This is a genomic window from Hymenobacter lapidiphilus (assembly GCF_013377885.1).
Lineage (GTDB): Bacteria > Bacteroidota > Bacteroidia > Cytophagales > Hymenobacteraceae > Hymenobacter > Hymenobacter lapidiphilus.
In genome coordinates this window covers 1-53,335 of record NZ_JABKAU010000033.1, presented here as the reverse complement: position 1 = coordinate 53,335, position 53,335 = coordinate 1, and the positions used below count along the sequence as shown (strand labels likewise).

The 53,335-nt window shown below is 61.1% G+C and carries 53 protein-coding genes; 28 read left to right on the top strand and 25 right to left on the bottom strand.

The genetic code is table 11. The features are described from left to right. The 3 genes from HW554_RS15595 to HW554_RS15585 form a co-directional block, all read left to right on the top strand. Positions 1–788 (top strand): carboxypeptidase-like regulatory domain-containing protein (locus tag HW554_RS15595; protein ID WP_176909511.1); only part of this gene is annotated, 788 nt, incomplete at its 5' end. A 58-nt stretch (positions 789–846) separates the two neighbouring features. Beyond that, a complete protein-coding gene (locus HW554_RS15590; protein ID WP_176909510.1) occupies positions 847–1,425 on the top strand; it encodes a 5-formyltetrahydrofolate cyclo-ligase in 579 nt (192 codons plus the stop codon). Between the two features lie 120 nt (positions 1,426–1,545). Beyond that, positions 1,546–2,043 carry an ExbD/TolR family protein gene (locus tag HW554_RS15585; protein WP_176909509.1) on the top strand — a complete coding sequence of 166 codons (498 nt, stop codon included), beginning with the start codon at positions 1,546–1,548 and terminating at the stop codon, positions 2,041–2,043. Between the two features lie 137 nt (positions 2,044–2,180). Here the strand turns inward: HW554_RS15585 and HW554_RS15580 are convergent, their stop codons facing one another. From HW554_RS15580 to mnmD, 3 genes are read right to left on the bottom strand one after another with little or no spacing between them, the layout of a single operon-like run. After that, on the bottom strand, positions 2,181–2,753 hold the full coding sequence (locus HW554_RS15580; protein WP_176909508.1) for a GDYXXLXY domain-containing protein: 573 nt from the start codon (positions 2,751–2,753) through the stop codon (positions 2,181–2,183). Beyond that, positions 2,750–4,000 (bottom strand): DUF2157 domain-containing protein, encoded by a 1,251-nt coding sequence (locus tag HW554_RS15575; RefSeq protein ID WP_176909507.1) that lies wholly within the window; start codon positions 3,998–4,000, stop codon positions 2,750–2,752. Before HW554_RS15575 ends, HW554_RS15580 begins: the two co-directional genes overlap by 4 nt. Further along, on the bottom strand, positions 3,997–4,719 hold the full coding sequence (gene mnmD, locus HW554_RS15570; protein ID WP_176909506.1) for a tRNA (5-methylaminomethyl-2-thiouridine)(34)-methyltransferase MnmD: 723 nt from the start codon (positions 4,717–4,719) through the stop codon (positions 3,997–3,999). The genes HW554_RS15575 and mnmD overlap by 4 nt, the downstream gene beginning before the upstream one ends. A gap of 205 nt (positions 4,720–4,924) precedes the next feature. Here mnmD and HW554_RS15565 point away from each other — a divergent pair, with 205 nt between their 5' ends. Beyond that, the gene (locus HW554_RS15565) at positions 4,925–5,353 is read left to right on the top strand and encodes a thioesterase family protein (protein WP_176909505.1); all 429 of its coding nucleotides are present in this window, start codon (positions 4,925–4,927) and stop codon (positions 5,351–5,353) included. Between the two features lie 14 nt (positions 5,354–5,367). Here HW554_RS15565 and HW554_RS15560 read toward each other — a convergent pair whose 3' ends face one another. From HW554_RS15560 to HW554_RS15545, 4 genes are all read right to left on the bottom strand, one after another. After that, positions 5,368–6,960, bottom strand: a complete 1,593-nt coding sequence (locus HW554_RS15560; protein WP_317170889.1) for an aminopeptidase P N-terminal domain-containing protein — start codon at positions 6,958–6,960, stop codon at positions 5,368–5,370. A gap of 322 nt (positions 6,961–7,282) precedes the next feature. Next, positions 7,283–7,522 (bottom strand): 50S ribosomal protein L28, encoded by a 240-nt coding sequence (gene rpmB / locus HW554_RS15555; RefSeq protein WP_019946872.1) that lies wholly within the window; start codon positions 7,520–7,522, stop codon positions 7,283–7,285. A gap of 97 nt (positions 7,523–7,619) precedes the next feature. Beyond that, positions 7,620–7,820 carry a DUF5522 domain-containing protein gene (locus HW554_RS15550; protein ID WP_176897990.1) on the bottom strand — a complete coding sequence of 67 codons (201 nt, stop codon included), beginning with the start codon at positions 7,818–7,820 and terminating at the stop codon, positions 7,620–7,622. Then, positions 7,817–8,209, bottom strand: a complete 393-nt coding sequence (locus HW554_RS15545; RefSeq protein WP_176909503.1) for a Rid family detoxifying hydrolase — start codon at positions 8,207–8,209, stop codon at positions 7,817–7,819. Before HW554_RS15545 ends, HW554_RS15550 begins: the two co-directional genes overlap by 4 nt. Before the next feature lie 77 nt (positions 8,210–8,286). On the opposite strand from HW554_RS15545, the gene HW554_RS15540 reads away from it, so the two are divergent. The 6 genes from HW554_RS15540 (at position 8,287) to HW554_RS15515 (ending at position 13,470) form a co-directional block, all read left to right on the top strand. Then, positions 8,287–8,781: a DUF2314 domain-containing protein gene (locus HW554_RS15540; RefSeq protein ID WP_176909502.1), complete on the top strand. Its 495-nt coding sequence runs from the start codon at positions 8,287–8,289 to the stop codon at positions 8,779–8,781. Positions 8,782–8,844: 63 nt separating this feature from the next. Beyond that, complete coding sequence (rocD, locus tag HW554_RS15535; RefSeq protein WP_176909501.1) at positions 8,845–10,113, top strand: ornithine--oxo-acid transaminase; 1,269 nt, start codon at positions 8,845–8,847, stop codon at positions 10,111–10,113. A 239-nt stretch (positions 10,114–10,352) separates the two neighbouring features. Continuing rightward, positions 10,353–10,586, top strand: coding sequence for a hypothetical protein (locus HW554_RS15530; RefSeq protein ID WP_176909500.1), 234 nt, complete (start codon positions 10,353–10,355; stop codon positions 10,584–10,586). Between the two features lie 89 nt (positions 10,587–10,675). After that, complete coding sequence (locus tag HW554_RS15525; RefSeq protein WP_176909499.1) at positions 10,676–11,215, top strand: hypothetical protein; 540 nt, start codon at positions 10,676–10,678, stop codon at positions 11,213–11,215. Between the two features lie 588 nt (positions 11,216–11,803). Further along, complete coding sequence (hemB, locus tag HW554_RS15520) at positions 11,804–12,796, top strand: porphobilinogen synthase (RefSeq protein ID WP_176909498.1); 993 nt, start codon at positions 11,804–11,806, stop codon at positions 12,794–12,796. 167 nt (positions 12,797–12,963) lie between these two features. Further along, positions 12,964–13,470 (top strand): GNAT family N-acetyltransferase, encoded by a 507-nt coding sequence (locus HW554_RS15515; protein ID WP_176909497.1) that lies wholly within the window; start codon positions 12,964–12,966, stop codon positions 13,468–13,470. A 31-nt stretch (positions 13,471–13,501) separates the two neighbouring features. Here the strand turns inward: HW554_RS15515 and HW554_RS15510 are convergent, their stop codons facing one another. Then, complete coding sequence (locus HW554_RS15510) at positions 13,502–14,893, bottom strand: APC family permease (protein ID WP_176909496.1); 1,392 nt, start codon at positions 14,891–14,893, stop codon at positions 13,502–13,504. Between the two features lie 161 nt (positions 14,894–15,054). Here HW554_RS15510 and HW554_RS15505 point away from each other — a divergent pair, with 161 nt between their 5' ends. From HW554_RS15505 to HW554_RS15495, 3 genes are all read left to right on the top strand, one after another. Beyond that, a complete protein-coding gene (locus HW554_RS15505; RefSeq protein ID WP_176909495.1) occupies positions 15,055–15,972 on the top strand; it encodes a cation diffusion facilitator family transporter in 918 nt (305 codons plus the stop codon). Between the two features lie 158 nt (positions 15,973–16,130). Next, a complete protein-coding gene (locus tag HW554_RS15500) occupies positions 16,131–17,339 on the top strand; it encodes an amine oxidase (protein ID WP_176909494.1) in 1,209 nt (402 codons plus the stop codon). A 35-nt stretch (positions 17,340–17,374) separates the two neighbouring features. Continuing rightward, a complete protein-coding gene (locus HW554_RS15495; protein ID WP_176909493.1) occupies positions 17,375–18,136 on the top strand; it encodes a phospholipase D-like domain-containing protein in 762 nt (253 codons plus the stop codon). An 87-nt stretch (positions 18,137–18,223) separates the two neighbouring features. Here HW554_RS15495 and HW554_RS15490 read toward each other — a convergent pair whose 3' ends face one another. After that, complete coding sequence (locus tag HW554_RS15490; RefSeq protein WP_176909492.1) at positions 18,224–19,813, bottom strand: RICIN domain-containing protein; 1,590 nt, start codon at positions 19,811–19,813, stop codon at positions 18,224–18,226. Positions 19,814–20,032: 219 nt separating this feature from the next. Between HW554_RS15490 and HW554_RS15485 the strand changes: the two genes are divergently transcribed. Then, positions 20,033–20,560, top strand: a complete 528-nt coding sequence (locus HW554_RS15485) for a methylated-DNA--[protein]-cysteine S-methyltransferase (protein WP_176909491.1) — start codon at positions 20,033–20,035, stop codon at positions 20,558–20,560. Between the two features lie 26 nt (positions 20,561–20,586). On the opposite strand, the gene HW554_RS15480 is transcribed toward HW554_RS15485, so the two are convergent. Then, complete coding sequence (locus HW554_RS15480; protein WP_176909490.1) at positions 20,587–21,471, bottom strand: alpha/beta fold hydrolase; 885 nt, start codon at positions 21,469–21,471, stop codon at positions 20,587–20,589. A gap of 232 nt (positions 21,472–21,703) precedes the next feature. Between HW554_RS15480 and HW554_RS15475 the strand changes: the two genes are divergently transcribed. Continuing rightward, complete coding sequence (locus HW554_RS15475) at positions 21,704–22,441, top strand: TPR domain-containing protein (RefSeq protein ID WP_176909489.1); 738 nt, start codon at positions 21,704–21,706, stop codon at positions 22,439–22,441. Positions 22,442–22,586: 145 nt separating this feature from the next. Next, entirely contained in the window at positions 22,587–23,369 is a 783-nt protein-coding gene (locus tag HW554_RS15470; protein ID WP_176909488.1) for an outer membrane beta-barrel protein, read from the top strand. Positions 23,370–23,512: 143 nt separating this feature from the next. Here HW554_RS15470 and HW554_RS15465 read toward each other — a convergent pair whose 3' ends face one another. Continuing rightward, a complete protein-coding gene (locus HW554_RS15465) occupies positions 23,513–25,978 on the bottom strand; it encodes a M4 family metallopeptidase (RefSeq protein WP_176909487.1) in 2,466 nt (821 codons plus the stop codon). A 297-nt stretch (positions 25,979–26,275) separates the two neighbouring features. Here HW554_RS15465 and HW554_RS15460 point away from each other — a divergent pair, with 297 nt between their 5' ends. Next, entirely contained in the window at positions 26,276–27,067 is a 792-nt protein-coding gene (locus HW554_RS15460) for an SDR family oxidoreductase (RefSeq protein WP_176909486.1), read from the top strand. 178 nt (positions 27,068–27,245) lie between these two features. Here HW554_RS15460 and HW554_RS15455 read toward each other — a convergent pair whose 3' ends face one another. Further along, positions 27,246–28,121, bottom strand: a complete 876-nt coding sequence (locus HW554_RS15455; RefSeq protein WP_176909485.1) for an ATP-grasp domain-containing protein — start codon at positions 28,119–28,121, stop codon at positions 27,246–27,248. A 137-nt stretch (positions 28,122–28,258) separates the two neighbouring features. Continuing rightward, positions 28,259–29,584, bottom strand: coding sequence for an amidohydrolase (locus HW554_RS15450; RefSeq protein WP_176909484.1), 1,326 nt, complete (start codon positions 29,582–29,584; stop codon positions 28,259–28,261). 137 nt (positions 29,585–29,721) lie between these two features. On the opposite strand from HW554_RS15450, the gene HW554_RS15445 reads away from it, so the two are divergent. Next, positions 29,722–30,402 carry a phosphatase PAP2-related protein gene (locus tag HW554_RS15445; protein WP_176909483.1) on the top strand — a complete coding sequence of 227 codons (681 nt, stop codon included), beginning with the start codon at positions 29,722–29,724 and terminating at the stop codon, positions 30,400–30,402. Between the two features lie 54 nt (positions 30,403–30,456). On the opposite strand, the gene HW554_RS15440 is transcribed toward HW554_RS15445, so the two are convergent. After that, positions 30,457–31,236, bottom strand: coding sequence for an SDR family NAD(P)-dependent oxidoreductase (locus tag HW554_RS15440; protein WP_176909482.1), 780 nt, complete (start codon positions 31,234–31,236; stop codon positions 30,457–30,459). 153 nt (positions 31,237–31,389) lie between these two features. Then, positions 31,390–32,208 (bottom strand): phytanoyl-CoA dioxygenase family protein, encoded by an 819-nt coding sequence (locus HW554_RS15435; RefSeq protein WP_176909481.1) that lies wholly within the window; start codon positions 32,206–32,208, stop codon positions 31,390–31,392. A 224-nt stretch (positions 32,209–32,432) separates the two neighbouring features. On the opposite strand from HW554_RS15435, the gene HW554_RS15430 reads away from it, so the two are divergent. The 4 genes from HW554_RS15430 (at position 32,433) to HW554_RS15415 (ending at position 36,028) form a co-directional block, all read left to right on the top strand. Further along, complete coding sequence (locus HW554_RS15430; RefSeq protein WP_176909480.1) at positions 32,433–33,242, top strand: WG repeat-containing protein; 810 nt, start codon at positions 32,433–32,435, stop codon at positions 33,240–33,242. Between the two features lie 67 nt (positions 33,243–33,309). Next, positions 33,310–34,002 carry an energy transducer TonB gene (locus HW554_RS15425; RefSeq protein ID WP_176909479.1) on the top strand — a complete coding sequence of 231 codons (693 nt, stop codon included), beginning with the start codon at positions 33,310–33,312 and terminating at the stop codon, positions 34,000–34,002. Between the two features lies 1 nt (position 34,003). Next, a complete protein-coding gene (locus HW554_RS21105) occupies positions 34,004–34,375 on the top strand; it encodes an energy transducer TonB (RefSeq protein WP_176909478.1) in 372 nt (123 codons plus the stop codon). Between the two features lie 96 nt (positions 34,376–34,471). Next, the gene (locus tag HW554_RS15415; protein WP_176909477.1) at positions 34,472–36,028 is read left to right on the top strand and encodes a hydroxymethylglutaryl-CoA reductase; all 1,557 of its coding nucleotides are present in this window, start codon (positions 34,472–34,474) and stop codon (positions 36,026–36,028) included. A gap of 113 nt (positions 36,029–36,141) precedes the next feature. Here HW554_RS15415 and HW554_RS15410 read toward each other — a convergent pair whose 3' ends face one another. The 8 genes from HW554_RS15410 to prmC form a co-directional block, all read right to left on the bottom strand. Further along, positions 36,142–36,666, bottom strand: coding sequence for a hypothetical protein (locus tag HW554_RS15410; protein WP_176909476.1), 525 nt, complete (start codon positions 36,664–36,666; stop codon positions 36,142–36,144). A 367-nt stretch (positions 36,667–37,033) separates the two neighbouring features. After that, on the bottom strand, positions 37,034–37,906 hold the full coding sequence (rfbA, locus tag HW554_RS15405; RefSeq protein ID WP_176898042.1) for a glucose-1-phosphate thymidylyltransferase RfbA: 873 nt from the start codon (positions 37,904–37,906) through the stop codon (positions 37,034–37,036). Positions 37,907–38,034: 128 nt separating this feature from the next. Beyond that, on the bottom strand, positions 38,035–39,042 hold the full coding sequence (locus HW554_RS15400; protein WP_176909475.1) for an SDR family oxidoreductase: 1,008 nt from the start codon (positions 39,040–39,042) through the stop codon (positions 38,035–38,037). Positions 39,043–39,183: 141 nt separating this feature from the next. Then, complete coding sequence (gene rfbB / locus HW554_RS15395; protein ID WP_176909474.1) at positions 39,184–40,236, bottom strand: dTDP-glucose 4,6-dehydratase; 1,053 nt, start codon at positions 40,234–40,236, stop codon at positions 39,184–39,186. Between the two features lie 83 nt (positions 40,237–40,319). Continuing rightward, a complete protein-coding gene (gene galE, locus HW554_RS15390; RefSeq protein ID WP_176909473.1) occupies positions 40,320–41,351 on the bottom strand; it encodes a UDP-glucose 4-epimerase GalE in 1,032 nt (343 codons plus the stop codon). A gap of 132 nt (positions 41,352–41,483) precedes the next feature. Beyond that, positions 41,484–42,782: a nucleotide sugar dehydrogenase gene (locus HW554_RS15385; protein ID WP_176909472.1), complete on the bottom strand. Its 1,299-nt coding sequence runs from the start codon at positions 42,780–42,782 to the stop codon at positions 41,484–41,486. A 64-nt stretch (positions 42,783–42,846) separates the two neighbouring features. Then, positions 42,847–43,443 (bottom strand): acyltransferase, encoded by a 597-nt coding sequence (locus HW554_RS15380; RefSeq protein ID WP_176909471.1) that lies wholly within the window; start codon positions 43,441–43,443, stop codon positions 42,847–42,849. Positions 43,444–43,600: 157 nt separating this feature from the next. Beyond that, positions 43,601–44,473, bottom strand: coding sequence for a peptide chain release factor N(5)-glutamine methyltransferase (prmC, locus tag HW554_RS15375; RefSeq protein ID WP_176909470.1), 873 nt, complete (start codon positions 44,471–44,473; stop codon positions 43,601–43,603). A gap of 96 nt (positions 44,474–44,569) precedes the next feature. Between prmC and ribD the strand changes: the two genes are divergently transcribed. Then, positions 44,570–45,622, top strand: a complete 1,053-nt coding sequence (gene ribD, locus HW554_RS15370; RefSeq protein WP_176909469.1) for a bifunctional diaminohydroxyphosphoribosylaminopyrimidine deaminase/5-amino-6-(5-phosphoribosylamino)uracil reductase RibD — start codon at positions 44,570–44,572, stop codon at positions 45,620–45,622. Between the two features lie 238 nt (positions 45,623–45,860). Here ribD and rpmA read toward each other — a convergent pair whose 3' ends face one another. Next, on the bottom strand, positions 45,861–46,178 hold the full coding sequence (gene rpmA, locus HW554_RS15365) for a 50S ribosomal protein L27 (protein ID WP_019946837.1): 318 nt from the start codon (positions 46,176–46,178) through the stop codon (positions 45,861–45,863). 118 nt (positions 46,179–46,296) lie between these two features. Next, positions 46,297–46,602 carry a 50S ribosomal protein L21 gene (gene rplU / locus HW554_RS15360; RefSeq protein WP_019946836.1) on the bottom strand — a complete coding sequence of 102 codons (306 nt, stop codon included), beginning with the start codon at positions 46,600–46,602 and terminating at the stop codon, positions 46,297–46,299. Positions 46,603–47,070: 468 nt separating this feature from the next. On the opposite strand from rplU, the gene HW554_RS15355 reads away from it, so the two are divergent. From HW554_RS15355 to HW554_RS15335, 5 genes are all read left to right on the top strand, one after another. Beyond that, entirely contained in the window at positions 47,071–48,033 is a 963-nt protein-coding gene (locus tag HW554_RS15355; RefSeq protein ID WP_176909468.1) for a ribonucleoside-diphosphate reductase small subunit, read from the top strand. A 146-nt stretch (positions 48,034–48,179) separates the two neighbouring features. Further along, positions 48,180–49,109 (top strand): DUF6624 domain-containing protein, encoded by a 930-nt coding sequence (locus HW554_RS15350; RefSeq protein WP_176909467.1) that lies wholly within the window; start codon positions 48,180–48,182, stop codon positions 49,107–49,109. Between the two features lie 110 nt (positions 49,110–49,219). After that, complete coding sequence (locus tag HW554_RS15345; RefSeq protein ID WP_176909466.1) at positions 49,220–49,438, top strand: hypothetical protein; 219 nt, start codon at positions 49,220–49,222, stop codon at positions 49,436–49,438. A 437-nt stretch (positions 49,439–49,875) separates the two neighbouring features. Next, entirely contained in the window at positions 49,876–52,257 is a 2,382-nt protein-coding gene (locus HW554_RS15340) for a ribonucleoside-diphosphate reductase subunit alpha (RefSeq protein ID WP_176909465.1), read from the top strand. Between the two features lie 106 nt (positions 52,258–52,363). Beyond that, the coding region (locus tag HW554_RS15335; protein ID WP_176909464.1) for a hypothetical protein at positions 52,364–53,335 on the top strand (972 nt) is incomplete at its 3' end.

Below are 53,335 nucleotides of genomic sequence, written 5' to 3'. Positions count from 1 at the left end.
AAGCCGGCACGGGCCGGCCGGTACCCTACGTGAACATTGGAATTCCCGGCCAGAGCATGGGCACCGTGGCCGACGAGCGGGGCCGCTACCAGTTGAGCTACGCCGCCGCCAACCTCACCGACACGGTGCGCCTGTCGAGCATCGGCTACGAGCCCCAACGGATACTACTGCAGGAACTAGTGGCCGGGCCCAACGTGGCCCTTGTGCCCGCCGCTGTACAGTTGGCCGATGTGCGGGTGCAGGCCCCGAGCCTATTCAAGCGCACGCTCACGCTCGGCTGCACGACCGAGTCGAAGGTGGTGATGTTCGGACTGCAGGCAAAGGACCGCGGGGCCGAAATGGGCACGGTTATCAGCTTACGCCGCCAGCCTACCAAGGTGCAAAAAGCGACTTTCAACCTGCTTTACAAGGATTCTGCCTCGCTTACTTTCCGCGTCAACTTGTACCGGCTGCTCCCCAATGGCCAGCCCTCAGCCGAGAAGCTTAATCACCGCGATATACTCGTAACTAGCGCCAGCCGTCCGAATAATACAGGGCCACTGGTTGTAGATTTGATGGCCGACGCACTCGTGCTGGAGGAAGATTTTTTCCTGGCTATTGAATGGGTAGCCGGCGGAGACACCAAGCAGGTAAACCAGGGCTTGGCTTTTTCGGCGGCGCTGGGCTATTTCGGCGACCCAATCTATGCCCGTAAAGTCAGCCAAGGGGCTTGGAAAAAGGTGTCGTTGGGTGCGCGGCTGGCCGGTATGCAGCCCAAAGTCAGCTTTTACGTAACGGCCCTGGACTAAGCCCCACCGGTTTAGGAACGAGCAGTTCAGATAACCAGCAACGAATGCGCGCCAAGCCGTGACCAAAGAATCATTACGTCGCCAGACCCTGGCCCGCCGCCGGGCGCTGTCCGAAGCCGAGGTAGCGCGCCGCAGCGCTACGCTGTGGCCGCAGCTGCTCGCGGATTTTCCGGTGGCGGCATGGCGCGGGCTGCACCTGTTTCTGCCGATTGCCCGCCAGCACGAGCCCGATACCTGGCCGCTCATCGGCCGGCTGTGGACCGAGTACCCCAACCTGCAGCTGGCCGTGCCGGTGGTGCAGCCCGATGGCCGCACGCTGCGCCACTACGCCCTCGGCCCCAACACCCCGCTGACGCCCAACCACTGGCATATCCCAGAGCCTGCCGCCAACGCGCCGCAGGTAACGCCCGACGCTTTCGATGCGGTGCTGGTGCCGCTGCTGGCTTTTGATGAAACCGGTCACCGCGTGGGCTATGGCAAAGGTTTTTACGACCAGTTTCTGGCCGAATGCCGCCCCGATACGCTGCGGATTGGCGTGAGCCTGGAGCCGCCGGTACCACGCATTACTGACGCCTGGGCCGGCGACGTACGCCTGCACGCCTGCCTCACGCCGGAGCAGCTGTGGCGGTTTGGGTAGTAAAACGGCTTCGCGGACCTCTGCGCAACCCTCCGCGCTCCTCTGCGAGAAACCGGCCCTGAACAATACCAAGCCAAGTCGTATCGTTCAAGGGCTATGTTTCACTAAAACCCCGTCAGCATGGCCAGCATCCAACCTACCGCCGCCCCTAAGTCCGGGAAGCCCCGCGCTACCAAACGGTCTTTCCACCCAGACATGACGCCGATGGTGGATCTGGCCTTTTTACTGCTGACCTTCTTTATGCTCACGACCACTTTCAACAAGCCCGCCGTGATGGAGCTGACCATGCCCACACCAGGGCCAGAAAGTCCGGTAGACCCGAAAAAGGCACTGACGCTGCTGCTAGACAAGAACAACGAGGTGCGCTATTTCTTCGGCCTCAACCCCGGCACCGACACCCGCCAACTGCACCGCACTACCCTGGCTGCCGATGGCCTGCGCCAGGTGCTGCTCCGGTTTCAGCAGCAGCCCGGCGGCGTGGTACTAATCAAGCCCAGCAACCAAGCCAACTACCAGAGCCTGGTGGACGTGCTCGACGAGATGAATATCACCGGCCAGCGCAAATACGCGCTGGTTGATTTGAATGAAGCCGATAAAGAATTACTGGCGGTTAGGTAAATACGTGATACTTACCCGGCGTAGGGGCGGGGCTTGCCCCCGCCCGCCGTTGAACGACAGTCGTTGAAACGATACTAACGGCGGGCGGGGACAAGCCCCGCCCCTACACCGCGCGGTAACTACTTAGCAGCAGCTATTTATCGCACCACGCCCAGCGTATCTACCTGCGTGATACGGGCTTGCCCCCAGGGGGCGATGCTGATTTGCACGCGCAGGCGGCGACGCTGGCGCATCTGGCGGGTCATGGTTTCGGGCACGTAGTAGCGCTCCAGGCCGTAGCGCAGGCGCAGGCCGCGGCGCCACACATCCTGCACCGAGCCACGCAGTACTACCTGCTGGCCGGTGATGACGGGCGCCTCGGGGTAGATGCCCACGGCCGTGTAGTCGTTGCCCGCCGGTTCGAGTAGTACGTAGGCGGCGTCTTTGCGGCGGGGCAGGGTGGGGCCGCGCCACAGGCTGCCGGGCAGCTCGCTTATCTGGTAGCGTAGCCGCAGATGGTCGCCGTAAAGTAAGTCACGCGGGTCAACGGGCTCGGTTTGCAGCGTGATGATGCGGCCCAGCGCCGCCGTGGCGTAGCCGGCCACGGCCACGCCCAGCACAAACAGCACCTGCGCCGCCACCAGCCACAGCAGCCAGCGGCGGTGGCTGGCCAGCAGAGCAGGCTCGGCAGCCGGCACCGGACTGAGGGTAGAACCAATCGACTCGGTCATGGCTTGGGGGCAGAAGCGGCGGTAATATTAGCAGCGGTGGTGTTGGCGGCGGCCAGCGTCCGGGCGGCGCGGCGTTGCAGCCACCAGCTCAGGCCCAGCAGCAGCAGCCCGCCCAGCAGGAAGAACAACGACTTATCGAAGAAGCCCCACGTCAGTTTAAAGTAGGCGACGGCCGTGGTGAGCACGAACAGCACGGTGCCCAGCGTCACGCGGTCGGGGTTTTGCTCCTGGTGGGCGCGCAGCAGCACGCTGCCCGAGTAGGCGTACAGCACCACCAGCGTAGCCACAGCCAGCGGCAAGCCCCCCGTGAAATAGAAGCCCGGCAGCAGCAATAGCCAGTCGGTAGCACCACTGAGGCGGCCGCGACGCTGCTTGCCCACCAGCGACAAAGCCAGTACGGCCCCCAGCGCCGCCAGGTAGGGTATCAGCGGCGCCCGCAGCTGCCCGGCGTAAAAGTCGGATTCGCCAAACAAGGCCAGCCCCAGCGTGAACAGGAAGGCAGCTGCCAGCGGTGGCCCCTGCAACGCCCGGCCGGCGGGGCGGTCGGCCTGCCAGTCGCCGAGGGCGTACACGAGCATGGCCGGAATGAAGAACCAGGTGATTTTGACGTGCAGGTGGTTTATCAGCAGGGCCGCCTGCCAGAGCAGGCCGCCGGCCAGCACCCCGCCCAGCAGTGCATCGGGCCGGCGCCACCAGTACAGGCCCAGCCCCAGGGCCGTGCCGGCAGCCGTGAGGTAGCTAAAGGCGCCGAGCTGCCCGGTGTTGTAGCCCTGCACAATGCCGCTGATGATGACGGTGACCAGAAACAGCAGCCGACTGCGGTAAAGCCACGTGAGGCTCATACCGGCCACAGCCCAGGCCAGCAGCCCGGTCAGGTCGTAGCCGATGAGTTGGTAGAGCTGGCTGGTGAGCACGATGCTGGCCCCGAACACTACGAGCCCCAGCGCCACCAGGCCCATGCCGAGGCTGGTGTTACCGCGCCGCCGGAAGTACTCGCCGCCCGTGTAGGCGGCCACCAGCGTGGCCAGCAGCAGCCCCAGCCGCAGCAGCTCGGGCAAACTCTGCCAGTTGGCCGCCACCACGCTCAGGGCGCTCAGCAGCACCAGCAGGGAGCCCAGCAGCGGCAGCAGCCCAATGGCGTTGGCTTCGGTCGGGTACAGGGCCAGCAGCGCCTCACGCTGGCCTTCCGTAATCACGCCCCGCCGCACCCACTCCGGCCCGTCCCCTTCAAGTAACTTTCGACTCATATAAACGAAGATAGGCCCACAAAAATCTTTGGCTTCCACGCCCGCGTCATCTCACGCTTGCCGGGCGGGCCGGGGATGCCCTCCGTCTGCCAGCCCGCAGCCCGCAGGCTGCGCTTGAAGCTGCCCTTGGCGCAGTAGCTCACCAGGCAGCCGCCCGGCGCGGTGGCTGCGTAAAGGTGCTCAAATACGGCGTCGGTCCACATATCGGGCTGCTTTTCGGGGGCGAAGGCATCGAAGTAAATGACCTGATAAGCCTCGAAGCCCAACACCAGAGACTGCAACTCGCCGGCCAGCTTGCGTAGCGTGAAGCCGGGCGTGAGGGCCACCGGCTGTTCCCAGGCGGCCTCGTGCAGCAGCTGCCGGAACGCGGGTAGCGGCGGCGCCTGCAGCTCGGGGGCCGTGGCCAGCCCGCGCACCAGCTCCCAGGGCAGCGGGTGCTTCTCCACGGTATCGTAGCTGATGTGCACTACGGCCGTGAGGCTGCGCTCCAGTGTCAGCAGCGCGTTCAGGCCGGTGCCGAAGCCCACTTCCAGCACTCGCACCGGGCCGGTAACGGCGGTCAGCGCGGGCTCCAGGCCGGCGGCCAGGTACACATGCCGGGCTTCCTGCACGGCTCCGTGGGTGCTGTGGTAATGCTCATCGAGGGCCGGCACGTAGAGCGTGCCCGAGCCGTCGGCAGTGGGGCGGAGTTGCACGTCGGGGTGCCTGGTATTGAGCATTGGTGGTTGGTTGATTCTGCGAGGATAAAGGAACGTCATTCTGAGCGAAGGCGCAGCCGTTGTCGAAGAATCTCTACCGCAGTGCCACCTCCTATAGGTTGGGTTACTTTGGCACGCGAGATTCTTCGACTACGGCTGCGCCTTCGCTCAGAATGACGTTCCTTTATCCCAAGCCAATTACGTAAACAACCAACCTCTAAAGCTCATGCCCCGCGTCAAGATCAATCTGCCCGAAAACTTTCTGTTCACCGTCGAGCTGCCCATCCGCATCACCGACCTCAACTACGGGGCCCATCTCGGCAACGACGCCCTGCTGAGTCTGCTCCATGAGGCCCGGGTGCAGTTTCTGGCCCACCTCGGCCACCCCGAGTTCGATGCCGCCACCGGCCTGGGCCACATTATGGCCGATGTGGCCATCGAGTACAAGGGCGAAGGTTTCCACGGCGACGTGCTGCGCATCCAAATGGCTGCCGACGACCTCAACAAGTATGGCTTCGACCTGCTGTACGCCGTGGCCACCACCAGCGGCCGCGAAATTGCGCGGGCCAAAACCGGCATGCTCTGCTTCGATTACAACACGCGCAAGCTGCGCCTGCTGCCCGAAGCCTACGCCGCCCGTCTGCGCGGCGAGTAGCAGCGGCGCGGTGCTTACAGTTGCGGCAGCTTAAACCCGTCCAGTGCACTTGGTTGGGCCATCAGGGCCTCAATATCGGCCACGGTGCGCGGGGCTTCATGCGACAGGTTTTCGTAGCCGGTGGGCGTAATGAGCAAGTCGTCTTCGATGCGCACGCCAATATTCCACCACTTCTGGTCGCAGGGACTGCCCGCAGGAATATAGATGCCGGGCTCGACGGTGATGACGTTGCCGGCCGCCAGCGGACCGTAGCTGCCCCGGTCGTGCACATCGAGGCCCAGGTAGTGGCTGGTGCCGTGCGGGAAGTAGCGCCGCGCCTCTTCGGCCTGCTTGATGATGCCGAGCTTCAGCAAGCCCTCAGCAACCACTTTGCGGGCGGCCTGGTCGGGGGCCTGGAAGATAGCGCCGGGCCGGCAGGCGGCAAACCCCGCTTCCTGCGCCGCCAGCACCAGCTCGTAAATCTGGCGCTGGGCGGGGCTGAACTTACCGTTAGGCGGGATGGTGCGCGTCACGTCGGCCGAGTAGCCGCGGTATTCGGCCCCGCAGTCCATCAGCACCAGCTCATTGCCTACCAGGGGCTTATCGTTGGTTGTATAGTGTAGAATGCAGCCGTTGGCACCTGCTCCCACAATGCTGGGGTAGCCCTCGAACTCGGCGTCGTACTTGCGGTACACGAACTCATGAATGCCCTGCAGCTCCCGCTCGCCCAGACCAGTGTGGGTGGCCTTCATCACCTCGCGCTGGCCGGCGGCGCTGATGCGTACGGCGCGTCGGAGCAGGGCAATTTCATCAGCCGTTTTCACGGCCCGCAGTTCGTTGAGGGCGCTACTTAAGGTGGCCGTGTTGAAGCGCAACACGGGCCGGGTGGCCAGCGCCTGCTGCCGCTCGGCGTCGGTGGTGGCCTTCAGGTAGCGCTGCACGTAGGCATCCTGCGCTACCGAAGGCCGCTGCCGGGTCAGGTTTTCAAGCATCTGCCGGGTACGGTCGGCACTGCCAACACCTTGCTGCTGCATGGTCTGGTGCAGGGCCTGCTGCCGGGGGTCGAAACCGGCGGGCACGGCGGCCTGCCGGCGGAACGTGGCCAGCAGGTCGTAGAGGTCGGCCGGATCGGAAGGGTCGTCGCGCACATCGGCGGGCAGGTCCAGCAGCAGCACCTGGCTGAAATCGGCCCAGCGGATGCCGGCTTTGGCAAACTCCTGGTTATCGGCCGCGAACTGCAACCCCAGTTGCTGCCGGGCGCCTTCGGTACCCAGGCGGCGGCCGTTCCACTGCTCGCGCCGGGCGTCGCGGGGCTGCACAAATAGGGCCTCGGTTATGCCCGGCTGCCCGTTCAGCGTTTGGGGCTCTTTGAAGAGGACCAGCACGGCGTCGGGCTCCTGGTAGCCAGTGAGGTAGTAGAAATCGGGGTTTTGGTGGTAGATGTAGTCGACATCGTTGGCCCGGTTGCGCACGGGCGCGGCAAACAGCACGGCTACGGCACCCGGCGGCAGCGCCTGCCGCAACAACTCACGCCGCTGCTTATGGAAAGCGGGGCTCAGCGCATCAGCGGGCCGGGCCGGGAGGGCAGCGGTGGCAACAGCTGTCGGCTGGGCAAAGACCGGAGCCACAGACAGCAGCAGGCCGACCGCTACACACAGCGGCCTCAAACTGGAAGGAAAGCAAAAAGCGGGCATAGGGGCCGAATCAGACAGGTTACCGGCGCGAAGTGCGGCAGCGGGGCCGGAAGTTACGGCTTCAGGTTGGTTGGACAAGTCGCACGGAGCCTACCCGATCGGCCCGGAAGCAGTAAAAGGCGCAGCAAGGCATTACCATCGGCCCGCAACGACACAAAGCTTCCGCGGCAGGTCCTGATTGAGATTCAATCGGGACCTGCCGCGGAAGCTTTGTGCTAACCAGTCAGCTTATTTCTCTAGAAGAGAAACGGGAAAGCTAGTACGTGATGAAGCCCTGCTCCTTCGCCTTCTTCAGGACGGCCATGATGCCGTTCTTGTTGATGGTGCGGATGGTGCTGGTAGCGACTTTCAAAGTAACCCAGGCATCCTGCTCGGGGATGTAGAAACGCTTCTTCTGCAGGTTCGGGTAGAACTTGCGCTTGGTTTTGTTGTTGGCGTGCGAAACGTTGTTGCCTACGCGGGTACGCTTGCCGGTCAGATCACAAACTCGGGCCATGATATCAGGAACTTAGTGGTTTCAATTCGGAAAAACAGGGCCGCAAAGATCGGAATAATCTGGCAGGAACAAAACCCGCGCCCTGAAAAATAGCGGATTAGCCGCCGGATTTCTTATTTAAACCCGGCTTTTCGCCTTTTGCCCCCTGCCACGGGCAGTGCCGGCAGCCGTTGCCGCAGCAAAAGCCCCGGCGGCGGTGGTACTGCTCGGTGAACACCATATAGCCTTCCGGCGTGAGGTAAAAGTCGCCGGGCTGCAGGGGTTTGCTCAGGAACGCGGCCAGGCGGGCGGCGCTCATTGGGCGGCGGCGGCAGGCAGCACGGCCACGCACTCAATCTCGACCAGCGCATCGAGCGGCAGCCGCGACACTTCGACGGTGCTACGGGCCGGGCGGTGCTCCCCAAACACGTCGGCGTACACGGCGTTCATGCGCGGAAAGTCGGCGAAATTCTTCAGGAAAACGGTTGTTTTCACGATGTCGGCCAGGGTCAGGCTGCGGGCCGACAGCACGGTGGCCAGGTTGGCCAGCACCTGCCGGGTCTGGTCTTCGATGGTCAGCGCTTCTACCCGGCCCGAGACGGGCACGATGGGCGTTTGGCCCGAGCAGAACACGAAGCCATTGGCTTCGATGGCCTGGGCGTAGGGCCCTACGGCCGCGGGAGCATCCGGATGATGAATGATTTGCATGTATCAAAGGTAAGTCCGGTGACCTTATCTTGCCCGCAGCCGGGTAGCGTCGCCCGGCCATTCCCCGGTTTCGTTTTATGCCTACCTTCCGCCCGAGCGCCCTACTGCTGATTTTACTGCCACTGGCCCTACCCCTCACGGTTTTCGGCCAAGCCGCCACAGCCGCGGCTCCTACCGATAAGCCCCGGACGGTGGCCGGCACCGACGCGGATCAATCGTTGCGAGAGTTCGACAAATTGATTGCCCCGGCCGTGAAGCAGGCCCGCAGGACGCTACCTGCGGCCAAGAAGCGGTTTTTGGCCGGCTTACCTGCGGGCCAGGCATTCTACCTTACCACCCGCATTTTCGATGCCGATGGCAAGTACGAGCAGGTGTTCATTCGGGTGCAGGAATGGACGGGGGCCACGGCACGGGGCCTCATCAGCAACGAGCTGAACCTGGTGCAGCAATACCAGCCGGGCCAGTCCATCTCCTTGCCCGAATCGGCGGTGCTCGACTGGACCATTACCACGGCCGACGGCCGCGAGGAAGGCAATTTCGTGGGCAAGCTCATCGATTCGCTGCAAAACTGAGCTGGCAGCCCGGCCGGCTTTTCCGTAACTTTGGGCATACCACCCTTTAATACCGTTCTGCTTATGTCCGCTACCACCCACCCCGCCGCCGCCCAAACCGCTACCACGCATACCCGCAGCCAGGAAATTATGGCGCTGGAAGACCAGTACGGGGCCCATAACTATCACCCGCTGCCCGTGGTGCTGAGCCGGGGCGAAGGCGTGCACCTGTGGGATGTAGAGGGCAAGCACTACTTCGATTTTTTGTCGGCTTACTCGGCCGTGAACCAGGGCCACTGCCACCCGCGCATCATCGGGGCCCTCACCGAGCAGGCCCAGCGGCTCACGCTCACGAGCCGCGCCTTTTTCAACGACCAACTGGGGGCGGCCGAAAAGCAGGTTTGTGAGCTGTTCAACTACGACAAGGCCCTACTGATGAACTCGGGGGCCGAGGCCGTGGAGACGGCCCTCAAGCTGGCTCGCAAATGGGGTTACCAGGAGAAGGGCATTGCGCCCAATCAGGCCCGTATTCTGGTGGCCGAAAGCAACTTTCACGGCCGCACCACCGGCATCATCTCCTTCAGCACCGACCCCGACTCGACTACCGGCTTCGGCCCTTACGTGCCCGGCTACCAGGTGGTGCCTTACGACGACCTGGAGGCGCTGGCTGAGGCCCTGAAAGACCCGCAGGTGTGCGCGTTCATGGTTGAGCCCATTCAGGGAGAGGCCGGCGTGATGGTGCCATCGGAAGGCTACCTGTTTAAGGCTGCCGCGCTGTGCCGCCAGCACAACGTGCTGTTTATTGCTGATGAAATCCAGACCGGCCTGGGCCGCACCGGCGAACTGCTGGCCATCTGCTACGAGGGCGTACACGCCGACATCCTGATTCTGGGCAAGGCCCTGAGCGGGGGCGTGCTGCCGGTGTCGGCGGTGCTGGCGCGCAACGAAATAATGCTCACCATTCAGCCGGGCCAGCATGGCTCTACTTTTGGGGGCAACCCGCTGGCCTGCGTAGTTATGCGGGCGGCGCTCGACGTGCTTATCGAGGAGAAGCTGACCGAAAATGCCCGCGCCATGGGTGAGGTTTTCCGCGAGCGGATGCGCCAGGTGCAGGCCAAGCGCCCCGAAGTGGTGCAGCTGGTACGCGGCAAGGGCCTGCTGAACGCCGTGGTGATTACGCCCGCCGCCGACGGCCGCACCGCCTGGGACGTGTGCGTGAGCCTGATGGAGCGCGGCGTGCTGGCCAAGCCCACCCACGGCGACATCATCCGCTTCGCCCCGCCGCTGGTCATCAACGAGGAGCAGCTCCACGAGGCCTGCGACGTGATTGAGGAGGTAATCCTGGCTTTCTAATAGCAACAGCAACTAAGCCGGGCTGGCACGCAACAGCCCGGATGTAGCGCCACAATGAGCGGCCCGCCAGCAGGTGGGCCGTTCGTCGTGATAAGCAGCCCGTTCGTCGGGTGGGTAGACTTGCCACCGACAATTTTGGGAAACTGGCGGTGCACAACCGAAGGTTGAGCGAAGAAGCCAGCAAGCAGCCTGTGGGGCCGGTACTTTTGTTCTACTACTCTCCCAGAAAAACTACTGCTATGCGTACTTTCCGTCTGTTACTGCTTGCTGGTATCGTTGCTGCTACTTCACTGGCCAGCTGCCAAACCAGCCGTTTGGCCCTGGCGGCTCAGCCGGCCAACGTATTCGGCTCCTTGCCCGAGTACGCCCCGGCCGATTCGGCGGGAACAGTGGTATTGCTGCACGATTCGCAGGGGCCGCAGGCCACCCGGGCATTGCTGCCAGCCGGCGAGGCGGCCCTGTTTGGCCGGTAGCAGGCCCCGGCTGGCGCGACTGAAGTATCGAACCGCGGCGGCGGCTTCCGAAAGCGGGGGCCGCCGCGGTTTGTTTTTATCTTGCGGCCATGCACAAACTCCTTCGTGGGCGCTGGTGGGTGGCCGGGCTGCTGCTGGCCGCAAGCTGCCGTAGCGAGCAGGCTATATTTTCGTTTCGGCCGGCAGCGGCAGAGCCTGTTTCGGTAGCGGTGCCGGTCGCTTCTGTTTCTTCGGCTGCTACTTCGCCGGCGGCCCCACTGGGAGCCGGGCAACTAGCCGCCCGCTCGCTTGCGGCGCCAATAGCCAACGCCACAGTTGCGCCTGCAGAAGCGCCCGGCCGGCCGGCAGCGCGGCAGTTAAAGCAAACCACCGCTCGCCTCAAGGCGCTGACTTCGGTGCGGGCGCGCCGGCCCGGAACAGCCACCCACGCCGCCCACCGCGACACGCTGCACTGGGTGCTGGGCGCGGCGCTAGTGGTGGCGGGCGTAGTGGGCGGCATCCTGCTCGGCGGCTGGCTAGGGCTGGGTGTGGGGGCGGTGCTGGTGCTGCTGGGTTACTACTTCGTAGTGCTGGGCCTGGGCGGGCGGCAGGCCTGGCTGGAGGTGTTCCAGGAGTTCTTCAACATGTAGCCTGATGCGGATTGCCATGTGGTGGCTGATAGCCGCGCTACTTGCCAGCGGATGCCAGGGGGCGCGGGTGGCTGTACCGTTGCCGCCAGAATCGGTAGTTGCCCCTTCACCTCGCCCGGCTTCACCAGCCGCTGACTCTGGAGCAGCTTCTGCTACCAAGTCTTTCCTACCCCTGCCACTACCAGCACCTTCTCCGGCAACTCAAGCACCCGTTAGCGCCAGCCCACCTAGCCAAGACAAGCCGGCGCATTGGCCTTTGCCCGTCCCGGTAAAGAACCAACACAGCAAAGCGGTGGCCCCGCCCGTTGCGCCGCCGCGGCCCCAGGCCCCGGAGCGCACCGGCGGAGCCTGGGGCAACATCCTGCAGGTTATCGGAACCGCTTTATTTCTGGGGGGGCATCGTGGTCGGCATAGCGGTAGGTGGCTGGGCCGGTTTTGGAATCTTCCTGTTAGGTGCAGTTCTGGGCGGAACTGCGGCCTTTTGTGGAAGCTTCCTCATCAATGGCGAGTTATTCTGAATACCCGCTGCCTGCAACCTTACCTTTGCGGCGGCGGTTCTATTCCGTCTTAATCACGCTAAACTGCCTTATGCCCCAGCTCCCCACCCACCGCCCCCGCCGCAACCGCAAGTCGCAGGTTATCCGCGACATGGTGCAGGAAACCCGCCTTACGGCCCACGACTTCATTTTCCCGCTCTTTCTCGTTGAAGGCCAGAACCAACACGTGGAGGTGAAGTCGATGCCCGGAATGTTCCGGTTTTCAGCTGACCGCATCATCGACGAAATCGGGCAGTGCGTGGAGCTGGGTATCAATTCCTTCGCGCCTTTTCCGAGCATCAACGACGGGCTGAAGGACCGGCTGGCCCGCGAGTCGGCCAACCCTGAGGGGCTGTACCTGAAGACGGTGGCCGACATCAAACGGCAGTTCCCCGACGTGGTGCTGATGACCGACGTGGCCATGGACCCCTACTCCTCCGACGGCCACGACGGCGTGGTGGACGCCGAATCGGGCGAGATTCTTAACGATGCCACCCTGGAAGTACTCGGCCAGATGGCCCTGGCCCAGGCCCGCGCCGGCGCCGACATCATCGGCCCCTCCGACATGATGGACGGCCGCGTGGCCTGGATTCGGGAGGTGCTCGACAGCAATGCCTTTGGGCACGTGAGCATCATGAGCTACACGGCCAAGTACGCCTCGGCCTTCTACGGCCCGTTCCGCGACGCGCTGGACTCGGCTCCTAAAAAAGGCGACAAGAAAAGCTACCAGATGAACCCGGCCAATCGCCGCGAAGCCCTGCGCGAGCTGGCCCTCGACGAAGCCGAAGGCGCCGATATGGTGATGGTAAAGCCCGCGCTGAGCTACCTCGACGTGATTATGGACGTGAAAAACCACACCAACCTGCCCGTCACGGCCTACAATGTATCGGGCGAATACGCCATGGTGAAAGCCGCGGCTCAGCAGGGCTGGCTCGACGGCGAGAAGACCATGATGGAAGTGCTGCTCAGCATCAAGCGGGCCGGCGCCGATGCCATTCTGACCTATTTCGCGAAGGAAGCCGCCGAGGTGCTGCGGCGGGGGTAGGAAGAGCTGCAAAGTATAGTAGAACGTTATGCTGAGCTTGTCGAGGCATCTCTACCGCAACGCTCAATGCTATTAGCAACGAAGCGGTAGAGATGCCTCGACAAGCTCAGCATGACGTTCTTTTTTGACTTTTCTTCCTTATCATCCTTGAATTCCTCCCTCACCCTATGCTACTCCGCCTCGCTACTCCGGCCGACCTACCGGCACTGCTGACCTTATTGGCCCAGGTAGTGCCCCTGATGCAAGCCGCTGGCAACCAGCAATGGTCGGCAGATTACCCTAACGAGGCAGTATTCCGGACCGATATGGAGGCAGGGCATTTGTGGGTGGCGGAGCTGGCCGGACAGCTGGCGGGCTTTGCGGCCCTCACCCACAACCACCAGGATGCCGAGTATGCCCAGGCCGACTGGGACTTTGCTGAGCCGGCCCTCGTAACGCACCGGCTGGCCGTGGCCCCGGCTGCCCGGGGCCGCGGCGTAGCGGCCGCCCTGCTCGCCCAGGCCGACGTCCTGGCCCGACAGCAGGGCCTGCGCGTGCTGCGCCTCGACACCAACTCTGAAAACCAGGCCACCCGCCAGCTTTTCCCGAAGCTGGGCTACCGCTTTGCGGGCGAAATCGGGCTGGCATTCCGGCCGGGGCTGCGGTTTCTGTGCTACGAGAAGTGGCTGAAGTAGCGTGCTCCGGCAGCACCCGCTTGAAACAGCGTTAGTCCAAAGCCTGCTCCCGCACCTCTGCAAACGGCCAGCGCCGCAGCTTGCGGCTCCAGAGCAAAAAGGCCACAACGCCGGCCGCCGTAACGCCCAGACCCGATACCACGAATAGCCAGCCCGTACTCACGAGCACCCACAGCCAAACCACCACGGCCAGCACCACGGGCAGCGGGTAGAGGGGCATTTTGAAGGGCAGGTGGGCCGTACCGTTGCGGCGCCGGAGCAGCACCAGCCCCACGGCCTGCCCCACGAACTGCACCAGAATCCGCATGGCCAGGATGGCGCTGATGACCTCACCCAGCCGGAACAGCAAACTGAACACGAAGCCCACGCCCCCGAGCAGCAGCAACGACACGTGCGGGAAATGCTTGGTGGGGTGGGTGCGGGCGAAAAGGGGCAGAAACTCGCCGTCGGCGGCGGCGGCGTAGGGGATGCGCGAATAGCCCAGCAGCACCGCAAACAGCGAGGCAAACGCCACCCACAGCACCAGCGCCGTGGCCATTTTGGCGGCTGTGGCTCCGTAAAGCTTCTCGATGAACAGGCTCACAATGAACTCGGAATGCCGCGCCTCCTGCCACGGGATAACCGAGGCCACGCTCCAGTTCATGAGCAGATACAGCGTCATGATGCCCAGAATGCTGAGGAAGATGCTGCGCGGAATGAGTTTCTGGGGCTCTTTCACCTCACCGCCCAAGTGGCACACATTGTAGTAGCCCAGGTACGAGTAGATGGTTTTGACCGTGGCCTGGCCCATGGCTACCGATAGCAACACGCCCGGCAGCGCCCCCACGCCGCCCTCGGGCAGCCAGTTAACAGGAATGTGGGCGTGGGTGAGGCCGCCGAAAATCAGCCAGCCCAGCAACGCCAAAACACCCACCCAGAGCGCCACGCCCAGGCGGCCCACATCTTCGATGCGGCGGTAGAGCAAACCGATGAGCAGCAGCACAACCGCGCCGGCTACCAGCTTGGGCTGCCACCACTCGGGCAGCGGTACGAGGTAGGCAAAGTACTGGGCGAAACCGATGGCACCCGAAGCCACCACCAGCGGCGCCTGCACCAGCGTCTGCCACACGTAGAGAAACGACATCAGCCGGCCCCACTTATGCTCGCCGTAGGCCAGTTTAAGGAAGCGGTAGGAGCCGCCGGCCTCGGGGTGAGCCGCCCCCAGCTCGCTCCAGATAAAGCCGTCGGCCAGGCTCAGGGCCGCGCCCACCATCCAGGCCAGCAGGAAGTTGGGGCCCATGAAGCCCATCACGAGCGGCAGCGTCACGAAGGGCCCGATGCCCACCATGTCAATCATGTTGAGGGCCGTGGCCTGCACCAGCCCGAGGCGGCGGCTCAGCGGAGCGGAAGCAGTGACAGCGGCAGGGGCGTTGGGCTGGAGCATAGAAGGGAGCAGACGCATAACCGCAGCAGTGCGTGGATGCGCCGTCGCCGCCCGGTTTCGAAGTGGCTAAAGTTACAATAGCTCCATTTGTTCGGGTCCATCGGGCATTTCCAACTTCAGATGGCCCATTCACGTACCACCGCCATACTTCATTGCACTATATGGCTGGCAATTCTTCTTCTAAAATGGTGGTTTACGGGGCCATTGGCGCCAATATGGCCATTGCTGTTTCCAAGTTCGTGGCCGCCTTCTTCACGGGCAGCGCTGCCATGATGTCGGAGGGCATTCACTCGCTCGTCGACAGCGGCAATGGCATGCTCATTCTCTACGGCATGCACCGCAGCGGCCGGCCCGCCGATGCGCGCCATCCCTTCGGTTACAGCAAGGAAATCTATTTCTGGACGGTGATTGTGGCCGTGCTCATTTTCGCGGTGGGCGGCGGCATGTCGCTTTATAAAGGCTACCAGTACATTCGGAATCCGGCTCCACTCTCCGACCCCACCTGGAACTACTGGGTGCTGGCGCTGGCCATTGTGTTCGAGGGCGTTGCCTGTGCGCTGGCCTACCGCGAGTTCCGCAAAACCCAAGGCGATTTTGGCTTTTGGAAGGCCCTGCGCCACAGTAAAGATCCGGCAGTATTCGCCATTTTGCTGGAAGATATGGCGGCCTTGGTGGGTCTGCTTATCGCGCTGGCCGGCATCTATTTCGGCCACCTGCTCAATAATCCTTACCTCGACGGGGCCGCTTCGATGGCCATTGGGGCCCTGCTGGTAGGCATGGCCGTGTTCATGCTCAAGGAAGCCAAGGGCCTGCTGATTGGTGAGGGCGTAAGCGAGGCCGTACTGACGGACTTGCAGGCCATTGGCCGACAGCAGCCGGGCGTTGAAAACCTGCGCCCGCCCCTGACCATGTACCTGGGCCCAGCCGATGTGATTCTGGCCCTTGATGTGGAGTTTAAAGACCAGCTTTCGGCCGAAGAAGTAGAAACCGCCATCGACCAGATGCAAAATACCATCCGGGCGAAGTACCCGGAGTTTCAGCGCATCTTCATCGAAGCCAAGTCCATCGTCAAAGAGTAGCCCCAACCGGCGCTGCCGGCCGCTGGCTTCCGCTCGTTGCAGCAGGCCCGGACGCGCCGGAATCAGCCTCTTTCTTTGCCAGAGAAATGCAGCCGGCGGTAGCAAGCCCACTAGTTAGGTGCTTTACTGCCGGCTTTTCTTTCACCAACGCGCCAGCAATGCCCTTTACAGCTCCTCTCGATTCGCCCTTTACCTCGTTCTGGATGGCTGGTTTCGAGTGCACCGACCAGCTTAACGCCTTCGGCAACCGCGTCGATTTTCTGAACCTGACCGGCCACTTGCAATTGCTCGATGCCGATTACGAGCTTGTCCGGCAGCACCGGCTGGGCACCGTGCGCGAGGGCATCCGCTGGAGCCAGGTGGAGCGCCGCCCTTACGAGTACGACTGGACCACGGTGCAAGTGCTGCTCGACGCGGGCCGCCGCCACGGCATTCAGCAGGTCTGGGACCTGTGCCACTTCGGCTACCCCGACGACCTGACGCCGCTGCACCCGCTGTTCGCCCGCCGGTTTGCCTCGCTGTGCCGTGCTTTTGTGAACTTTTACCGCCAGCAGCGGCCCGACGACGTGCTCATCATCACGCCCATAAACGAGGTGAGCTTTATGAGCTGGCTGGGCGGCGACGTGCGCGGCACTGCGCCTTATTGCGTGGGGCAGGGCTGGGAAGTGAAGCGGGGCCTGATGCGCGCCTACATTGAAGGCGTAGCGGCTCTGCGTGAAACCGACCCCACGGTGCGCATTCTCACCACCGAGCCGCTGGTAAATGTTGTGCCCCGGCCCGGAGCCGGTCCGGCCGAAGTGCGCCAGGCCCGCGAGGTGCACCGCAGCCAGTTCGAGAGCGTGGACATGCTGGCCGGCCGCCTCTGCCCCGAGTTGGGCGGCCGCCCCGAGTACCTCGACCTGCTGGGCTTCAACTTTTATTATGACAACCAATGGCAGCTGGAGCCTTACCAGACGCTGCCCTGGGCCAACGAGCACCACGACCCGCGCTTCCGGCCCCTTAGCTCGCTGCTCGCCGAGGCTTACCAGCGCTACGGCCGGCCGGTGGTGCTCACCGAAACCAGCCACCCCGGCCAAGACCGCCCGCACTGGCTGCGCATGGTGGCCCACGAAGCCGTGCAGGCCCTGCACGCCGGAGTACCGCTGCTGGGCGTGTGCCTCTACCCCATCATCGATAGGCCCGACTGGGACCACCTGACGCCCTGGCACCACGCGGGCCTCTATGACATCGACTTAGCTGCGGAAACGCCCGGCCTCACCCGCCTGCTGCACGAGCCCTCAGCCCACGCTCTGGCCGACGCCCAGGCCCTGGTGGCCCGGCACCGGCAACTGGCCCGGGCAGAGCTGATGGCCATGAGCCAGGCCTGACACCCGCGGCCCGGCAGTTTACCGTACCTTCCGGCATGGCCAACGCTACTACCCCGCCCGTGTCCGAGCTGCTGAACCAGTTCCGTCAGGCATTTGCCGATGTCAACCTGTCGGCTGTTGAGGCGGACGAGCTCCGCGAGCGGCTGGCAGATTTCCAGCAGCAGCATGGCAACCTCGAAGCGTTACGCCGGCAGTTGTTCGGGCTGGCCAAAAACCACTTCAACACCTTCAAAGACAAGGCAGTAATAGAGTGGCTGGAAACGGCCAGCGCCCTGCTGCCGGCCCATGCAGAAGAACCGCTGGCGGCAGCTACGACCAGGCAAACCGCTTTGCCAGCAGCCACCTCCTCGGAGGCAGTGCGGGTGTACTTCAGCCCCCACGACGACTGCGTGGCCGCCATTCAGGATTTTATCCGGCAGGCCCGGCAGACGCTGGACGTGTGCGTGTTTACCGTGGCCGATAACCGCTTGAGCGACGAGTTGGTGGCCGCCCATAAGCGGGGTGTGCGCGTACGCCTACTTACGGATAACGAAAAGCTATTTGACCGGGGCTCCGATGTGCGGGCCCTGCATACCGCTGGCCTGGCAGTGCACGTAGATGAGAGTCGCAACCACATGCACCACAAATTTGCCCTCTCCGACAACAAGATGGTGCTCACTGGCAGCTATAACTGGACCCGCTCGGCGGCCGAGCTTAATCTCGAGAACCTGCTTATCAGCCCCGAGCAGGCGCTTGTTGCTGCCTACGCCGCAGAGTTTGCCCGCCTGTGGGCCGAGCTGCCCGAATTCGCCGGATAAGCTGCCCGGCTTGCCACTTTCAGCAGTTCTTATAAAGCGAAAAGCCCCGTTCCGGTTACCGGAACGGGGCTTTTTACCTGTTGCTGCTTAGGGACGCTCGGCTGCATCGTTACCTACCTCCGGGGCATCGGCACCGGGGCGGCGGATGGACACCACCTGGCGGGTATTGCTGGCGCCTACGGTTAGGCTCAGGTAGTAGTCGCCGGCGGGGAGGCTGCTGAAGTTGAGGGTTTGATGGTGCGAGCCGGCCGGCTGCTTGCGGTAGTCGGATACGCGCACGGCCACGCCGTTCTGGTTGTAGAGCACCCAGCCCAGCGGCTTGGCTTCGCTGAGGCTGTAGGCCATCTGCATCACGCCGTTGGAGGGGTTAGGGTACACGCTCATGCTGTTGGAACCCACTTTGCGGGCGGTGCTGGCTCCGGCCAGTATAGGCTCTTCGGAGGCTTTGGCCGGCGTCAGCTTCCACTGCTGCGTGAGCTTGCCCGTGTAGCGCCACTGCTGAATGCCACCATCGACGGAGTCCTTGTCGGTGAGGGCTTTGTTGCGGCCGTTTTTCGAAATCAGCTTGAAGTAGCCGTCGTCAGTGGGCTCAATTTTCCATTGCTGGTTGTAGCCGCTGTAGTAAGTCCAGAGGCTGGCCGGGGCACCGTTGGAGGTGGAGCTACCCAGCACCTCCAGCACTTTGTTGCTGCCGGGCACCACCAGGCGGTACAGGCCGCTACCGGTGGGTTCGAGGCGCCACTGCGGATCGGCGGGGCGCGCCGCGCCGGCCGTTGCCAGCTGCTCGGCCAGAGATACCGGACGGTCCTGGGTTACCTCCAGCGGCTTCCCCGTCGAGCGAACCGTAATAACATAAAGTCCCGACAGGTCGCCAACGGGAGTTACCTCGTCCTCAGCTACCGGTTTCTTGGCCGGGGCGGCGGCTACCGCCGGAGCGGGCTTGGCGGGCTTAGCAGCTGCCGGAGCAGGTGCAGGCTTGGGCGCTGGCGCCGGCTTGGGGGCGGCGGCAACGACTGGGGCCGGCTTAGGAGCGGCCACCGGGGCCGGCTCGGGCCGGGGTGCGGGTGCTACGGCAGCTTTGGCCACGGGCGGCGCACCAGCCGGGTCGGGCGTAGTGGGCGAACCCAGCGGATAGAGGTTGCCAGTCGGAATCAGCTGCTGGCCCTGACCGGGAGCCACCCAATGCAGCTGAATACCAGCCATGCCGGCTGCGTTGTTGTATTCGAGTTTGATGGTGGCCTTTTCGCCGGCGGCCAGCGAAACGCTGTTATCGAGCTTGCTGCTGGCTTTCTTCCCGTCCCAGGTATCGATTACCATCCGGCCGTTCACCCACAGGCGCACCTCGTCGGTGGTTACGGCTACAAAGCGGTAGCGGCCGGTACCCGGCGCGGCAATCAGACCTTCCCAGCGCACCGAAAAATTATCGGCGGGCAGGCCGGGCGCGGGCGAATTCAGGCCCCAGCGGAAATCCACTACCTCATCCTGGCGCTTGAGTACGGGCTGGCCCGCCAGCGAGCCATTGCTGAAGTAAGAGGCCGTAAGCCCTGTGCCCCAGCCCTGAGCGGGCGGCGTTTCGGTGGGCGTGAGGGCAGCCATGTACGCGGGCGGTGCCGCAACTACCAGCAACTGGCCGAGCAGGCCCAAACCGAGCGCAGAGCAGAGAAATAAACGTCGCACGATGGAGGTGGCTTTGGAAGTTGGGACAGAGTAAATGGAGCGCAAATAAGCAACAGTCAAAAATCTACGCGTAGATTTATATTTTCCTGCTTCGCCCCTACTAATATACGGGTTTTTCTCAGGCAGTTACAGCGCCACTTGCTTTCCGAGCCCCGGCATACTGCAACAAACAAGCTGCAAACTGCCCTTAAACCGTGTTTTTATCTAATTCAAGACCTGATGCCTGAACTACCCGCTGGCCTGCCCGACACCAACTCCCCGGCCCGGGCGCTGCTGGCTACGCCACTAGGCCTGCTGGAATTGCGGGGTACGGAGGCGGGCCTGAGCGAGGTAAGTTTTCTGGCTACTGACAGCCTGGGCACACCTACTCCGGCCGGAGGAGTTCCCGGCTGCCTGCAGCTGGCCCACGAGCAGCTACGCGCTTACTTTGGGGGCGAGCTGCGCGAGTTTACCGTGCGCACGGCCGTGGCAGCCGGCACCGAATTCCAGCGGCAAGTGTGGGCGGCACTGCCGGCTGTGGCCTACGGGCGCACGGCCTCCTACCTCGATCTGGCCCGGCAGCTGGGCAACCCCGGCGCAGTGCGGGCCGTGGGCGCAGCCAACGGCCAGAATCCGTTGGCCATCATCTGGCCCTGCCACCGCATCATCGGGGCCGGCGGCCAGCTAACGGGCTATGCCGGCGGCCTGGCCCGGAAAAAGTGGCTGCTGGAGCTGGAGAGCCCACCGCTGCAGCTTGGGCTATTTTGAATGACGTTCTGCCTACCTCATCCTTCTTACTCCTTCGCCCCCACAAACGGCAGCAGCTTCTGATAGATGATATTGTGTTGCCAGTATAGCTGCAGCACCATCGGAATATGCTTTTTGCCGGGCTGCACCTGGTAGTAAGGCGTGTGGCCCAGGCCCACCAGCGCCTTGCGAAACTCGGCACTGCTACTGCTGATGGAGGGGTAGGTTTCGCCACCCACGAAGATGAGAAAGGGAGGCGTTTGGGGCGTGAGGTGGTGGCGGGCCGACACCTCGCGCCAACTGGCCGGGTTGGGGCCAAAGGATACGATATACTGGTTGTCGCCGGGATAAGCTTTCTTTTTCAGGTAGTCATACATATCGAGGCCGGCGGCATCGTCGAGCACCACGCCGCGTACCGGGTTGGTGGTTTCGCCCCAGCGCTGGAACCGGGCGTCGTCGGTGGCCAGTAGCGCCGCCAGGCCGCCCCCGGCCGAGTGGCCCATCGTAAACAGCCGGGCCGGGTCGCCGCCGTAGTCGGCAATGTGGCGGCGCACCCATACCACGGCCCGGGCACAATCGTCGGCCATCTGGGGTACGCGTACGTCCGGCGACAGGCGGTAGTTGATGACCACGGCCACCACTCCCTGCTTGGCCAGCCGGCGGCCTACAAACGAGTACAGGTCTTTGCTGCCGCTGGTCCAGTTGCCGCCATGAATGAATACCACTACCGGATAGGGCCGGGCGCCGGGCTTTTTGGGCGCATACACATCGAGGAGGTGGCGTTTGGCGCTGTAGGCCGAGTCGGTGGCCGGTATGTAGGCCACATCGGCGGTGCGGCGGCTGGGGCGGGCCACGCTGTACTCGGTGGCGGCGGCCAGCAGCAGCATCGTAATTAGCAGAGCAGGCAGCAGGCGAAGAAACAGAAAGCGCATTCAGTAGAAAAAAAGGAGCAGGATCAACGCCACCCAACGGGCCACGCAATGGCGCAGGTACGACAGGGCCAGCCGGCCGGATTGCCGCCGCTATGGCCACAACGGCCGGGTGGGAAAGAGGTTGGCAGAGGCGAACCCGCAGTAGGCACGGTTGGGGCAGCGGGCGTATATTTGGCAGCCCGCAGCCCGGTTAGTTGGGCTGCCCGCCTTTGTACCGCTACTCTACTACTCCATGAAACTCCCGATTCCTGTTTTCCTGCTGACTGCGCTGTTACTGGGCGCCGGACTGCAACCAACCCTGGCCCAGCGGGCCGGCAAGGCGGCAAAAACGGCTACCGCCGACACCCGCGAAGCAGTGCTGGGCAGCCGCAGCCAGCCGCTCTTTGGCGGCCTTTCGGCGGTGCAGGCCGAGCAGGCGCTGGGGCCGGCTACTGTGGCAGGGCTGGCCGGCAGCTTCCCCTCGCGGGCCGAAGCCAGCCAGTTTTTCAGCCGCAAAGGCTACGAGTACCTGGTGGAAAACCAGCGCGATACGGCCGCCTACCGCTTTAACCTGGCCTGGGTGCTCGACCCTAGCAACGCCAATGCCTACCACGGCCTGGGCGTACTAGCCAGCAGCAACCCCACGCCCGAACAGGCGATTGAGCTGCTGGAAAAGAGCCTGACGTTGGCTCCCACCAACTCGTCGTTTCTCTCCGACCTGGGCACCAGCTACCTGATCCGCTACGAGCAGAGCAAGAAGAAAAAGGACCTGAAAACCGGCACCGAGCTGCTACAGAAGGCCACCACCCAAGACCCCGCCAACGCCAACGCCTGGCAGCAGCTGGCCCGCGCCTATTACTACCAGGAGCAGTACGCCCAGGCCTGGGAAGCCGTGCATAAAGGCCAGGCCACCAGCATTGCCTCCGTCGACTTCGGTCTGATTGCCGACCTGCTGACCCACTTACCCGACCCCAAAGGCACGTACAAGTAAGCACCCCGCTGCAAGGCCGTTTCGAAAGCGTGTAACCTGCTGCGCAAAGCTGGCCAGACAATCATTTGTCGCTGGTTTCCGTTAGAGCTTCATCGGGCTGCCATGCTTCTGGCGCGGCGGGCCCCTCATTTTGCTTTCTAACTTCGTGACCCTTCGCTCCTTTCTGCCTGCTGCGGCCCTGCTGCTCACCACGGCCGCTACGCATTCGGCGCTGGCCCAGTCGGCGGCCGGCCCCGAGCGCCGCCCCCGCCACTACGATAAGCAGGGCCGCCTGTACTACAAAGGACCGGTGCGCTTTACGCTGGGTGGTGGCGTGGGCTACTACAACGGCGACCTGACCAGCAGCCTGGGCGACCAGTTTCTGGGACCCAGCCTGAGCGCGGGCCTGCTCTACCAGTTTCATCCGCACTGGCAGGTGGGCAGCGAGGTATCGTACCTGCAAATCGGTGCCAAAGACTACTTACCAAGCCGTGGCCTGGCGTTCAGGGGCAATAATGCGGTAGGCACGGCCTTCGTGCGCTGGGAACCGTTGCGCGACCCAGGTGCCTACTCCTTGCCCGCCGGCCAGTCGTCCATCATCAAGCCCTACTTTAAAACAGGCGTTGGCCTGGCCCTATACAGCCCGAAGGCGTACCGCGGTACACAACGACCCAGTGGCAATTTCACGCCGGCCTACCTTGAGCCCGAACGCTTCGACTACCCTGCCCTGGCGCTGGTGCTGCCGATAGGAGTGGGCGTCACTGTTCGCCTTACCTCGCGGCTGAACGCGACCATCGAAGGCTCGTATTCGCTCACCACCACCGACCAGCTAGACGATATCAGCACGGTTCCCAGCCCAGGCTTCGACGCGGGCCGCTCGGCTTCGCCGCTCAACGACAATTACGGCCAGCTGGAGCTAAAGCTGGAATACGCACCGTGGGCTCGTTAGCTGTTAGCTGTTAGCTGTTAGCTGTTAGCTGTTAGCTGAAAAACGAAGAAGGCCCCGCACTCAACTAGGTGCGGGGCCTTCTTTTATTTGTTGAGTTTTCTGACCGAAAGCTAATAGCTCGCAGTCAGAAAACTCAACCAAACTTACTGCTTCACGAAACGCTCGTGGAAGGTTTTCTGACCATCGGAAACGGTGAGCAGGTAGATGCCGCTGGCCAGGTTGGCCACATTCAGCTGTCCGTTCGCGAAGGAAACGTTGGCTACGCGGGCACCGCGCAGGTCGGTAACCACCGCCGACACGGCCGGAGACTTGCTGGCCAGCACAATGTTGAGCACGCTGGCTGCCGGGTTTGGGTACAGCGTAACCGCTTTTTCGAGGCTGGTGCTGCCGAGCGAAGCGCTCTGGGCGGCAACACTAGCGCCACCGCCGGCCGTCAGGCCAGTTCCGCCGGTGATGTTGACGGTGTAGTCCTCCGTTTCGCCGTAGCTGTAGTTATTGCAGCTCGTGGTGGCAGCATTGTCACTCAGGATCACCCGCATGCGCGTGGCTCCACTGCGGGCCGAAGATGGTACTGTAAAGGTACCGGAGAGCGTGCCACTGCTGGCCGAAGAGCCCGACACGACCGTTTCGCCGGCGTCAGAGAAGTCGCCGTCCTGGTTGTAGTCGATGTAGATGCGCCAGTTTTCAGTGTAGGCCGTCGAGGCGAAACCAGCCGAGAAGCTGATGGTCTGCGACGAGCCAGCGGCAATAGTGGTGCTAGTGGCCGTACCGTTGTAGTAGCCGGCATCGGCACCCGAAGTACGGGTAATGGTGCCCAGCTTCACGTAATCAATCCACTCGTAGGCCACGCTGGTGCCCTTGCTGGCGCAGTAGGCCACAACGGGCGGCGGGGTGGTACCGCCCGAAGCGGCGCCCACGCCCACGGCGTACCAGGCGTTGGTAACCGCTACCACCTGGGCCGAACCAGCACCGAACAAATCGGTAGCCGCCGAAATGGAGGCCGTGCGGGCCTGGGCGTAGGTCGAAGAAGCCGTCAGGTACACGCTTTCGGTGCGGTAGGCAATTTTAGCGGCATTGGAAATACCCAGGCCGGTTACCGAGTAAGCGCTGCCGATGTCGTTGGTACCCGTGCCGCCCTGGCTGAGCAGGTAGAACCAGAAGTTGAGCACGCCCGAGTTGGTGTGCACACCGCCCTGGTCGTTGGCGTTGGAGGGCGAAGTAGAAGTGGGCTTCCAGTTAGTGCCCTTATAGGTGTCGGGCTGGCCGTACAGGTTGGGGTTGCTCATCGAGCGAAGGGCGCCGCCGCTCTTCATAATCTGCTCGCCAATGCTCCAGGTACTCATGCCGGTCAGGCCGAAGTCAGTTACGGCCTTGGCTTCTACGCAGGCGCCCCAGATGTCGGAAAAGCCTTCGTTCATGGCGCCCGACTCGTTGGCGTAGGTCAGGTTGGCTGTTTTCTCGCAGATGGCGTGGCCGATTTCGTGGGCGCACACGTCGAGCGAAGTCAGGGGCTTGAAGGTGGTGGCCCCGTCACCGTAGGTCATCACCGAGCCGTTCCAGTAGGCATTTTCGTAACCGGCGCCGCCCGGAATGTCGTCAAAATGCACATAGCTCTTGATTTTGGCACCGGCGTTGTCGTACGAATTGCGGTTGTGTACCACCTTCCAGTAGTCGTAGGTAGCCTGCGCGCCGAAGTGCGCATCGCCGGCAATGTTGTCGAAGTTGGCGTTGTTATACTCAGCGGACGTCCAGTTGTTGTCGGTGTCCACGAAATCGGTAGCAGCGGCGTAGCTGTTGCCTTTTTTGCAGTTGTAGGTTTCGATGCCCAGGCCGCGGGTGGCTTCGCGCAGGTAGAAGCCGCCGGTAGTGGTGGCGGTGGCAATGCTGCGGGTGCCGTTGTAGGCCGTGGCAAATGTGCCGGTAGCCGCCGCGTGCTTGATGATGGCATCCTGAGAAATAACGCGGCCCGAGTGGGCATCTACGTAAACGTAAGCCCGGCTGAGGGGAGCCTTGGCATATACGTTAAACTTCCAGGCCAGTGCCGGCTGACCGGCAACGGCATCGTGCATCACTACCAGTTCGCCCTGGGGCTTGTACGTAGCATTGGGGTTGGCTTCCTGCTGCTTCAGGCCGGCTTCCTCGCGGGCATCCTGCCACATGTACTCCTTGGCTCCCACAAAGGCCATGGCCCGCTGCAAGCCAGTGGCAGCATCGAGCGAAGGCGTTACGTTCAGGTTTTCCACCTTTTCTATCTGGCCGCTGATGCTCTCCAGGTTCCCCTGGCGGGCATGCACCGTATACAGGGCATGTTCTACCTTAATTCCCTTGTAGTACTGCTGGTACTTTTCATGCACGAAGCCCAGTTCGTCGGCCTTGGTTTCAACTGCCAGCAGTTCATCGGAGCTGCTTAGGGCCAGTTGCTGGCGGAGTACAGTTGGAGCGTCGCTGAGCTTAAAGGCATTTCCCGCCGCTTTAAACTCGATCAGGTAGGGCGTGCCGTTGTCGCGCAGGCTCTTACTTTGTACCCGCGAGTAGTCCTGAGCAAAGGCGGCCGAAGAGCTAAGGCCACCCAGCAGCAAAAGTGCTGCAACAGAGTATTTGTGGTGCATAAACTGGGGTTGGTTGTGGAAATGGGGGTTTGAATCAAAGAAAGATTCCCGATGCGAGAAATCCCTCAATCAGGCAACCAAATTATGATTTTATTAACACAATACACTGTTCGTTGAAATATTTATTATCAAAACAGTATCATGTTGAAATTATCGATATCAGCCAATGAATTCGTTTTGCTTTTTAATATATTGACAGTCATATACATGTAAAAAATTGCCACCATCTCTGGTTAATACCATTTCTGAAGCAGACCAATACACAAGCCTGAATTTTAAGTATTTCAAGACATCTATATGAGCAACTCTTCTGTTTTTTTCCCTTCCCGCTGGAGCCTCGCCGGCCAGACGGCCGTAGTAACGGGTGCCTCGAAAGGCATTGGGGCTGCGGTAGCAGCCGAACTGCTGGCGCTGGGCGCTACGGTGGTAGCCGTGGCCCGCACCGCCGCCGATCTGGAGCAGCAAGTAGCCGAGTGGCAGCAGCAGGGCCTGCCCGCCCACGCCCTACCCGCCGACGTGAGCACGCCCGCTGGCCGCGCCGGTCTGCTGGGCCAACTGGCTGAACGCTGGCCCCAAATAAACGTCCTCGTCAACAACGTGGGCACCAACATCCGCAAGCCCACCCTCGACTACACCGACGACGAGTACCGGCAGCTGCTGGCCACCAACCTCGATTCGGCCTGGGAGCTAAGCCGCGGCCTGCACCCGCAGCTAGTGGCGGCCGGGGGCGGCAGCATCGTCAACATCTCGTCGGTGGCGGGCCTCACGCACGTACGCACCGGGGCCATTTACGGCATGACCAAGGCCGCCCTGGTGCAGCTCACGCGCAACCTGGCCGTGGAGTGGGCCAGCCACAACATCCGCGTCAACTGCGTGGCTCCGTGGTATATCCGCACGCCGCTGGCCGAAACGGTGCTCAAAAACGAGGATTTCCGCGCCAGTGTGCTGGCCCGCACGCCCATGGGCCGGGTGGGCGAGCCCGAAGAAGTATCGGCCGCCGTAGCCTTTCTGTGCCTGCCCGCCGCCGCCTACATCACCGGCCAGACTCTGGCCGTGGACGGCGGTTTCACGGTGAACGGGTTTTCGTAGAAGGATAGGCTGGAAATTAAAAAGGGTCATGCTGAGCGAAGGCGCTAGCCGAAGTCGAAGCATCTCTACTGCAATGCTAATCCTGACGCCAGGAATTACTGTTGCGGTAGAGATGCTTCGACTTCGGCTAGCGCCTTCGCTCAGCATGACCCTTCTCTTCTTGACTTCTTGCCCCGAGTTACTCACCCATCCGCCGCAACGCCTGCTCGTAACGGGGCAGGGCCTGGGGGGCGGAGGCGAGGTAGAGGAAGGGTTCGATGAGCTCCAGCTCCATGAGTAGCAGCTCACCGTCCTGGTCGAGGCCATCGACGCGGGCGTAAAGGCAGCCGGGCGCGAACTGCTGCACGATGCGGTCGGCGGCCTGGCGCAGATGGGCCGGGGCCTCGCGGGGGGCAATGGCACCGCCCAGGTAGTGCTGCACCCGGAAGTCGCCGGCCTTGGGCGTTTTGAGTACCGCGTGGCTGAATTCGCCGCCGTAGTAGAGCAACGACCACTCGCCTTCCTCCTGAATGCGCGACAAAAACGGCTGGGCCAGAAAATCCTCCTGCGCCACCAGTTCGGTTAGCTGGGGCTGGCGCACAGCGGTTTCGTGGCGGCTGATGATGAAGGTGTTTTTGGCCCCACCGCTCACGGCCGGCTTTACCACAATCTGCTCCTGGCCCATTTCTTCGAGCAGCGCGGCGGCATCTACGGCTTCGCCCCGGGGCAGTAGCCGGGTGGGCACAATGCGCACGCCGGCCTGCTCCATCTCCAGCAGATAGCGCTTGTTGGTGTTCCAGCGCACCACGCTCACGGGGTTGAGCAGGCGTACCTGGTCCCGCTCCAGGGTGTCGAGCCAGTGCAGAAACTCCTCCACGCGGTCGAAATAATCCCAGGGCGACTTCAGCAGCACCACATCGTAGCGGCCCCACTCCACCACCGGGTTGCTCCAGATACGCGGCTCCACATCGTGGCCCTGCTCGCGCAGGTAGCGGGTGAGCAGGGCGTCTTCGTCGTCAACGTTGGGGGCACCGTACTGGGCCAGGCTTTCGCAGGTTACAAGGGCAATATTCATCACAGATGTTGCAGATTATACAGATTACGCTGATTCGTTCAGCGGGAGCGGCTGGCTTCATACCGCTCTGCTTGATACTTTGTGGACCCGCCTTATCGGTGTATCGGCCCCAAAGCTGTCAGCTAATGGCTCAAAACTTACTTTCCGCTCAAATAGTCGAGGGCCAGGGTGGCGAGGGTGCGTACGCCGAGCGTAAGGCCGCTTTCATCTACAAAAAAGCCGGCTGTATGGTGTGGGGCGGTGGTGGCGGGGTCTTTACCCACGGGCATGCCGCCCACGAACACGAACAGGCCGGGCACTTTTTCCTGGTAGAAAGCAAAGTCTTCGGCCCCGGTTACGGCTTTTTGCACGGTTACGTTGGCCGGGCCAGCGGCGCGCTCCAGGCTGGGCACCATGCGGCTGGTCAGGGCGGGGTCGTTGTAGGTAATGGGAGCGTAATTGGTGATGTCGACTTCGGCGGTGGCGCCGGCGCTTTCGGCAATGCCAGTGGCCGTGCGGCGCACGGCTGCCCACACCTTCTGCTGCATATCCTTATTGAGGCAGCGGATGGTGCCGGTCAGTTCCACCTGCTCGGGGATGATGTTGTTGCGCACCCCGCCGTGCACCATGCCCACGGTTAGCACCACGGCATCTTCCGTCAACTCAGCTTGCCGGCTGACGATGGTTTGCAGACCCAGAATAATCTGGGCGGCCGTCACCACTGGGTCGACAGCCAGCCAGGGGTAGGCACCGTGAGCCGATTTGCCCTTCACTTTGATAGTGAACACGTCGGACGACGCCATTTCGCCGCCCGGCCGATAGCTCAGGCGGCCCACCTCGGTCTGGGCCTGAATGTGGAGACCGAAGATGGCATCGACCTTGGGGTTTTCGAGCACGCCTTCCTTCACCATGAGCCGCGCGCCGCCCTCAATGCCCGGCAGCGAGCCTTCCTCGGCGGGCTGGAAAATGAATTTCACGGTACCAGGCAGGTCTTTCTTCATCTTCACGAGTACATCGGCCGCCCCAAGCAGCATGGCTACATGGGTGTCGTGGCCGCAGGCGTGCATCACGCCCACCTGCTGGCCGTTGTAGTCGGTGCGCACTTTGGAGGCGAAGGGCAAGCCGGATGACTCGGTTACAGGCAGCCCATCCATATCGGCCCGCAGGGCCACTACCGGGCCGGGCCGGCCGCCTTTCAGAATGCCTACTACACCGGTGCGGGCCACACCCGTTTGCACTTCCAGGCCCAGGCTACGCAGGTGGGCGGCCACGAGGGCGGCGGTGCGGGTTTCCTGGTTGCCCAGCTCGGGGTGTTCGTGCAGGTCGCGCCGCCAGGCAATTACCTGGGGTTTTCCCTGTTCGGCCAGCTGGGCCACGCGGGCAGTTAAGGCGGAAGCAGCGGGCTTACTTTTTTGGGCGTTGGCCGCGCCGACGGCCGAGAGCGTGAGGGCCAGCGCGGCGGCCAGGGAGTAGCAGTTCTTCATGGGCAGCAGAATAAGAAGGGCAAGTGGCAGCAGCCGGATACCGGGGGCTCCGGCCAATATACACCGCCCGGCGCGCCCCCCGTAACTACCAGACGCGCCAACCCCACGCTGGCTGCTTTGCGCTACTTTTGCCGGCGATGCTCCCCCCCGATTTCCCCAGCGCACCAGCAGCCCGTAACAGGACGACGAACCCACCAGTTGCACCGCTCACCTGGCCCGTGGCCTGGCACCAGCCGGCCTTCCGGGTACGGCTGCTGCTGGTGCTGGCGCTGCTGCTGGCGCTGGCCAGCCAGCTGCCGGGTTTCTTTGCCTGGGTGCAGGCGCGCCCCGGCTACCACCTGCCCGACCCGCTGCTGGACTGGCTGCCCGCCCACGATGTTTCGGAGGCCACATTTGCGGTTATCTATCTGGGCATTGCGCTGGGAGTAACCACGCTGCTGCCACGGCCGGGGCGGCTGCTACGGGCATTGTGGGCCTACTTACTGCTGCACCTTCTGCGTTGCGCCACGCTCTGGCTGCTGCCGCTGGAGCCGCCGCCGGGCCTGGTGCTGCTGCAGGATCCGCTGGTGGACATGTTCCTCTACGCCGCCCCCACCCCCATCACCAAGGACCTGTTCTTCTCGGGTCACACCGCTACGCTGCTGCTACTGGCGCTGGCAGTGCCCGTTGGCTGGCGCCGCTGGCTGCTGCTGGCCGGCACCGTGGCGGTAGGCATCCTGGTACTCATCCAGCACGCTCACTACACCTACGATGTGCTGGCTGCCCCGCTGTTTGTGTGGCTGGCGTGGAGGGGCAGTCGGTGGGTAGTTAGGGGCTAGAGAAATGTCATTCTTCGCTCCGCGCTGAATGACATTTCTCTAGCCCAATACCTCTCACAAATACTTCTCGTAGATGCCGGCGGCGATGCGCTCGGTGAGGCTTTTGGGCACGACACTCGTAAGGGCCGCCGATACTTTGTTGAGGGCGCCGGGAATGATTTCGGCCTCGCCGGCCAGCAGGGCCCGGATGCCGGCCTGGGCCACCTGCTCGGGCGTCATCGCTACTTTGTTGGCGGTGGCCTGCAACTCGGCATTCATGCCGGCGCGGTCGGCAAAGCTGGTGCTGGTGGAGCCGGGGCTGAGGCAGCAGACAGATACGCCTGTTTCGCGCAACTCGAAGCGAAGGCCGCGGCTGAAGCTGAGCAGAAACGCTTTGCTGGCCGCATAAAGCGCGAGGGTGGGTACGGCCTGGTAGGCAGCGGTACTGGCTACATTGAGCACATAAGCCTTTTTGGCGCGGTGCAGCGCGGGCAACAACAGGTGCGTGAGCGTCACTGGCAGCTGCATATTGAGCTGCAGCATGTTCAGCTGGCGCTCCAGCGGCAGCTCTTCGAAACGCCCCCACAGGCCGTATCCCGCGTTGTTTATAAGTACCGCCAGTTCGCCGGGCTGGGCCTGGGCCCAGGTGGCCAGCGCCGCCGCCGCATCGGGCGAGGCCAAATCGAGCGGCAGCGTGCGGGCCTCACGGCCGAGCAGCCGGACTTCGGTGGCGACCTGCTCCAGGTCGTCGGCCGAGCGGGCCGTGAGCAGCAGATCGTAGCCGTGGCGGGCCAGCTCCAGGGCCAACGCCCGACCAATGCCGCGCGAGCCACCGGTTACAAGGGCAGTTTTCAAGGTAAGGTGGAAATAAGATGGAAGGACGTCATTCTGAGCATAGCGAAGAATCTCGTGTGCTACTATTGCAACGGCAACTCAACGCCGAGAATCACTTTGGCAAGCGAGATTCTTCGCTATGCTCAGAATGACGTTTTTTACCATTTCGCCGCCCTACTTCACTAGGTGCAGAAAGCGCAGGTAGAAGGGTGTGGGGCTATTGTCGTGCTTGGGCTCGTACTTACCGGCCAGAATGGGCACGTACATCACGCGGCGGCGCGAGGCCTCGCCTACCAGCGGCGAGCGGGCCACGCGGTGCCACATGCGGCCGTCGTGCACGGTCAGGTCGCCGGGCTCGGTTTCGATGACGATTTCGTCGGGGTCGGGGCCTACGTCTTTGTAGTATTTCTTCCGGAACAGAATGTCGCGCAGGCTTTGGCGGTGGGTGCCGGCCAGCACCCGCAGGCCGCCGTTGGTAGCTGGTGTACCATCGAGGTGCACGCCCACGTTCAGCATCGGTCCTATTTTCTTGCCGTAAAACACGTCGCGCAGTGAGTCGGTGTGCCAGCCCATCTGCGAGAACTCCGAGCCCGTTACGTTCACGTAGTGGTTGATGACAAGGCCATCCTTCTCATCTTCGCCCACCCGGCCTCCACTGCTCGTTTCCAGCAACGGAAACAGGGCCGTAAAGCGCGGATCCTGTAAAAACTCATGCAGTGTGGGGCTGTGGTGCGAAGCAAAGGCAAAGCGCTGCACGATGGGTGCTCCATCTACATCTTTCCCGTACTTGATGGGCACACCGTTTACCTTCTTCACTTCGTCGGCCAGCCAGCGCTGCTGCACCTGCTCGGAAGCCCGCAGCAACTCGGCCACGGTATCGGTTCCGATAAAGCCGCGGAAATGCAGAAAGCCGTGTTCCTGAAAAAAGGCCAGCTGCTCCTGCGTCAGCCGATCGGCCAGCGTAAAGCGTGGATAAGGAACAGATAAAGGCATAAAGTAAAAAGAAGTGGATAGCCGCCCGGTTAAGCGGGTGCAAAGATACGCCGGCTGGCTGCTTAGTTGTAGCGCCACCCTCCGAACACCGGCTCGGCGCAAGCCGACAGGCTGGTAAGCGACGGGCGAAGAGCGCGTGAATCAACCGGTTGGGCTGGCTTTGGTTTTGGCCAAAGTGCCTACCTTCGTTAAGCTAGGCTTCGGTCTGCCCTACTCCCCTACCCATGAGACGAGTGCTGCTTTTGCTACTGGTATCGATGCTGCTGGCATCGGCGCTGCCGCTGGCAGCCTGGGCGCAGGCGGCCGAAGCCCGGCTGGTACCCTTCCGGCAGGGTAGGCAGTGGGGCTACGCCGACCGCCGGGGCCGGCTGGTGCTGCCCGCCCGCTACGATGAGGCGGGCCCCTTCGCCGACGAGCTGGCCTGGGTGCGAGTGGGCAACCGCTACGGTTACATTGATGGCAGCGGCAACCCCGTAACGCCGGTGCAGTACGAGCAGGCCGGCAATTTCCAGAACAACCAGGCCACCGTCACGCTCAACGCCGAAACCTTTGCCATCAACCCCGCCGGCCGTCGGCTGCCCCCCGCCGAAGTGGCCGAGCCAGCCGATGAAGACCCCCTCGAACAGGGCGACCTGGTGCGCGGCCCCGATGGGAAGGTAGGCTTCCGCTTCACCGTTGGCACGGCGCGCATACCAGCCATCTACGACGAAATAAAAGACAACTACAACGGCCTGCTGCTGGTGCGCCAGGGCCCGAAATGGGGCGTGCTGGATAATCGGGGCAAGCTGGTGCAGCCCCTGCAATACGACTCGGTGCGCCGGGGCGGCAGCCCCTTGCTGCCCGCCGTGCGCCAGAACGGCCGCTGGGGCTACCTCGGCCCCGAAGGCCGCCGCCTCGTCGAGCCGCGCTACCTGCAGGCCGCGCCCTTTTTCGGCGGTGTAGCCCGCGTGCAGACGCCCTCGGGCTCCTTCGGCTACATCGACACCGAGGGCCGCGAGTTCTGGAGCGACACCGAGCCGGTAAGTATCAAATAACCAGCTGAAAAAGCACGGTTGAGAGTTCGAGTAGCGTTGTATATTGGTTGTTCGCTGATGCCGTGCCATGCTTCCACTTCCCGTACTCCATGTTCGCCTACGTGCCTGCTCCGAAAGCTGGACCCAGATGACGCCCGCCGCCCAGGGCCAGCACTGCGCCCGTTGCAACCGGACGGTGCTCGATTTCACCCAAAGCTCGGCAGCTGACCTAGAGGCCGCCTTCCAAGCCTCGCCCGACGGCCGGGTGTGTGGCCAGTTTCACCCCGCCCAACTGGCCCCCAATCAACCAGCCCCATTGCCGCCCCGGCCCGCCCTACGCCCAAAGCTGCGGCGGTTTCTGGTGGCGTTGGTACTGGTGTGTGGGCTGGGTTTGGGCGCGCAGGAGGCCGTGGCGCAGGTGCGGCAGAAGCTGCCGACTACGTCCCCACTGCCGCGAACTGACTGGGTTAGCCGCCCTTACGGAGACGTGGCAGAGCGCCTTCCGGTTTTCCAAGGTGGCCCGCAAAAGATGATGCAGTTTATCGGCGAAAACCTACGTTATCCGGCAGGTCTGACAGAAAGCGGACGGGTCTTCGTGCGATTTACTGTTGATGAAGCGGGCAATCAGCAGAATGTCCGAGTTGTGAAAGGCTTCCACCCAGATGCCGACGCGGAGGCTCTGCGCGTTGTCAGTATGCTGAAATCGTGGACTCCTGGCAGCCAAAGCGGCCGGCCCGTAGCGGTTGAGTACAACGTCCCCATCACCTTTAGCATGGAGTAAGATGCATAAAACACTTCTCTTGAGCCTGTTACTTCTGGTTAATTTTCGAGCTACGGCGCAAGCGCATAACAACGAGCTTCCATTCGCTGATTATTTACACCAAAATATCCGTTGGCCTGATAGCCTACCGCGCTCCATTAGCGGTAGAGTATTGGTACAATTTGAGGTAGATAAACGTGGTGAAATACGCAATCCAGCCATTGTTCAAAGCCTGCATCCGCTAGCCGACGCAGAGGCGCTACGACTGGTAAAGTTGCTGAGGGGTTATTTCACTCCGGGTAGGCGAAATGGCCGGCCGGTTTCGACATTCTTTACAATGCCGCTATCATTCATCGGGCCAGATAATGATAGCACCAAAATCCAGGGGAAGTGAGGCTTGGCTTCACTATGCCCTCACACCTCCCAGCTTCTATCCGAAAACATTCCTACTTTACCCTTTGCAAATCCCAACTCCTTAACGCCCGCCCTTATGGTTTTCACGCCCAGCCCCATGCTGCTGAAGCTGCTCTACACCCGCGGCAGCCTGCGCAACACGCCCGAGGGCGTCGCCTTCAGCATCAAAAACCGCCTCGACACGGTGCGCATCACCCGCATCGACCATGTACAGATAGACGATGTGCGGCTGGGCATCAGTGAAATTGCCATTGACCTGGGCGAGGGCGACATCCGACCGGCCGTGGTGTTCAACGCCGACAGCGCGGGCTTTACGCTGCCGGTGGGCCAGTCGGCCACGTTTTACCTGGCCACCAGCCAGCTGGCCGAGGGCCTGCACACCATCCAAGTGCAGTTCGCCTCCGACCCATTTGGCGACCTGAACGTGGAAGTGGAGGACAGCATCACCCTCACACCCGACAACCGCCCCCGCATCCCGCGCGACGCCCACGACGATTACTCCGACGAGGCCATCCGCAAGCGCCAGGAATTTGCCGAGGAGTTCTCAGGCCAGAAGTTCGAGCACCTCAAGCAGTACTCCTTCGATGCTCACGCGCTGCAGGGCAACTGCGAGCATTTCACGGGCATTGCCCAGATTCCGGTGGGCCTGGCCGGCCCCCTGCACGTAAACGGCGAGCACGCCCAGGGCGACTTCCTGATTCCGCTGGCCACGACCGAGGGCACGCTGGTGGCCAGTTACAACCGCGGCATTCAGGTGCTCAACCTCAGCGGCGGCGTGAAGTGCACGGTTATCGGCGACGCCATGCAGCGGGCCCCGGTGTTCGTGTTCGATGATGCCCGCGGGGCCCGCGACTTCGGGCGCTGGGTGGAGGAGGAAATCGGCCGCATCCGACCCCAGGCCGAAAGTACCTCCAGCATCGCCAAGCTGCAGTATATTGATACCTACCTGAGCAACAAGTTCGCCTACCTGCGCTTCAATTACAGCACCGGCGACGCGGCGGGCCAGAACATGGTGGGCCGCGCCACCTTCGCGGCCTGCTCCTGGATTCTGGAGAACTACAAGGGGGCACCCGTCCGCCATTTCTACCTCGAATCAAACTTCGCCACCGACAAAAAGGCTTCCCAGATAAACGTGATGCGCACCCGCGGCAAGCGCGTGGTGGCTGAGGCCATCATTCCGCGCAACCTGCTGCAGCAGCGCATGCGCGTCACGCCCGAGCAACTGGCCTACCACGGGCAGGTGAGCAACGTGGGCGCGTTCATGTCGGGGGCCAACAACAACGGGGCGCACTCGGCCAACGGCATCACGGCCATGTTCATTGCCACCGGCCAGGATGTGGCCAACGTGAGCGAGTCGTCAGCGGGCATTTTCTACTCCGAAATCACGCCCGAGGAAGACCTCTACATCAGCATCACCATTCCGAGCCTGATTGTGGCCACCCACGGCGGCGGCACCAGCCTGGCCACCCAAAACGAGTACTTGCGGATGCTGGGCTGCGTGGGTCGCGGCACCGTCAATAAGTTCGCCGAAATTGTGGCCGGCGTGGTGCTGGCCGGCGAGCTGAGCCTGGGCTCAGCCATCAGTAGTTCCGACTGGGTGAGCAGCCACGAGCAGTACGGCCGCAACCGCTAACCCGGTAGCAACAGTCCACCGGCTCCATACAACAGCCTCCCCCGCTTTGCAGTAGCTGCAAGCGGGGGAGGCTGTTGTATGGAGCCGGTGGACCGGCGTTTCTTACCGCTGTGCTACAGCGGATCGGCGGTTACCTTGAACTTGGAGTCGGAACGCAGGGTGAGTTCGCGGGCCACGTTGCCGCGCAGCGTTACCTCGGTGTAGAGCGTATAGCTCTGAGCTTTCAGGTACTTGTCGAGCTTGGTGTTGCTGGACTTCAGCTCGATACTTGACACCCCCATAGGCACATCATCCAGCGAAGCCAAAGGCACTTTATCGTTCTGGTCGGTGCCGATGGAAATTTTGATGCTGCGCAGGAAGTTGAAGTTTTCGGCAGCCGGATCGGTGATAGTGAGCGTGAGCTTCGTGAGGCTGACATCCTTTACCAGATCGGCGCGGGTGTTGTTGTTTTTGAAGTTTTCCTCGGAGCGCACCGGCACAGCAATCGGCGAAACGAAAGGAGGCGTAACCAGGCCACTAGCCGGAATTTTAATGTTCTGCGAATCCGAAATTTCGAAAGTCAGCAGCTCATTAATCTTCTTACAGCCTGAAAAAATCAGGAAACCCAGCAAGGGTAACAGAAACAGTATTTTTTTCATGGAAGTTGAATATTACCCGTAAATATACGGGCTGCGAATTAGCCCGGATTTCGTGTAGGCCCCCTGTTCTCAACTTGCTCAGCCAACGCTACGTCTGCGAGTCCCCCACATTGAATTCGAGAAAGTCCAGAACGTTCTTATATCTACTCAGCAGCGCAACAGCCACTAGCAGCGGCGCGAAAAACAGGAGCTTCTTCATCGGATTAGGATTCGGCAGCGCGCTGCGAAAACCATGGTCCGGAGTTTATTTTTGAGAGGTGAGAAGTAAGAAATGAGAGGTTGGACTTTCGTGCCGGCACCCAACAAAGCAGGGCCACCAGCACGAAAGTCCAACCTCTCATTTCTTACTTCTCACCTCTCAAAAAAACTACATCAGCAGCTGCTCGGGCAGGCGCATGAGGTAGTCGCCGTAGCCGCTTTTGCGCAACGGTTCGGCAATGGTGCGCAACTGGTCGGCATCGATGAAACCCTGGCGGTAGGCCACTTCTTCAATCGAGCCCACCTTCAGGCCCTGGCGCTGCTCGAGTACGCGCACGAACTCGCCAGCCTGCATCAGGCTCTCGAAGGTACCTGTATCGAGCCAAGCCGTGCCGCGGCCCAGGATGCCCACTTTCAGCTTGCCCCGACGCAGATACTCCTGGTTGACGTCGGTGATTTCGTACTCGCCGCGGGGGCTGGGCTTCAGGTCGCGGGCAATCTGCACCACGTCGTTGTCGTAGAAGTATAGGCCCGGTACGGCGTAGTTGCTCTTGGGCTTTTCCGGCTTCTCCTCGATGCTGAGGGCTTTGTTGTTGGCATCGAACTCGACTACGCCGTAGCGCTCGGGGTCGTGCACGTGGTAGGCGTATACCACACCGCCCTGGGGGTCGTTGTTGCTCTTGAGCAGCTCCTCCATGCCTTCGCCGTGGAAGATGTTGTCGCCGAGTACCAACGCTACCTTATCAGAGCCGATGAAATCGGCACCCAGTACGAAGGCCTGAGCCAGCCCGTTGGGCACTTCCTGCACCACGTACTCGAAGCGGCAGCCCAGCTTGGAACCGTCGCCGAGCAGCTTCTTGAACTGCTCCTGGTCGTGGGGCGTGGTGATAATGAGGATTTCGCGGATGCCCGCCATCATCAGAATAGACAGCGGATAGTACACCATCGGCTTGTCGTACACCGGCATCATCTGCTTGGATACGGCCAGCGTGAGCGGATGCAGTCGGGTGCCGGAACCGCCGGCGAGGATAATACCTTTCATATCTGAAGTGTTAGAGTTTTGAATGAAGAAACGTCTTGCTGAGCATATGGCGAAGCATCTCTACCGCTTCGTAAAGCAATTCCCACAAAGCGGTAGAGATGCTTCGGCAAGCTCAGCATGACGTTTTACTAGTTCCGCTCAGCAATAAAATCCGGGTGGGTCTTGAACCAGTCCAGCGTCTTCTGCAAACCTTCCTGGATCCGCACCTTCGGCTCGTAGCCGAGTAGGTTTTTGGCCTTCGAGATGTCAGCCAGCGAGTCGCGGATGTCGCCGGCGCGGTCGGGGCCGTACTCGGGCACGATGTCGGAGCCGGCTTCCTGCTTGAGGATGTTGAACAGGTCGTTGAGGGACGTGCGGTCGGCCACAGCTACGTTGTAGACCTGGTTTACCGCTTCCTTGCTGTCGACCAGCGCGGCTTTGATGTTGGCCTGCACGCAGTTCTCCACAAACGTGAAGTCGCGGGTCTGGCCCCCGTCGCCGTTCATGCGGGGCGGACGGCCCTCCAGCACGGCATCAATGAAGAGCGGAATAACGGCCGCATAGGCGCCGTTCGGGTCCTGGCGCGGGCCGAAGATGTTGAAGTAGCGCAGGCCGATGATTTCCATGCCGTAGGTCTTGCCGAACACGTCGGCGTAGAGTTCGTTGGCATACTTGGTCACGGCGTAGGGCGACAGCGGCTTGCCGATGCGGTCCTCCACCTTGGGCAGCGCCTGGTGGTCGCCGTATGTGGAGCTGGAGGCTGCGTACACGAAGCGCTTCACGCCCGCCTCCTTGGCGCCTACCAGCATGTTCACGAAGCCGCCCACGTTCACGTCGTTGCTCGTAATCGGGTCGTTGATGGAGCGCGGTACGGAACCCAGCGCGGCCTGGTGCAACACCACATCGATGCCCTTGCAGGCGTCAATGCAGGTCTGCCGGTCGCGAATGTCGCCTTCCACAACGCGCAGGGCGGGACTTTCGGCAAACAGGGCCACGTTCTTGCGGAAGCCGTTGGAGAAGTTGTCGAGTACGCGCACCTCTTTGGCGCCGTATTTCAACAGATATTCTACCAGGTTCGAGCCGATAAAGCCGGCCCCACCGGTAACGAGGAAAGCCAGGTTATCTAGCGGCCGGTCGTGAAAAGGAGTATCGTACATTCTGTTTGGAGTAATCAGCACATCATGCTGAGCTTGTCGAAGCATCTTTACCGCTTCGCTTGAATAGTAATCAAACGTCAGCGGTAAAGATGCTTCGACAAGCGTACATCAGATAAAGCATGACGTTCCTTTTACCCTGACCTAGCGGTTGTACTGCTTCTGGTAGTAATCCTGGTAAGAACCACTGGTCACGTTGTCGAGCCACTGCTGGTTTTCGAGGTACCAGTCCACGGTCAGGCCCAAGCCCTGCTCGAACGTAACGGACGGTTTCCAGCCCAGCTCGTTCATGATTTTGCTGCTGTCGATGGCATAGCGCAGGTCGTGGCCGGCACGGTCGGTTACGAACTTGATGAGTTGGCGCGAGGTCCCCTGTGGCTTACCGGTTTTCTCGTCGAGTGTGTCGCAGAGCAGGTGAATCAGCTCTAGGTTAGCCCACTCGTTCACGCCGCCGATGTTGTAGGTTTCGCCCACCGTACCCTTGTGGAACACGGCATCAATAGCGGTGGCGTGGTCCTTCACGAACAGCCAATCGCGCACGTTTTCGCCCTTGCCATACACCGGAATTGCCTCGCCGTTTTGGATGCGGTGAATAGCCAGCGGAATGAGCTTCTCGGGGAAGTGATTGGGACCGTAGTTGTTCGAGCAGTTGCTCAGCTTGATGGGCATGTGGTAGGTGTGGTGCCAAGCCCGCACGAAGTGGTCGGACGAGGCCTTGCTGGCCGAATAGGGCGAGCGGGGGTCGTAGCTGGTTTCCTCCGTGAACATGTCGGGGCCGAAGTCCAGCGAGCCGTACACCTCGTCGGTGCTCACGTGGTAGAACACCTTGCCCTCGTAGCCCAGCGGCTTCCACAGGTTTTTGGCGGCGTTCAGCAGGTGCACCGTACCCAGCACGTTGGTCTTCACGAAGGCCAGCGGGTCGGTAATGCTCCGGTCTACGTGGCTCTCAGCAGCCAGGTGAATCACGGCGTCGGGCTCCTCGCGGGCAAATAGCTCGTCCACGAAGGCCTGATCCGTAATATCGCCCTTCACCAGGCGGTAGTTGGGTGCAGTTTCGATGTCGCGCAGGTTCTCCAGGTTGCCGGCATACGTCAGCGCGTCCAGGTTCAGAATCTGATACTCCGGATACTTGTTTACGAACAGGCGCACCACGTGCGACCCAATGAAGCCGGCCCCGCCGGTGATGATGATTTTCATTTTCTTGAGCTTTTAGCTGACAGCTGTTCGCTGTTCGCTTTCTGTTGAATAGTCTGTTTGAACGTAGAGCTGTCAGCTAACAGCTATTGGCTATCAGCTAAAGACAACTGCCACTTCCAGGCGCTGGCCAGCGCTTCTTCCAGCGAGGAAGACGTTTGGAAACCCAATTCCTGCACCGACTTAGTGACGTCGGCGTAGATGGCGGGCACGTCGCCGGGACGGGGCGGGCCGATGCGGTAGTTGAGCTTAACGCCGGTGGCGCGCTCGAACGCCTGCACCACTTCCAGCACCGAGTTGCCGCGGCCGGTGCCCACGTTGAAGGTTTCCACCATGTCGCCGGTGCCGGCCAGCAGGCGCTGCACGGCTACTACGTGCGCCTTGGCCAGGTCCACCACATGCACATAGTCGCGGATGTTGGTGCCGTCGGGCGTGTCGTAGGTGTCGCCGTTGATGGTCAGCTGCTCGCGAATGCCGGCGGCCGTCTGCGTCACGTACGGAATCAGGTTCTGGGGTACGCCCAACGGCAGCTCCCCGATTTTGGCTGAGGCATGCGCGCCAATCGGGTTGAAGTAGCGTAGCAGAATGGTACGCAGCTTGTTGCCCGGTGCCGCGGCCACGTCACGCACGATATCCTCGCACATCTGCTTGGTGGCACCGTAGGGCGAACTGGCTATTTTGGTAGGCGTCTGCTCGGTTACCGGCAACGCGTCGGGAATACCGTACACGGTGCACGACGACGAAAACACCAGCGCCTCCACTCCGAACTCGCGCATCACCGTCAGCAGCGTCAGCAACGAGCCGACGTTGTTCTGGTAGTACTCCAGCGGCTTTTCCAGCGACTCGCCCACGGCCTTGTAAGCCGCGAAGTGAATGACGCCGCGCAGGCTTCCTTCCTCGGCAAACACAGCCCGTAGCGCCTCGGCGTCGTTGCAGTCGATGCGGTGCAATGGCACTTTCACCCCCAGAATCTCCTCCACGCCCCACAGCGCCGACTCCTGAGAATTAGCGAAGTTGTCGATGATGACTGGCTGAAAACCGGCCTCGTAGAGTTCAACCACCGCGTGCGAGCCAATGTAGCCCGCCCCGCCCGTTACCAGTATTTTCGTTCGATTCATTTCTGTTGGCATTTGTCATGCTGAGCCTGTCGAAGCATCTCTACCGCTGGCTAACTTCTTTGATTAGCACTGCAGTAGAGATGCTTTGACAAGCTCAGCATGACGTTGTGTTCATTCAACAAATCAACCAATTTACAGGCTCCAGTATTGCATTTCCTGCACCTTGCCACGGAACAGGCCCTTGATGTCGACTAACACGGCGTCGTCCGACGTGATGGACTGGAAGTAGGCTTCGTCGTGCTCGGTGTAAGGCTGGTGGCTCACGGCCACTACTACGGCGTCGTAGTCGGAGCGTACGTCGGCGGCGGGCGTCAGGCGGAAGCCGTACTCGTGGAACAGCTCCTCGGAATCGGCGTGAGGGTCCACGATGTCCACGTTCACCGAGAAGTTCTTCAGCTCCTGAATCACGTCGGCCACTTTGGAGTTGCGGATGTCTTCCACGTTTTCCTTGAAGGTCGCACCCATCACCAGCACCCGGCTTTTGGCTACGTCCTTGCCCTTTTTGATGATCATCTGCACCGTTTTCCGGGCGATGTAGGCGCCCATGTTGTCGTTGGTGGTCCGGCCGCTCAGAATCACCTTGGCATCGTAGCCCAGCTCCTTGGCTTTATAGGTGAGGTAGTAAGGGTCGACGCCGATGCAGTGGCCGCCCACCAGGCCGGGCGAAAACTTGAGGAAGTTCCACTTGGTACCGGCGGCTTCCAGCACTTCGTAGGTGTTGATGTTCATGCGGTCGAAAATCATCGACAGCTCGTTCATCAGCGCAATATTCACGTCGCGCTGGGTGTTTTCGATGATTTTGGCGGCCTCGGCTACCTTGATGCTGCTGGCCCGATGTACGCCGGCCTTCACCACCAGCTCATAGGTTTTGGCAATGTCCTCCAGCGACTCGGCGTCGCAGCCAGCCACCACCTTCACGATGCTGCTCAGCGTGTGCTCTTTGTCGCCGGGATTGATGCGCTCGGGCGAGTAGCCCACCTTAAAGTCGCCGTTGGCGAAGCTCAGGCCCGAGTGTTTTTCCATCACCGGAATGCAGTCGTCCTCGGTGCAACCGGGGTACACGGTGCTTTCGAACACTACGTAGTCGCCCTTCTTGAGCACCTTGCCTACCGAAGCCGAGGCGCCGAGCAGTGGCCGCAGGTCGGGCTGGGCGTGCTCGTCGATGGGCGTGGGCACGGCCACGATGAAGAACGTGGCCTCGCGCAGTACGTCGAGCGAGTCGGTGAACTTAATGTCGCAGCCGTCGAAGTCGGCGGCTACCAGCTCGCCGCTCGGGTCTACGTGGTTGCGCATCATCTCCACCCGCTTGGCATTGATATCGAAGCCGATAACCTCAATTTTGCGGGCAAACTCGAGGGCAATGGGCAGGCCCACGTATCCGAGGCCGATAACGGCCAGCTTGGCCTGCTTATTAACTAGTTGGTCGTACACGCTATAGGGTCTTGAGGTCGTTGGGTCTGGAATGACGGACTGTCTGTTTTTCAGTAAACGGACGCTAGCTGCTGAGGAGCGAAACGTGGCCGTTGGCAAGCTGGTATTGTTGGCGGCTTTCGGGGCAGGTGGCCCGGCCGGCGGCATCAAAGGCCAGCCGATGGCCGTGGGCGCTCATCCAGCCTTGGGGCCGGGCCGGGTTGCCGTACACCAAGGCATAGGGCAGTACGTCGCGGGTTACCACCGAGCCAGCACCTACAAAGGAGTACTCGCCCAGCGTAACGCCACACACCACGGTGCTGTTGGCTCCGATGCTCACGCCCTGCCCGAGGCGCGTGGGCAGGTAGTGGTCATCACCCCGGCGGGGCACCGCAGCACGGGGGTTGCGCACGTTGGTAAACACCACGGAAGGACCTATAAACACGTCGTCGGCGCACTCTACGCCGGCGTAGAGGCTCACGTTGTTCTGCACCTTTACGTTATGACCCAAGCTCACGCCATCGGCTACGAAAACGTTCTGGCCCAGGTTGCAACCTTCGCCCAGCACTGCCCCGGCGCTTATGTGGCAAAAGTGCCAGATACGGCATCCCGCCCCAATCCGGCACCCCTCGTCGATGACGGCGGTTGGGTGGGCGTAATAGGCGGGTAGCGTTTCGGTCATACGGGCAGGCGGAGCCGGCAATAATTGAGCCGGCAAAGGTAAGGTTTTGAGCGGGGAAGTTTTCTACCTTAAAAACCTAAGCAGTTTGCAGCTCAGCGGGTCAGGCACTGGAAGCAGGTGTCCAAAGCGCCGCTTCAGGCCACAGCTGCTCAACTTTCTAGCTGGCAACCGTCCCCGTCCAGGTGGCCCGCACCAGGCGGGGCCGGCCAAAAATATCCTCGTAGCTCTCCACAGCTGCGTAGCCCAGCCCGCGCAACAGCTCCACTGTCTCGGTGGCAAACTGCTCATTGATTTCAAAGTACAGCACCCCACCCGCCGCCAGCAGCTCCCGACCCAACTCGGCAATGCGGCGGTAGAATAACAGCGGGTCGTGGTCGGGCACGAACAGGGCGGTGGCGGGCTCGTAGGTCAGCACGTTGGGCCGCATCAGGGGCCGCTCGTTTTCCAGCACGTAGGGCGGGTTGCTCACCAAGACATCCAGCGGCGCATCCAACCGAGGCACGGCGGCCAGAATATCTACTTGCTGAAAGTCCACTGCCACACCGCACCGCACCGCATTGCGCCGGGCCACCTCCAGGGCTTCGGCCGATACATCGACGGCCGTGAACCGGGCGCCGGGTAAGCGGGCAGCTAGGGCCAGCGGGATGCAACCCGAGCCGGTGCCCACGTCCAGCACCCGTAGCCCAGCGCGGCCGCGCTGCTCGCGGGCTATCAACTCTACTAACTCCTCGGTTTCGGGGCGCGGAATGAGGGTGGCGGGCGTTACGTTTAGCTCCAGGCCGGCAAAGTGCGCCGTGCCCAGCACGTATTGCAGCGGCTCGTGGCGCAGCAGCCGCGCCTGCATAGCGGGCAGCGTGTCCAGTCGGGCATCTTCCCCGAGTGGCTCATCGGCATGCATGCGGCGCTGCAGGGGTGTGAGGCCGAGCAGGTGTTCGAGGAGCTGGGCCGCCACAGCCTCGGCTTCCAGGGGTTCGTAAATTGCCTGCAGGGCGGTGCGGAGGTCGACGGTGAGCTGGCGGAGCGTAGGCATAGGACAAAAGTACGGCCTCTGCCCCGACCGCCGGCCCCATTTAGACCGGCCGCGTATCTTCACCCGCCCACCCCCTTTCTCCTGCCCCACCTGCCTATGTTCGCGCCCACCCCCGATTTCGATCTGCTGATGATGCGCCGCGCCCTCGACTTGGCCCGGCTCGGCATCGGCTTTGCCCGGCCCAACCCGTTGGTGGGCTGCGTTGTCACCCACGATGGCCGCATCATCGGGGAGGGCTGGCACCGGCAGTATGGTGGCCCCCACGCCGAGGTAAACGCCATAAACAGCGTTACGGAACCGGAGCTGCTGCCCCGCAGCCGGGTGTACGTTACGCTGGAGCCCTGCGCCCACCACGGCAAAACCCCACCCTGCGCCGACTTACTCATCGAGAAGCGGGTAGCTGAAGTTGTTATCTGCAACGCCGACCCCAACCCGCTGGTGGCCGGCCGGGGCATTGCCAAGCTACGCGAGGCCGGCATCAAGGTAGAAACTGGCGTGCTGGAAGCGGAAGGCCGCTGGCTGAATCGGCGCTTCTTCACGGCCCAGGAGCAGCAACGGCCCTATGTGGTGCTCAAGTGGGCCGAAACTGCCGACGGCTACCTGGCCGGTCCCTACTACCAGTCGGTGGCCATTAGCGGCGAACAGAGCCGGGTGGCGGTGCACCAGTGGCGGGCCGAGGAGCAGGCCATTTTGGTGGGCACCCGCACGGCCCTGCACGACAACCCCCGCCTGAATGTGCGCGAGTGGCCCGGCCAGAACCCGCTCCGCCTGGTTATCGACAAAAACCTGAGCCTCCCGCCTACCCACCACCTCTTCGACGGCGGGCAGCCCACGCTGGTGTTCACCTACCGCGAGCGGGCCAGCCGCCCCCACGTCGAGTACGTGGTGCTTTCGGAAGCAGAAGACCTGTTTCCGCAGATGCTGCGCCAGCTTCACCAGCGGCAGGTGCAATCGGTGCTGGTGGAGGGAGGCACCACGGTGCTCAACTCGCTGCTCAAAGACGGGCTCTGGGATGAAGCCCGCGTTATTCGGGCTCCCAAGCGGCTGGGCGGCGGCGTGCCCGCGCCCAAGCTGGGCTTGTGCGGTCTGCACGAGCAGTTCCGGCTGGGGGAGGATGATGTGTTTGTGTTTTTGCGAACCGTTGGTTAGCTGATAGCCGTAGGGGCAGGGCTTGTCCCTGCCCGACGTGGGCTCAACTTCAACGATAATCGTTCAACGGAGGGCGGGGACAAGCCCCGCCCCTACATCGTTCTTGACCTGCCAATACTCAACCTATAACGCTAGTAGCCCCTGCCGGCCCTCCTCCTTGAGAGGAGAAGAGCCGGCAGGGGCTTTGCTTGTTGAACGAAAGCTAACAGCTAAAAGCCATCAGCCAACGGGTCAAAAACTATGCGTTGTCGTGCGCTTCGGCCGAAGCGGGAGCCGAGGTGTGAACCTCCGAAGCAACTACGTCGCCGGCTACTACCGACACGAACGAACGGTCTTTGCGGCCCTTGCGGAATTGCACCGTGCCGTCGATCATAGCGAACAGGGTGTGGTCCTTGCCCATGCCCACGTTCTGGCCGGGGTGGTGCTTGGTGCCGCGCTGACGCACGATGATGTTGCCGGAAATGATAGACTGACCACCGAAGATCTTAACGCCCAAGCGCTTGGATTCCGATTCGCGGCCGTTGTTGGAGCTACCTACGCCTTTCTTATGTGCCATTTTATTTTAAGCTGTTAGCTGATAGCGGTTAGCTATTAGCTAATGTTATGGTGGAAAGCCCGGTTCGGAACAAACGGAAAGCTAACAGCTAAGGGCTATCAGCTAACAGCTTGTTCAACTAGCCGATGCTGTTGATCATTACTTTGGTGAACTGCTGACGGTGGCCGTTCAGCTTCTTGTAGCCCTTACGGCGCTTCTTCTTGAATACGAGCACCTTATCGCCCTTTACGTGGGCGAGGATGGTGCCGGTTACGGTCACGTCCAGCAGCGGCGAGCCGATGGTGAGGGTTCCGTTATCATCGGTCAGCAGGGCTTTGCCCAGCTGCACCTCGTCGCCAACGTTGCCAGCCAAACGGTGGGCGTATACAAATTTATTGGCTTCGACCTTGGTCTGCTTACCGGCTATGTTGACAATTGCGTACATCGGCGTCTAGGTGTTTCTGAAAATTGGAAGGCAAAAGTACCCGTAACGTTTCATATATCCAAACTCTAACTGACTAAATAGCAGAGCGCCTATCCAAACAGCCGCTAAACGCACTTATCCAAGGAACGCGCTGACGGGTACGCGAATAACACTCTGTGGATAACTATCATTGTCCACAGGGTAAATGTGGATAACTATTTTCGTTTTTATCCCTCTCTGCCTATCAAAAACCCTGGTTTGGGCCTTTTTACCTCTTCATTGCTCCAGCAGCTCCGGTTCGGAGCAAGGCCGCAACCGGCCAGCAACGGGGCAGGCAGAAAATATTAGCGCGGGGTCGCCTTTCCCAAAGTGGTGGGCTATCTTTGGTTTTGAGCCGCGCTGAAAAGCCGCCAAACATTGCTTCCGAGTCCGAGTTAGCCAAGTGCGGCCTTCCCCGCACTGCTATTTTCCGCCTTTCACCCCGTCTGCATGGAACCCCTACTCACCGAAAACCCCAACCGTTTCGTTCTTTTCCCGATTCAGCACGACGACGTGTGGCAGTTCTACAAGAAGGCGGAGGCCTCCTTCTGGACGGCCGAGGAAATTGATCTGAGCCAGGACCAGAAAGACTGGGACAACCTCAATGATGGCGAGCGGCACTTCATCTCGCACGTGCTGGCCTTCTTCGCGGCCTCCGACGGCATCGTGAACGAGAACCTGGCCATCAACTTCATGCAGGAGGTGCAGATGGCCGAGGCCCGCTGCTTCTACGGCTTCCAGGTGATGATGGAAAACATCCACAGCGAAACCTACTCGCTGCTGATTGATACCTACATCAAAGACCCTAAGCAGAAGGACTACCTGTTCAACGCCCTCGAAACGGTACCCTGCGTGAAGAAAAAGGGCGACTGGGCCATCAAGTGGATCAACTCGGAGAACTTTACCGAGCGCCTGATTGCCTTTGCCGCCGTGGAGGGCATCTTCTTCTCGGGCTCGTTCTGCTCCATTTTCTGGCTGAAAAAGCGGGGCCTGATGCCCGGCCTCACGTTCAGCAACGAGCTGATTTCGCGCGACGAGGGCCTGCACTGCGACTTCGCCTGCCTGCTCTACAAGGACCACCTGCAGAACAAGCTGCCCGAGGCCCGCGTGCAGGAAATCATCCGCGACGCGGTGCAGATTGAGCAGGAGTTCGTGACCGACGCGCTGCCCGTAAACCTGATTGGCATGAACGCCAAGAGCATGAACCAGTACATCGAGTTCGTGGCCGACCGCCTGCTCGAATCGTTGGGCTACAGCCGCATCTACAACGCCACCAACCCCTTCGATTTCATGGAAATGATTTCGCTGCAGGGCAAAACCAACTTCTTCGAGAAGCGCGTGGCCGAGTACCAGAAGGCCGGCGTGATGAGCGAGCGGACCGAAAACGCCTTCTCGCTCGACGAGGATTTTTAAGCTGCCGACAACCGCTCTCAATTGCAACGGCTCTCAACCACACGGTTGGGGGCCGTTGTGGCGTTGAGGAAATTCAGTAGTATTGCTTTAGGGCTCCACGTGTGTTCAGGTGGTTTCAATCTGGTTTCGACTTACAGAAAAGCAAGATGAAAAAGGTGATTATGTTGGCTATTACGCTCCTGCTGAGTACGGGAGCCATATTGGCGCAAAGCAGTTTCAGCGCGTTGAAGACCCGTGCCGGAGACGCGTATTCGGCTAAGAGTTACGCAGAATCGGGGAAGCTTTACGACCAGGCATTTGCCCAGCGTCCGGCCCAGTCCAGCGCCACCGATTTCTACAACGCGGCCTGCAGCTGGGCCCAGGCCGGCAACGCTACCAAAGCCTTCCAGTACCTCGACCGCGCCACGGGGGCGGGCTGGGAAAACGTGGCCCATGCCAAGCAGGATGGCGACCTGATGAGCCTGCACGCCGACAAACGCTGGCAGCCCATGCTGAGCAAGCTGGAAGCCGCCGTGGCCAGAATAGAAGCCAGCTACGACCAACCGCTAAAAAAGGAGCTCGATGCCATCTATGCCTCCGACCAGGGCAGCCGCCAGGGGTATGAAGCCATTGCGAAGCAGTATGGGACTGATTCGCCCGAAATGCGGGCACTGTGGAAGCAGATGCAACTTACCGATTCGCTTAATCTGCGGAAAATAACGGCGCTAATCGATTCGCGGGGCTGGCCTACGAAGGCCCAAGTGGGCGGTATGGGCACTCAAACGGTGTTTCTGGTAGTGCAGCACTCCAACCTGCCTACCATGCAGAAATACTTCCCGATGGCCCAGCAGGCGGCGGCGCGGGGCGACCTGGCCAAATCGGCGTTGGCCCTGATGCAGGACCGACTGCTGATGTGGCAGGGCAAACCCCAGATGTATGGCAGCCAGCTTACCCAGGATAACAAGACCAACAAAATGGTCTTTCATCCCATTGAAGATGAGGCCCACGTAGATGAGCGGCGGGCGGCCATCGGCATGGAGCCGCTGGCCAGCTACGCCAAGCGCTTCGGACTCGATTATAGCGTACCGAAAAAATAAAGCTTCGCGTGGCAAGGGCCGCTTTTAACCCTGAGCAAGCCCTACCTTTCGAACCGGAGCGTAGGGCTTTTCGCTGGGTTACCATTGCCTTCAACCCCGTATCAAGCCGCATGCGCAACTCCCTCGAACCCCGCAACCAGTGGCCCCTGCCGGGCCGAGTTGACCCCAGCCTGTCGCCCTGCGCCTTCTGCCGCCGCCGGCTGCGCATCAATGGCCGGCCCGTTTTCCAGTCCTGCTCCTGTAAAGCCTTCGGGCCTGGCGTAACCGTGGGCGCGTTGGTGGCCGGGGTACTGCTGGTGCTAGCCGGTGCCGTGTGGCGAGGCCGATAGGGCGGCCTCTTTCCTTATGGGGCGCCGGTTGGGCTTTGTGAAGTCCTGACTACTTGTTGGCCCACGCGAAAGCCCGCATTTTCCGCGCTCCAAGCGCCGGAGGATGCGGGCTTTCGCGTGGGCTGGATTTGGTTTGACCATTTCACCATACTGCTTATCTGTCAATCTGCCAACTACAGAATTACGCGCCTGACTAAAATATATAGTAAAAGCTGAACGTCAAAAACCGGCTGAACTGCACCGCTTTAGGGGTATGTGGAAAACTTCTGAAAAGAAGGTTTGTCCTAGCCGACAGATAGGAATATCTTCCGGTATCAATGCCTGCGTCCGAATGCTTCGCCGGGCTTGACTAAACCAGACTCCGCGCTTCGGCTAACTGCCAACTGCAATTGGCCGGCGCCTACTTCTACTCTATTATCACCTCAACCAGTACGCTTATGTTGGTACTCAAGCGCGACGGCCGCCGCGAATCCGTGAAGTTCGACAAGGTTACGGCCCGCATCGAAAAGCTCTGCTACGGCCTAAACATGAACTTCGTGTCGCCGATTGAGGTGGCCAAAAAGGTGATTGACGGCATCTACGACGGCGTAACCACCGTGGAGCTCGACAACCTGGCCGCCGAAACCGCCGCCTCGCTCACCACCAAGCACCCCGACTACGCCATTCTGGCCGCCCGCATTGCCGTGAGCAACCTGCACAAGGTGACCAGCAAGTCGTTCAGCAGCACCATGAAGCGGCTGCACACCTACGAGGACCCCAAAACGGGCGACAATGCCTCGCTGGTAGCCCAGGACGTGTGGGACATCGTGCATGCCAACGCGGCGACGCTCGATTCGGCCATCATTTATGACCGCGACTACAACTACGACTACTTCGGCTTTAAAACGCTGGAGCGCTCTTACTTGCTGCGGCTCGATGGCAAGGTGGTGGAGCGGCCCCAGCACATGCTGATGCGCGTGGCCGTGGGTATTCATAAAGAAGACATTGCCGCCGCCATTGAGACCTACGAGCTGATGAGCGAGCGGTGGTTTACCCACGCCACGCCCACGCTCTTCAACGCCGGCACGCCCAAGCCCCAGCTTAGCTCCTGCTTCCTGCTCACGATGAAGGACGACTCCATCGACGGCATTTACGACACGCTGAAGAACTGCGCCCTGATTTCGCAGAGCGCCGGCGGCATCGGGCTGGCCGTGCACAACGTGCGCGCCACCGGCACCTACATCAAGGGCACCAACGGCACCTCCAACGGCCTCGTGCCCATGCTGAAGGTGTTCAACGACACGGCCCGCTACGTGGACCAGGGCGGCGGCAAGCGCAAGGGCGCTTTCGCCATTTACCTGGAGCCCTGGCACGCCGACATCTTCGACTTCCTCGACCTGAAAAAGAACCACGGCAAGGAGGAGATGCGCGCCCGCGACCTGTTTTTTGCCCTCTGGACGCCCGATTTGTTCATGAAGCGCGTGGAAGCCAACGGCGACTGGACGCTCATGTGCCCCCACGAGTGCCCGGGCCTCGACACCAGCCACGGCGCCGAGTTCGAGAAGCTCTACCTCAAGTATGAGCGCGAAGGCAAGGGCCGCAAAACCATTAAGGCCCAGGAACTGTGGTTCGCCATTCTGGAAAGTCAGACCGAGACCGGTACGCCCTACATGCTGTTCAAGGACGCCGCCAACGGCAAGAGCAACCAAAAAAACCTCGGTACCATCAAGAGCTCCAACCTCTGCACCGAGATTATGGAGTACACCGACGAGAACGAAATTGCGGTCTGCAACCTCGCCTCGCTGGCCCTGCCCCGCTACGTGCGCCCCGACGAGGCCGGCAACCTGTTCTTCGACCACCAGAAGCTCTACGACGTTACCTACCACGCCACGCTGAACCTGAACAAGGTTATCGATATCAACTACTACCCCGTTATCGAGGCCGAGCGCAGCAACCGCCGCCACCGCCCCATCGGGCTGGGCGTGCAGGGGCTGGCCGATACGTTCATTGCCCTGCGCATGCCCTTCGAGAGCGACGAAGCCAGTGGCCTGAACAAGGACATCTTCGAGACGCTGTACTTCGCGGCCATGACGGCCTCCAAGGACCTGGCCCAGCGCGACGGCCACTACGAAACCTTCCCCGGCTCGCCCCTGAGCGAGGGCAAGTTCCAGTTCGACCTCTGGGGCGTAACGCCCGACTCGGGCCGCTGGGACTGGGACACGCTGCGGGCGCAGGTAATGGAGCACGGCGCGCGCAACTCGCTGCTGGTGGCCCCCATGCCCACGGCCAGCACCGCCCAGATTCTGGGCAACAACGAGTCGTTTGAGCCCTACACGAGCAACATTTACGTGCGCCGGGTGCTCAGCGGCGAGTTCATGGTGGTCAACAAGCACCTGCTCAAGGACCTCATCAAGCTCGGCCTCTGGAACGAGCAGATGAAGACGGCCATCATTGCCGCCAACGGCTCGGTGCAGGACATTCCGAGCATCCCGCAGAACATCAAGGACCTGTACAAAACAGTGTGGGAGATTTCCCAGCGCCGCATCATCGACATGTCGGCCGACCGGGGCGCGTACATCTGCCAGAGCCAGAGCCTGAACCTGCACGTGCTGAACGTGAACTTCGGCAAGCTCACGAGCATGCATTTTCATTCTTGGAAGAAGGGCCTGAAAACGGGCATGTACTACCTGCGCACCAAAGCCGCCGCCGACGCCATCAAGTTCACGGTGCAGAAGCAGGCCGCCGAAACCCTGGAGCCGCTCAACGCCGTGGCCCAGAACGCCTCCGATATGGCCTGCTCGCTCGACGACCCGGAAGGCTGCGAGGCCTGCGGTTCGTAGATATTAATTTTAAGGGCGGCTTGTAATGAGCCGCCCTTATTTCTTTACAATCAATATTGAATAATCGATGAATGTACTTTTTTTAGTTGGAAATGGATTCAATTACATGATTGAGGATATTATTAGAAAATTTCCGAATCATGGCTTGACTCCTGATGAAGTAGTAACAAAAAGAGAAACGGCTGATAGTATCAGAGCCATTACTGGTTTATGGAAAAAGTTTGATGATGCGTTTGCAGATTTTTACCGGCAATTTGATGAGAAGGGAATAAAAATATCTCACGAAGAATTGATTAGACTCATTTATACAGTCATAAATCTATTCTCAAGCATGGACGGATTCGAAAAAATACTTCCTAAAAGTGACATCGTTAAACTCAATTCGGTATTTGATGGTTTTCTATTAAATAAGATAAGAGAAATTGCAAAAGAGTTTCAGGACCATCAAGATAGTGCAGCATATGGAAATATGAGAAATTATTTTCCAACATTCTCCAACCAATTGGAAGATATGATTAAAGGAAAAAATTTCTCTAAATTTACTATGTTCACAACAAATTATGACGGAGTTTTAGACACCTTGACCACTAAGATTCCAAAGGGATTTATGTTTACTGATGGCTTTGCAACTTCAGCTCCTTATCCTGGTCTGTTAGATATGGTCCCTGAATACGTATATGGCAATTCTCTTGTACTGGCGCATCTACATGGTTCATATAGATTCACCAAGGCATTTGGAAAGACATATAAAACCAGAGCTAATATTGAGAATAATGAGCCAGTTATGGTATTTAATAATCCTAACATGAAGGAGGAAATCGTCCGCAACGATAACACTCTTTCTGAATACTATGATTTTCTAAAAAAGTGCTTATCCGATTACGACCATCTAGTGATACTAGGAAATTCAATGGAAGCAGAGCCGCATATAAAGAAATTAATAAACAAACACTTTAGAAGAAAGGGCACATCGATAACAGTATGCTCTAGAAATCCCAATGCTATTAAAGCGGAGATAGAGCCCTTCTACATAGGAGGAAAGATATATGAAGAAACAACAAGAGGAGTAGAGACGGAG

Coding starts and splice junctions, on each gene's coding strand:
- HW554_RS15585 (WP_176909509.1), top strand. CDS start 1,546: ATGGCCAGCATCCAACCTACCGCCGCCCCTAAGTCCGGGAAGCCCCGC.
- HW554_RS15580 (WP_176909508.1), bottom strand. CDS start 2,753: ATGACCGAGTCGATTGGTTCTACCCTCAGTCCGGTGCCGGCTGCCGAG.
- HW554_RS15575 (WP_176909507.1), bottom strand. CDS start 4,000: ATGAGTCGAAAGTTACTTGAAGGGGACGGGCCGGAGTGGGTGCGGCGG.
- mnmD (WP_176909506.1), bottom strand. CDS start 4,719: ATGCTCAATACCAGGCACCCCGACGTGCAACTCCGCCCCACTGCCGAC.
- HW554_RS15565 (WP_176909505.1), top strand. CDS start 4,925: ATGCCCCGCGTCAAGATCAATCTGCCCGAAAACTTTCTGTTCACCGTC.
- rpmB (WP_019946872.1), bottom strand. CDS start 7,522: ATGGCCCGAGTTTGTGATCTGACCGGCAAGCGTACCCGCGTAGGCAAC.
- HW554_RS15550 (WP_176897990.1), bottom strand. CDS start 7,820: ATGAGCGCCGCCCGCCTGGCCGCGTTCCTGAGCAAACCCCTGCAGCCC.
- HW554_RS15545 (WP_176909503.1), bottom strand. CDS start 8,209: ATGCAAATCATTCATCATCCGGATGCTCCCGCGGCCGTAGGGCCCTAC.
- HW554_RS15540 (WP_176909502.1), top strand. CDS start 8,287: ATGCCTACCTTCCGCCCGAGCGCCCTACTGCTGATTTTACTGCCACTG.
- rocD (WP_176909501.1), top strand. CDS start 8,845: ATGTCCGCTACCACCCACCCCGCCGCCGCCCAAACCGCTACCACGCAT.
- HW554_RS15530 (WP_176909500.1), top strand. CDS start 10,353: ATGCGTACTTTCCGTCTGTTACTGCTTGCTGGTATCGTTGCTGCTACT.
- HW554_RS15525 (WP_176909499.1), top strand. CDS start 10,676: ATGCACAAACTCCTTCGTGGGCGCTGGTGGGTGGCCGGGCTGCTGCTG.
- hemB (WP_176909498.1), top strand. CDS start 11,804: ATGCCCCAGCTCCCCACCCACCGCCCCCGCCGCAACCGCAAGTCGCAG.
- HW554_RS15515 (WP_176909497.1), top strand. CDS start 12,964: ATGCTACTCCGCCTCGCTACTCCGGCCGACCTACCGGCACTGCTGACC.
- HW554_RS15510 (WP_176909496.1), bottom strand. CDS start 14,893: ATGCTCCAGCCCAACGCCCCTGCCGCTGTCACTGCTTCCGCTCCGCTG.
- HW554_RS15505 (WP_176909495.1), top strand. CDS start 15,055: ATGGCTGGCAATTCTTCTTCTAAAATGGTGGTTTACGGGGCCATTGGC.
- HW554_RS15500 (WP_176909494.1), top strand. CDS start 16,131: ATGCCCTTTACAGCTCCTCTCGATTCGCCCTTTACCTCGTTCTGGATG.
- HW554_RS15495 (WP_176909493.1), top strand. CDS start 17,375: ATGGCCAACGCTACTACCCCGCCCGTGTCCGAGCTGCTGAACCAGTTC.
- HW554_RS15485 (WP_176909491.1), top strand. CDS start 20,033: ATGCCTGAACTACCCGCTGGCCTGCCCGACACCAACTCCCCGGCCCGG.
- HW554_RS15480 (WP_176909490.1), bottom strand. CDS start 21,471: ATGCGCTTTCTGTTTCTTCGCCTGCTGCCTGCTCTGCTAATTACGATG.
- HW554_RS15475 (WP_176909489.1), top strand. CDS start 21,704: ATGAAACTCCCGATTCCTGTTTTCCTGCTGACTGCGCTGTTACTGGGC.
- HW554_RS15465 (WP_176909487.1), bottom strand. CDS start 25,978: ATGCACCACAAATACTCTGTTGCAGCACTTTTGCTGCTGGGTGGCCTT.
- HW554_RS15460 (WP_176909486.1), top strand. CDS start 26,276: ATGAGCAACTCTTCTGTTTTTTTCCCTTCCCGCTGGAGCCTCGCCGGC.
- HW554_RS15455 (WP_176909485.1), bottom strand. CDS start 28,121: ATGAATATTGCCCTTGTAACCTGCGAAAGCCTGGCCCAGTACGGTGCC.
- HW554_RS15450 (WP_176909484.1), bottom strand. CDS start 29,584: ATGAAGAACTGCTACTCCCTGGCCGCCGCGCTGGCCCTCACGCTCTCG.
- HW554_RS15445 (WP_176909483.1), top strand. CDS start 29,722: ATGCTCCCCCCCGATTTCCCCAGCGCACCAGCAGCCCGTAACAGGACG.
- HW554_RS15435 (WP_176909481.1), bottom strand. CDS start 32,208: ATGCCTTTATCTGTTCCTTATCCACGCTTTACGCTGGCCGATCGGCTG.
- HW554_RS15430 (WP_176909480.1), top strand. CDS start 32,433: ATGAGACGAGTGCTGCTTTTGCTACTGGTATCGATGCTGCTGGCATCG.
- HW554_RS15425 (WP_176909479.1), top strand. CDS start 33,310: ATGCTTCCACTTCCCGTACTCCATGTTCGCCTACGTGCCTGCTCCGAA.
- HW554_RS21105 (WP_176909478.1), top strand. CDS start 34,004: ATGCATAAAACACTTCTCTTGAGCCTGTTACTTCTGGTTAATTTTCGA.
- HW554_RS15415 (WP_176909477.1), top strand. CDS start 34,472: ATGGTTTTCACGCCCAGCCCCATGCTGCTGAAGCTGCTCTACACCCGC.
- HW554_RS15410 (WP_176909476.1), bottom strand. CDS start 36,666: ATGAAAAAAATACTGTTTCTGTTACCCTTGCTGGGTTTCCTGATTTTT.
- rfbA (WP_176898042.1), bottom strand. CDS start 37,906: ATGAAAGGTATTATCCTCGCCGGCGGTTCCGGCACCCGACTGCATCCG.
- HW554_RS15400 (WP_176909475.1), bottom strand. CDS start 39,042: ATGTACGATACTCCTTTTCACGACCGGCCGCTAGATAACCTGGCTTTC.
- rfbB (WP_176909474.1), bottom strand. CDS start 40,236: ATGAAAATCATCATCACCGGCGGGGCCGGCTTCATTGGGTCGCACGTG.
- galE (WP_176909473.1), bottom strand. CDS start 41,351: ATGAATCGAACGAAAATACTGGTAACGGGCGGGGCGGGCTACATTGGC.
- HW554_RS15380 (WP_176909471.1), bottom strand. CDS start 43,443: ATGACCGAAACGCTACCCGCCTATTACGCCCACCCAACCGCCGTCATC.
- prmC (WP_176909470.1), bottom strand. CDS start 44,473: ATGCCTACGCTCCGCCAGCTCACCGTCGACCTCCGCACCGCCCTGCAG.
- ribD (WP_176909469.1), top strand. CDS start 44,570: ATGTTCGCGCCCACCCCCGATTTCGATCTGCTGATGATGCGCCGCGCC.
- rpmA (WP_019946837.1), bottom strand. CDS start 46,178: ATGGCACATAAGAAAGGCGTAGGTAGCTCCAACAACGGCCGCGAATCG.
- rplU (WP_019946836.1), bottom strand. CDS start 46,602: ATGTACGCAATTGTCAACATAGCCGGTAAGCAGACCAAGGTCGAAGCC.
- HW554_RS15355 (WP_176909468.1), top strand. CDS start 47,071: ATGGAACCCCTACTCACCGAAAACCCCAACCGTTTCGTTCTTTTCCCG.
- HW554_RS15350 (WP_176909467.1), top strand. CDS start 48,180: ATGAAAAAGGTGATTATGTTGGCTATTACGCTCCTGCTGAGTACGGGA.
- HW554_RS15345 (WP_176909466.1), top strand. CDS start 49,220: ATGCGCAACTCCCTCGAACCCCGCAACCAGTGGCCCCTGCCGGGCCGA.
- HW554_RS15340 (WP_176909465.1), top strand. CDS start 49,876: ATGTTGGTACTCAAGCGCGACGGCCGCCGCGAATCCGTGAAGTTCGAC.